This is a genomic window from Nocardia sp. NPDC006982, from assembly GCF_042869435.1.
Classification (GTDB): Bacteria; Actinomycetota; Actinomycetes; order Mycobacteriales; family Mycobacteriaceae; genus Nocardia.
The window spans coordinates 69234-126904 of sequence record NZ_JBIAFV010000002.1 but is presented as its reverse complement, the minus strand read 5'-3'; the positions used below and the strand labels follow the sequence as shown (position 1 = coordinate 126904).

Annotated in this window: 47 protein-coding genes and 1 pseudogene (1 of these 48 only partly in view); 23 read left to right on the top strand and 25 right to left on the bottom strand. The window is 66.5% G+C overall.

The genetic code is table 11. The annotated features are described in order from the left end of the window. Positions 1-180, top strand: the end of a protein-coding gene (locus tag ACFYOW_RS09565) for a polyprenol monophosphomannose synthase (protein WP_387286287.1). Its footprint begins 540 nt before the window's first position; 180 of the gene's 720 nt are visible here — the last part of the coding sequence; the start codon falls outside the window, past its left edge; the stop codon is at positions 178-180. Positions 181-805: 625 nt separating this feature from the next. Here the strand turns inward: ACFYOW_RS09565 and ACFYOW_RS09560 are convergent. Together ACFYOW_RS09560 and ACFYOW_RS09555 are read right to left on the bottom strand one after the other, a co-directional pair. Next, positions 806-2254 (bottom strand): HAD-IB family hydrolase, encoded by a 1449-nt coding sequence (locus ACFYOW_RS09560; RefSeq protein ID WP_387286285.1) that lies wholly within the window; start codon positions 2252-2254, stop codon positions 806-808. Continuing rightward, positions 2254-4710, bottom strand: coding sequence for a glycerol-3-phosphate 1-O-acyltransferase (locus tag ACFYOW_RS09555; protein WP_387286283.1), 2457 nt, complete (start codon positions 4708-4710; stop codon positions 2254-2256). The genes ACFYOW_RS09560 and ACFYOW_RS09555 overlap by 1 nt, the downstream gene beginning before the upstream one ends. Before the next feature lie 121 nt (positions 4711-4831). Between ACFYOW_RS09555 and ACFYOW_RS09550 the strand changes: the two genes are divergently transcribed. Further along, positions 4832-5596: a DUF2127 domain-containing protein gene (locus ACFYOW_RS09550; RefSeq protein WP_387286281.1), complete on the top strand. Its 765-nt coding sequence runs from the start codon at positions 4832-4834 to the stop codon at positions 5594-5596. 90 nt (positions 5597-5686) lie between these two features. Next, positions 5687-6997: a nocobactin biosynthesis salicylate synthase NbtS gene (gene nbtS, locus ACFYOW_RS09545; protein ID WP_387286280.1), complete on the top strand. Its 1311-nt coding sequence runs from the start codon at positions 5687-5689 to the stop codon at positions 6995-6997. Positions 6998-7115: 118 nt separating this feature from the next. On the opposite strand, the gene ACFYOW_RS09540 is transcribed toward nbtS, so the two are convergent. Continuing rightward, complete coding sequence (locus ACFYOW_RS09540; RefSeq protein ID WP_387286279.1) at positions 7116-8735, bottom strand: (2,3-dihydroxybenzoyl)adenylate synthase; 1620 nt, start codon at positions 8733-8735, stop codon at positions 7116-7118. 140 nt (positions 8736-8875) lie between these two features. On the opposite strand from ACFYOW_RS09540, the gene ACFYOW_RS09535 reads away from it, so the two are divergent. The 4 genes from ACFYOW_RS09535 (at position 8876) to ACFYOW_RS09520 (ending at position 15356) form a co-directional block, all read left to right on the top strand. Further along, positions 8876-12379, top strand: a complete 3504-nt coding sequence (locus ACFYOW_RS09535) for an amino acid adenylation domain-containing protein (protein ID WP_387286278.1) — start codon at positions 8876-8878, stop codon at positions 12377-12379. Between the two features lie 50 nt (positions 12380-12429). Next, complete coding sequence (locus tag ACFYOW_RS09530; protein WP_387286277.1) at positions 12430-13308, top strand: oxidoreductase; 879 nt, start codon at positions 12430-12432, stop codon at positions 13306-13308. Positions 13309-13521: 213 nt separating this feature from the next. Beyond that, complete coding sequence (locus ACFYOW_RS09525; protein ID WP_063044444.1) at positions 13522-13992, top strand: carboxymuconolactone decarboxylase family protein; 471 nt, start codon at positions 13522-13524, stop codon at positions 13990-13992. A gap of 221 nt (positions 13993-14213) precedes the next feature. Then, the gene (locus ACFYOW_RS09520; RefSeq protein WP_387286275.1) at positions 14214-15356 is read left to right on the top strand and encodes a 3-deoxy-7-phosphoheptulonate synthase; all 1143 of its coding nucleotides are present in this window, start codon (positions 14214-14216) and stop codon (positions 15354-15356) included. Positions 15357-15395: 39 nt separating this feature from the next. Here the strand turns inward: ACFYOW_RS09520 and ACFYOW_RS09515 are convergent, their stop codons facing one another. Continuing rightward, the gene (locus tag ACFYOW_RS09515; protein ID WP_387286273.1) at positions 15396-15947 is read right to left on the bottom strand and encodes a class I SAM-dependent methyltransferase; all 552 of its coding nucleotides are present in this window, start codon (positions 15945-15947) and stop codon (positions 15396-15398) included. Between the two features lie 81 nt (positions 15948-16028). Next, positions 16029-16610 carry a GNAT family N-acetyltransferase gene (locus ACFYOW_RS09510; protein ID WP_387286271.1) on the bottom strand — a complete coding sequence of 194 codons (582 nt, stop codon included), beginning with the start codon at positions 16608-16610 and terminating at the stop codon, positions 16029-16031. A gap of 61 nt (positions 16611-16671) precedes the next feature. On the opposite strand from ACFYOW_RS09510, the gene ACFYOW_RS09505 reads away from it, so the two are divergent. Next, entirely contained in the window at positions 16672-17592 is a 921-nt protein-coding gene (locus tag ACFYOW_RS09505) for a sigma-70 family RNA polymerase sigma factor (RefSeq protein WP_387286269.1), read from the top strand. A 49-nt stretch (positions 17593-17641) separates the two neighbouring features. On the opposite strand, the gene ACFYOW_RS09500 is transcribed toward ACFYOW_RS09505, so the two are convergent. Continuing rightward, entirely contained in the window at positions 17642-17845 is a 204-nt protein-coding gene (locus ACFYOW_RS09500) for a hypothetical protein (protein WP_040686425.1), read from the bottom strand. A gap of 176 nt (positions 17846-18021) precedes the next feature. Here ACFYOW_RS09500 and ACFYOW_RS09495 point away from each other — a divergent pair, with 176 nt between their 5' ends. Next, a complete protein-coding gene (locus tag ACFYOW_RS09495) occupies positions 18022-19200 on the top strand; it encodes a pyridoxal phosphate-dependent aminotransferase (RefSeq protein WP_387286267.1) in 1179 nt (392 codons plus the stop codon). Here ACFYOW_RS09495 and ACFYOW_RS09490 read toward each other — a convergent pair. Together ACFYOW_RS09490 and ACFYOW_RS09485 are read right to left on the bottom strand one after the other, a co-directional pair. After that, positions 19197-19847 (bottom strand): trimeric intracellular cation channel family protein, encoded by a 651-nt coding sequence (locus tag ACFYOW_RS09490; RefSeq protein ID WP_063044424.1) that lies wholly within the window; start codon positions 19845-19847, stop codon positions 19197-19199. The genes ACFYOW_RS09495 and ACFYOW_RS09490 overlap by 4 nt on opposite strands. A 34-nt stretch (positions 19848-19881) precedes the next feature. After that, positions 19882-20526 (bottom strand): LysE family translocator, encoded by a 645-nt coding sequence (locus ACFYOW_RS09485; RefSeq protein ID WP_387286265.1) that lies wholly within the window; start codon positions 20524-20526, stop codon positions 19882-19884. 320 nt (positions 20527-20846) lie between these two features. Between ACFYOW_RS09485 and ACFYOW_RS09480 the strand changes: the two genes are divergently transcribed. The 4 genes from ACFYOW_RS09480 to ACFYOW_RS09465 are packed head-to-tail and all read left to right on the top strand — an operon-like array spanning position 20847 to position 25331. Beyond that, positions 20847-22505, top strand: a complete 1659-nt coding sequence (locus tag ACFYOW_RS09480) for a DNA repair helicase XPB (RefSeq protein ID WP_387286263.1) — start codon at positions 20847-20849, stop codon at positions 22503-22505. 41 nt (positions 22506-22546) lie between these two features. Beyond that, positions 22547-23215 (top strand): DUF3239 domain-containing protein, encoded by a 669-nt coding sequence (locus ACFYOW_RS09475; RefSeq protein ID WP_387286261.1) that lies wholly within the window; start codon positions 22547-22549, stop codon positions 23213-23215. Between the two features lie 39 nt (positions 23216-23254). Further along, entirely contained in the window at positions 23255-23890 is a 636-nt protein-coding gene (locus ACFYOW_RS09470) for a LysE family translocator (RefSeq protein WP_387286259.1), read from the top strand. Positions 23891-23939: 49 nt separating this feature from the next. Then, a complete protein-coding gene (locus ACFYOW_RS09465) occupies positions 23940-25331 on the top strand; it encodes a M1 family metallopeptidase (protein ID WP_387286257.1) in 1392 nt (463 codons plus the stop codon). Between the two features lie 3 nt (positions 25332-25334). On the opposite strand, the gene ACFYOW_RS09460 is transcribed toward ACFYOW_RS09465, so the two are convergent. Beyond that, complete coding sequence (locus ACFYOW_RS09460) at positions 25335-26150, bottom strand: hypothetical protein (protein ID WP_387286255.1); 816 nt, start codon at positions 26148-26150, stop codon at positions 25335-25337. A gap of 332 nt (positions 26151-26482) precedes the next feature. Here ACFYOW_RS09460 and ACFYOW_RS09455 point away from each other — a divergent pair, with 332 nt between their 5' ends. Continuing rightward, positions 26483-26995: a hypothetical protein gene (locus ACFYOW_RS09455; RefSeq protein WP_040686433.1), complete on the top strand. Its 513-nt coding sequence runs from the start codon at positions 26483-26485 to the stop codon at positions 26993-26995. On the opposite strand, the gene ACFYOW_RS09450 is transcribed toward ACFYOW_RS09455, so the two are convergent. After that, entirely contained in the window at positions 26996-29395 is a 2400-nt protein-coding gene (locus ACFYOW_RS09450) for a helicase-associated domain-containing protein (RefSeq protein WP_387286253.1), read from the bottom strand. Positions 29396-29537: 142 nt separating this feature from the next. Between ACFYOW_RS09450 and ACFYOW_RS09445 the strand changes: the two genes are divergently transcribed. Continuing rightward, positions 29538-29726 carry a hypothetical protein gene (locus ACFYOW_RS09445; protein ID WP_063044417.1) on the top strand — a complete coding sequence of 63 codons (189 nt, stop codon included), beginning with the start codon at positions 29538-29540 and terminating at the stop codon, positions 29724-29726. A 102-nt stretch (positions 29727-29828) separates the two neighbouring features. On the opposite strand, the gene ACFYOW_RS09440 is transcribed toward ACFYOW_RS09445, so the two are convergent. Together ACFYOW_RS09440 and ACFYOW_RS09435 are read right to left on the bottom strand one after the other, a co-directional pair. Next, positions 29829-30452, bottom strand: a complete 624-nt coding sequence (locus ACFYOW_RS09440; RefSeq protein ID WP_387286251.1) for a resuscitation-promoting factor Rpf1 domain-containing protein — start codon at positions 30450-30452, stop codon at positions 29829-29831. Between the two features lie 366 nt (positions 30453-30818). Continuing rightward, entirely contained in the window at positions 30819-31061 is a 243-nt protein-coding gene (locus ACFYOW_RS09435; protein WP_387286249.1) for a hypothetical protein, read from the bottom strand. Between the two features lie 201 nt (positions 31062-31262). Here ACFYOW_RS09435 and ACFYOW_RS09430 point away from each other — a divergent pair, with 201 nt between their 5' ends. Next, positions 31263-31688 (top strand): cold-shock protein, encoded by a 426-nt coding sequence (locus tag ACFYOW_RS09430; protein WP_387287413.1) that lies wholly within the window; start codon positions 31263-31265, stop codon positions 31686-31688. Between the two features lie 131 nt (positions 31689-31819). On the opposite strand, the gene ACFYOW_RS09425 is transcribed toward ACFYOW_RS09430, so the two are convergent. From ACFYOW_RS09425 to ACFYOW_RS09415, 3 genes are all read right to left on the bottom strand, one after another. Then, positions 31820-32329 (bottom strand): DUF2771 domain-containing protein, encoded by a 510-nt coding sequence (locus ACFYOW_RS09425; RefSeq protein WP_387286248.1) that lies wholly within the window; start codon positions 32327-32329, stop codon positions 31820-31822. Positions 32330-32398: 69 nt separating this feature from the next. Continuing rightward, positions 32399-34135, bottom strand: coding sequence for an MFS transporter (locus ACFYOW_RS09420; RefSeq protein WP_387286246.1), 1737 nt, complete (start codon positions 34133-34135; stop codon positions 32399-32401). 77 nt (positions 34136-34212) lie between these two features. Next, on the bottom strand, positions 34213-34986 hold the full coding sequence (locus tag ACFYOW_RS09415; RefSeq protein WP_387286244.1) for a glutaminyl-peptide cyclotransferase: 774 nt from the start codon (positions 34984-34986) through the stop codon (positions 34213-34215). 47 nt (positions 34987-35033) lie between these two features. Here ACFYOW_RS09415 and ACFYOW_RS09410 point away from each other — a divergent pair. Both ACFYOW_RS09410 and ACFYOW_RS09405 read left to right on the top strand, forming a co-directional pair. Beyond that, a pseudogene (locus ACFYOW_RS09410) lies at positions 35034-35819 on the top strand (DUF3027 domain-containing protein); the annotation flags it as partial. Positions 35820-38041: 2222 nt separating this feature from the next. Then, positions 38042-41509, top strand: a complete 3468-nt coding sequence (locus ACFYOW_RS09405; RefSeq protein ID WP_387286242.1) for a sacsin N-terminal ATP-binding-like domain-containing protein — start codon at positions 38042-38044, stop codon at positions 41507-41509. 27 nt (positions 41510-41536) lie between these two features. Here ACFYOW_RS09405 and ACFYOW_RS09400 read toward each other — a convergent pair whose 3' ends face one another. Beyond that, entirely contained in the window at positions 41537-42151 is a 615-nt protein-coding gene (locus tag ACFYOW_RS09400) for a TetR/AcrR family transcriptional regulator (RefSeq protein ID WP_387286241.1), read from the bottom strand. A gap of 127 nt (positions 42152-42278) precedes the next feature. Between ACFYOW_RS09400 and ACFYOW_RS09395 the strand changes: the two genes are divergently transcribed. Next, positions 42279-44336, top strand: coding sequence for a neutral/alkaline ceramidase (locus tag ACFYOW_RS09395; RefSeq protein ID WP_387286239.1), 2058 nt, complete (start codon positions 42279-42281; stop codon positions 44334-44336). A 9-nt stretch (positions 44337-44345) separates the two neighbouring features. On the opposite strand, the gene ACFYOW_RS09390 is transcribed toward ACFYOW_RS09395, so the two are convergent. Then, positions 44346-44582 (bottom strand): DUF2530 domain-containing protein, encoded by a 237-nt coding sequence (locus ACFYOW_RS09390; protein ID WP_245721380.1) that lies wholly within the window; start codon positions 44580-44582, stop codon positions 44346-44348. Positions 44583-44645: 63 nt separating this feature from the next. On the opposite strand from ACFYOW_RS09390, the gene ACFYOW_RS09385 reads away from it, so the two are divergent. After that, on the top strand, positions 44646-45083 hold the full coding sequence (locus tag ACFYOW_RS09385) for a MarR family winged helix-turn-helix transcriptional regulator (RefSeq protein WP_063047673.1): 438 nt from the start codon (positions 44646-44648) through the stop codon (positions 45081-45083). A 25-nt stretch (positions 45084-45108) separates the two neighbouring features. On the opposite strand, the gene ACFYOW_RS09380 is transcribed toward ACFYOW_RS09385, so the two are convergent. Both ACFYOW_RS09380 and ACFYOW_RS09375 read right to left on the bottom strand, forming a co-directional pair. Next, the gene (locus ACFYOW_RS09380) at positions 45109-45537 is read right to left on the bottom strand and encodes a YccF domain-containing protein (protein WP_387286236.1); all 429 of its coding nucleotides are present in this window, start codon (positions 45535-45537) and stop codon (positions 45109-45111) included. Positions 45538-45956: 419 nt separating this feature from the next. Further along, positions 45957-47162 (bottom strand): GNAT family N-acetyltransferase, encoded by a 1206-nt coding sequence (locus ACFYOW_RS09375; protein ID WP_387286234.1) that lies wholly within the window; start codon positions 47160-47162, stop codon positions 45957-45959. Between the two features lie 178 nt (positions 47163-47340). Between ACFYOW_RS09375 and ACFYOW_RS09370 the strand changes: the two genes are divergently transcribed. Together ACFYOW_RS09370 and ACFYOW_RS09365 are read left to right on the top strand one after the other, a co-directional pair. Continuing rightward, positions 47341-48144 carry a TrmH family RNA methyltransferase gene (locus ACFYOW_RS09370; protein WP_387286232.1) on the top strand — a complete coding sequence of 268 codons (804 nt, stop codon included), beginning with the start codon at positions 47341-47343 and terminating at the stop codon, positions 48142-48144. After that, the gene (locus ACFYOW_RS09365; protein ID WP_387286230.1) at positions 48141-48452 is read left to right on the top strand and encodes a DUF2537 domain-containing protein; all 312 of its coding nucleotides are present in this window, start codon (positions 48141-48143) and stop codon (positions 48450-48452) included. The genes ACFYOW_RS09370 and ACFYOW_RS09365 overlap by 4 nt, the downstream gene beginning before the upstream one ends. Positions 48453-48512: 60 nt before the next feature. On the opposite strand, the gene ACFYOW_RS09360 is transcribed toward ACFYOW_RS09365, so the two are convergent. From ACFYOW_RS09360 to serC, 3 genes are all read right to left on the bottom strand, one after another. After that, positions 48513-49256, bottom strand: a complete 744-nt coding sequence (locus tag ACFYOW_RS09360; protein ID WP_387286229.1) for a DUF6928 family protein — start codon at positions 49254-49256, stop codon at positions 48513-48515. 435 nt (positions 49257-49691) lie between these two features. After that, the gene (gene sepH, locus ACFYOW_RS09355; protein WP_387286227.1) at positions 49692-50819 is read right to left on the bottom strand and encodes a septation protein SepH; all 1128 of its coding nucleotides are present in this window, start codon (positions 50817-50819) and stop codon (positions 49692-49694) included. 200 nt (positions 50820-51019) lie between these two features. Then, positions 51020-52144 (bottom strand): phosphoserine transaminase, encoded by a 1125-nt coding sequence (serC, locus tag ACFYOW_RS09350; RefSeq protein WP_387286225.1) that lies wholly within the window; start codon positions 52142-52144, stop codon positions 51020-51022. 64 nt (positions 52145-52208) lie between these two features. Between serC and ACFYOW_RS09345 the strand changes: the two genes are divergently transcribed. Next, the gene (locus tag ACFYOW_RS09345; protein ID WP_387286223.1) at positions 52209-52853 is read left to right on the top strand and encodes a hypothetical protein; all 645 of its coding nucleotides are present in this window, start codon (positions 52209-52211) and stop codon (positions 52851-52853) included. Between the two features lie 32 nt (positions 52854-52885). Here the strand turns inward: ACFYOW_RS09345 and ACFYOW_RS09340 are convergent, their stop codons facing one another. From ACFYOW_RS09340 to ACFYOW_RS09330, 3 genes are all read right to left on the bottom strand, one after another. Next, entirely contained in the window at positions 52886-53476 is a 591-nt protein-coding gene (locus ACFYOW_RS09340; protein WP_387286221.1) for an ATP/GTP-binding protein, read from the bottom strand. After that, a complete protein-coding gene (locus tag ACFYOW_RS09335) occupies positions 53473-56193 on the bottom strand; it encodes a sensor histidine kinase (RefSeq protein WP_387286219.1) in 2721 nt (906 codons plus the stop codon). The genes ACFYOW_RS09340 and ACFYOW_RS09335 overlap by 4 nt, the downstream gene beginning before the upstream one ends. A gap of 285 nt (positions 56194-56478) precedes the next feature. After that, positions 56479-57354 carry a polysaccharide deacetylase family protein gene (locus ACFYOW_RS09330; RefSeq protein ID WP_387286217.1) on the bottom strand — a complete coding sequence of 292 codons (876 nt, stop codon included), beginning with the start codon at positions 57352-57354 and terminating at the stop codon, positions 56479-56481. Positions 57355-57671: the final 317 nt, after the last annotated feature.

Sequence of the window (57671 nt, the reverse complement as noted above, 5' to 3'; positions counted from 1 at the left end):
AGCAACGGGTATTCGTTCCAGGTCGAGATGAACTACCGCACCGTCAAGAAGGGCATCACGATCGCGGAGGTACCGATCCGGTTCGAGGAGCGCACCCTCGGCGCCTCCAAGATGAGCCTCAAGGTGCAACTGGAATCCGCGCTGATGCCGTGGAAGCTGCTGATCGGGCGCTCGGTCTGACACACCCGGCGACGACCGGGCACCCGTCCACCAGGTAACGGGGGGTTCGTCCGCAGTCGGGTATCCCGTCCGGCAAGCAGCCGGGCACCGTCCGTCAGCCGGGCACCCCGCCTACCAACTGGGCACCCAGTGGCCGGCCGGGCACCCCGTCTGCCATTTGACCAGGCATCCGTCCGCCAGCCGGGTATCCGTGGCTGCCGCCGCTCAACTTCACCGCAGCGGAAGCGGTCGCACTCGCCGTGGCTTCGGCGCGCGGCGAGGCGACGCCCCTCGACCAGACCGGGCGCAGCGCGTTGCGCAAGATTCTCGGGGTGATGTCGGAGCGAATGCGGCCGCCGCGCGCGACCTCGCCGCGCGGGTTCGGTTGCGCCGACGGGGCATCAGTTCGCCGACGGGGCATCAGTTCGCCGACGGGGCATCGGTCCGTCGACGGGGCATCGGTCCGCCGACGGGGCATCAGTTCGCCGACCGGGCATCGGTCCGCCGACCGGGCATCGGTCCGCCGACCGGGCATCAGTTCGCCGACGGGGCATCAGTTCGCCGACCGGGCATCGGTCCGCCGACCAGGCATCCGGTAAAGCGGAGCTCCGGCTTACGGGCGTGCACAGTGAAGGTCCCGGCGGCATCACCGGTCCGGCGACGGCCAGTTCAGCAGGGTGTCGGTGTACAGCTGACGGACGGCTTCGACGTTGTCGTCCATATCGTTCGCGTCCCAACTGCCGACGTCGATCGGGTCGAGGATGGCCACGTCGACGGTGCCCTTGCGCGCGACCATCGAGTTGCGCCAGTTGATTTCACCCGCGTTGCGGATCACCACCGGGATCACCGGCACCCCGGCCTGGATCGCGATGTGGAAGGCGCCCTTCTTGAACGGGCCGATGCGCGGCGTATACGACCGGGTGCCTTCGGGTGAGACCGCGATCGACAGTCCGTCGCGCAGCGTCTGCACCACCGGCGCCAGTGCCGCCTTGGCCTGTGTGGTGTTGGCACGATCGACGAAGGTGACCCCGACGAACCGCATCAGCGGACCGAAGATCGGATTCTTCGTCAGCTCCTTCTTGCCGATTCCGGTGACCCCGCCTTCGAGCACCTTGGGGACGATGATCACGTCGAACTGGCTCTGATGGTTGAACAGGAAGACCGCGGGTCTCGGGGCGCGGGCGTTTTCCGCACCGCTGACCCGCAGCCGGATACCGGTCGCGCCGAGCGTGGCAGCGGTTCCGTAGGCCATCAGCGCATCGGCCATCTTCCGGCGTTGACGCGTGTAGGACTTGCTCAGCACGCCGAGCAGCGCCCCGGCCAGTAACCCGGCGAATCCGGCGACGGTGCGCAGATAGTCGGTCGGGCGCGGCGGTCGGCGTGGACGGAACGTCAGTATCGGCCAATTCTGTTCGGCGGCAGCGGTAGCGAGCTTTCGCTCGGGATTCACCGCTACCGGATGCCCGACCACCGAGAGCAGCGGCAGATCGGCGATGCTGTCCGCGTAGACGTAGCTGCGGCTGGTATCCAGCCCATGCGCGCCGGCGAATTCGCGAACCGCATCGGCCTTGCCATTGCGCCACAGGGTCTTTCCGTCGGCGTATCCGGTGAGCACGCCATCGGTGGTCGCCATCCGGGTGTACAGCACGTGCTCGATACCGAGTTCGGCCGCGGCGGGTTCGACCTGGAATCGGGTCAGCGCGGTCGCGAGCACTACGGTGTGCCCGGCGGCTTCGTGCGTCCGGATCAGCTGCCACGCTTCGGGATACAGGTGCCCGTAGATCTTCTTCCGGAACAGCAGCGTGCCCAACTCGTCCAGCTCGTCTTCGGGCTGCTCGGCGAGTATCCGCATGGCCTGCTGGAGGAACCGGCTGTATTCGCCGTCGGTGAGTCCGTTGCGGATGCTGCCGAGCAGGGTGTCCGCGGTAATTCGGCTCTTGTCGCGCCGGAATGTCCACCGCGACAGCGGCCCGAAACCATCCACAACGGTGGCGAAGTCGAAGACTGCGGCGACTTCGGGCCCCTGCGGCCCGGACCGGATCGCGGCGATGGCCGCCGCGAGATCCGTTGGGACCACAGGGCGCTGTTCGACCATCAGGCCCCCCGTACCGGAATATTGGACGGATCCAGTGCGGCCGCCTGCGAGATCCTAGCCGCGATAATGCGCAGCTGGTCGGCGAATTCGTTTCTGCGCCGGGCCAATTCGGCCCGCGGCTTGGCCGAGTCATGACTGACGCGGGTCAACAACCCGTGGTTGTCCGCGAGTTTGAGTGCGCTGGAGAACAATTCGGTGGAGACGGATTCTGGACTGTGCAGTCGCTGCTGCAGCAGCATCTGCTTACCGACCGCGACGCATTCGTCGATGAACTCCTTGCGATCGATCTCTTCGGCGCTGTCGTGAGCCGCCAGCCGCTCGGCCACCACCAGCTGCGCGTCGACGAATGCGCGCAGCGTGCGGTGCGCCATCATGAATCCGGATGCGGTGAGTTTGTGCAGGACATCCTCGCCGAGGGTGTCCGCCGCGGTGTGCTGGTGCCAATCCGGGTCCACCAGCAGCATTTCCGCGGTCATCTGTGCCGAGAACTCGGCCCGCTCCGGGAAGAAGAATTCGAACTTCAGCAGATCGCGCAGTCGGAAGGCCTCGTCCCAGCCCGCCCGCAGCTGATCCGGCGCCTGCATCTCCAAGGCGCACAGGATCGACAATTCGAGAATGGCTCGGTTGATGAACCAATGCACCGCGCTATTGCGATAGAACGCGGCCTCCAGATGCGCACCCGATTCGATCGAGTACACCGGTTCCAGCCCACCGCGGTACACCGTCACGACCTTGGCCAGCGATAGCTGCTCCAGCACCACCGCGAGACTCTGCTCATCGCGCAGCGCCGCCAGTTCGCCGTGCGGCAGCTCGCGCTTCTCGATGTACCGCAGCACCGGGGCCAGCACGGTACGCACCTCGCCGAGGGTGAGCGCACGCTCGTGCACACCGAGCAGCGCCAGGGTGACCAGCGCGTTGACCGTGATCGGGGTGACCGCATTGATGCCGACGGCGACTTCGAAGGCCAACCGCTGCACGGCCTTTCGCTCCAGCTCGGCGACCTCCGCCGACTCGGTGACATTGCTCGATTCGGTTCCCGCCGGTTCGGTGCGGTGCAGCGGAATGATCGTCGGCGCCGGGGTGAGCGGATCCCCATATGCGGCAAGGCGATCGCGCGCCGACAGCGGTTCGCCGAATCGCACGTAGACGTGTCCGGCCGAATGCTGTTGGCTGCGTATATAGCGCGCCATCCAGGCCAGGCCCTCCGGCTTCTTTTTCCCGCCGGCCTGTTCGGTGGCGATGGCGCCGAGTTCGTTCAGTCGCTCATAGGTGATCGATACCGGGACGAGCAGCACATCGTCGATCCGATTCGAACGGACCGCGGAGGCAAGGTAATTCAGCAATCCATAGCGCGGCGGGCGCAGCTTGCCGGTGCGGGTGCGGCCGCCCTCGAAGTACCACTCCATATTGAATCGCTTGGCCAGCAGGTAGGCGAAGTACTCCTCGACCACCGCCTTATAGACCTCGTCGTCACCGAAGCTGCGCCGGATGAAGACCGTGCCGGTGCGCCGGGCGATCGGACCCATCGGCCAGAAGCTCAGATTCGCGCCGCCGATCACATGATTCGGTGGAAAGTCGTTGCGGGCCAGCACATCACCGAGTACGAACGCATCGACATAGGACCGGTGCGAGGGCAGGAAGACCAGCGGATGGTTGCGGTTCAACGCGCGCAATCCGTCCAGGCCGGAGTCGTCGGAGTCGACCTTCCAGGTCGAGGCGTGGATCGGGCGCATCGCCTGGGTGAACAGATCCGAGACCAGCCTGCTCTGGGCGGCGACGAGTTCGTTCAGCGCCTTCTCGGCCCGCCGGTACACCTCGTGCGGACTCGTACCGAGCTGATCGGCGATGAGTTCGAGCCTGCGCAGGAAGTCGGGAGAGTCGAGGATCTCCTCGGCCACCAGCCGCGGCACCTTGTACCGGTCACCGATGATGGAACGTTCGGCGCGTTCCAGGGCGACCACCGCGGCGCGCACGATGGCGCGCGCGAACGGTTCGGCGGAGCCCTTCAGAAGTAGCGCCGCGGCCTCCGGATTATTGGCGCGCAATTCGCTGAGCAGAGCGGGCTGCCCGGTGAGCACCACGTGACGGTCCGGCGATTTGCCGACCAACCGGCGTTGCGCGAGTCGGTTCGGCTTGCGCGGATTGGTCAGCAGGGCCAGGTCGGCGAAGGTGATGCGGCGGACCCCGTCGCGCTCCGGCGGGAGCCACAGCACCCGGATCGGCACCACCAGCGGATCGTCGCGCCGTCCGACCAGTCGATCGCCGATCGCATCCGCATCCAGATCCAACTGGGTGATCGGTGCGTCGACGCCGAGTTCGTGCTTCAGTCCGCCGTCGGCCAGCCAGGCGCCGACGAGTTCGCGTTCCACGCCGGAGCTCGCATCGATCAGTGCCACCACCGAATCGGGGGCTGCCGCTCGAGCTGGAGCGGGCGAATCCCCGCGGTGATCGATCATGACTCCTATTGAAGCCCGCCAGTGGATTCCGCGCAGGAACTCCGGCGGGCGAGTTGGGCTTCGGGTATCGACACGGCGTTTGCGATCGCGGCCGATCGCGATGGCAAACTAGGCTGCGCGCATGGATTGGGCGTTACGCGCGTGCGGCTGGCACGGCCACTACACCTATGCGCCGGACGAGCAGGATCTGGCGGAGCGGTTGCATGTTCAGACGGTGGCCGGTGTCGCGTGGCGGTGTCTGCGCTGCGGCACGTTCGTACCCGGCGAACCGGTGGGCTCCGGGCCCGCCGACCACGCTCCGGAGGTGCCGCGCGGGCGACTGCTGCGGGACCGCTGGCTGATGCGGGCGTTGGCGATCGAGCGGTTGGTGCGCGGCTTGCTCTTGGTGGTCGCCGCGCTCGCCGTCTTCAAATTCCGGTCCTCGCGCGAGGATATGCGGGCGGCCTTCGACGAGGAACTGCCGCTGCTGCGCCCGCTGGCCGATCAGATCGGCTGGGATATCGACCGATCCAAGCTCGTGCATCTGATCGATGACGCGTTCTCGCTGTCGAATACGACCCTGCTGTGGGTGGCCATCGGCATCCTCGCCTATGCGGCGCTGCAGGCGATCGAGGCGGTGGGGCTGTGGCTGGTGAAGCGCTGGGGTGAGTACTTCGCGGTGGTCGCGACCAGCATCTTCCTGCCGTTGGAGATCTATGAGTTGACCGAGAAGATCACTGTGCTGCGCATCGGCGCGCTGCTGATCAATATCGCGGCGGTGGTGTGGCTGGTCTACAGCAAGCGGTTGTTCGGAGTGCGCGGCGGCGGAGCCGCATATCACGCGGAGCACAGCACGGAGAGTCTGTTGAGCGTCGAGCGGTCGGCGCTTGCGGTGCCCGCGGAGTAGCCGTTTCTGTGGTCTGCAGCACAGTACGCTTTAGACAGGTAATGCTAACCTTACTTCTCTGAGTTAGGTCAGCATAACCTTGGAGGATCGTTGTCGACCACGGAGCGCTTGCGCGTTGAGTATGTGACCGATCCGGCGGCAGCGATGTCCCGGCTGGCGGCGGCCGAGCGCTTCGGTGAATACGTGATGTACGAACGGCCCGGCGAATGGGTATTCGCGGCCGATCCGCTCGGCGGCGTCGAACTCGACGCGAACGAATTGCGCATGTCCTGGGACGGGCGCGGCACCACGAGTGCCTGGGAGGGCAGCCCGGCGCGGGTCATCGACAGCGCCCTGGCCACGCTGCCGCTCGGCGGGCGTCGGGCCTACGGCTGGATCGGATTCGAGTTCTGCGCATGGGCATTGGATGCGACGCGGCATCTGGATCCGCGAACCGCACTGGCCCATCTGATGATTCCGCGCATCGAGGTGCGGGTCGGCGAGTTCGGCGTCCGGATTTCCGGCGCGACACCGGCCGAGGCCGATGACATTCACGATCTCATCGCCGCCTCGCAGGAGACCGAGCTGCCGCAGGCGCATCCGGTCGATGTGCGTCTCGATCCGACCGGATATCGCGATCGGGTCGCCGAGGCGGTCACGGAAATCCGTTCCGGTCGCTATCAGAAGGTCATTCTGTCCAGGAAGGTCGATCTGCCGTTCGCGGTGGACGTCCCCGCCAGTTACCGGCTCGGCCGCGCCAACAACACTCCGGCGCGGTCGTTCCTGCTTCGCCTCGGTGGACTCGAGGCGGCCGGATTCAGTCCGGAGTTGGTTGCCTCCGTCGACGAGGATCGGGTGGTCACCACCGAGCCGCTTGCCGGGACGCGCGCCTTCGGGCTGGGCGAAGCCATCGATATGGCGGCTCGGGCCGACCTGATCACCGATCCCAAAGAGATCGTGGAGCACGCGATTTCGGTGCAGACCTCCTTTGCCGAGATCACCGAGGTGGCCGATCCCGGCACGCCCGCGGTCTCCGATTTCATGGCGGTTCGGGAACGTGGCAGCGTGCAGCATCTGGCCTCCACGGTGCGCGGGCGACTCGCTGCGGACCGTTCCAGCTGGGATGCGCTCGAGGTCCTGTTCCCGTCGGTCACGGCGTCCGGTATTCCGAAGCGGGAGGGCGTCGACTCGGTGTTCCGTCTCGACGGTGCGCCGCGTGGTCTGTACTCCGGTGCCGTGGTGACGATTTCGCCGAGTGGTGCGATGGAGGCGACGCTGGTGCTGCGTGCGGTCTATCAGACCACCGAAGGCGCGTGGCTGCGGGCGGGCGCGGGCATTGTCGGGCAGTCGCGGCCGGAGCGGGAATTCGAGGAGACCTGCGAAAAACTGGGCAGTGTCGCGCCCTATGTAGTCAAGGCCTAGCAAATTCATACCCATCAAGGTCGGCCCGCGTTCCGAATCATCTGCTGGGGCACCCGGTTATCCGGGGTTCGGATCGGGGGTGGCGAGATCGGACTCGCGCCACCCCCGATCGTTCCGGTCAGCCGTGGTCGGCGCGCAGGGCCTTCTTATCGATCTTGCCGACGGCGGTGATGGGCAGTTCGTCGGCCTGGCGGAGCAGGTCCGGGAGTTTGTAGGTCGCCAGACCGCGTTCGGTGAGGAAGGACTTGAGCTGGACCAGGGTCGGCATCTCGCCGTCGACAACCAAGACGGCACAGACCTTTTCACCCAGCGCGGCATCGGGAAGGCCGACGGCGGCGGCATGCCGGACGGACGGATGGGCCAGCAGATGTTCCTCGAGTTCGTCGCAGGAGATGTTCTCGCCGCCCCGATTGATGACGTCCTTGATGCGGCCGGAGACGATCAGATGGCCGCTCGGCAGTCGGCGCACGAGATCGCCGGAGCGGTAGTAGCCGTCGGGGGTGAAGGCGCGGGCATTGTGTTCGGGGGCGCGGTAGTAGCCGCGGATTGTGTAGGGGCCCTTGGTGAGCAGTTCACCCTCTTCGCCCGGGACGACCTCGCTGCCGTCGGCATCCACGACCCGCACCTCGTCGGCAGGCGAGAGCGGACGACCCTGGGTGGTGCAGACGATATCGGCGGTGTCGTCGAGGCGGGTGTAGTTGAGCAGGCCCTCGGCCATACCGAAGACCTGTTGCAGTTGGACGCCCAGTGCGGGCACAACCTCGCGGGCGTTCACCTCGGCCAGCCGCGCGCCGCCGACCTGGAGCAGGCGCAGTGAGCCGAGATCGGCGTCTTCCCATTCGGTTGCCGCACACCAGAGTTGGGCCAGTGGCGGCACGACCGCGGTGACGGTGACGCGATGGTGTTCGATGGCGGCGAAGGCGCTCTCCGGACTCGGATCGGTGATGAAGGTGACGGCCGCGCCGACCGATACGGTGCCGAGTATGCCGGGGCAGGCGAGCGGGAAGTTGTGTGCGGCGGGCAGTGTCGCGAGGTAGACGTCGTCCTCGGTCAGTCCGCAAACCTCGGCGCTCGCGGTGGCGTTGTAGACGTAGTCGTCGTGGGTGCGCGCGATGAGCTTCGGCAGGCCGGTGGTACCGCCGGAGACCAGCATCAGCGCGATATCGCTCGGATCGATGTCGGGAAGTGAACCGCCGTCGCGGGGAATCGAATTCAGATCGGTGAAGGTTCCCGGATCACCGAGTACGAGAACGTGACGCAGGGTGGGTACCGCCGAGCGGACGGTTTCGGCCAGTTCGCGGTAGTCGAAGTCGCCGAGCCGGTCGGCCACGATGTACGCGACCGCTTCGGAAAGCCCGGCCAGATGCTCGATTTCGGCGCGGCGATGCGCGGGCAGGGTCAGTACCGGAATGATTCCGGCGCGCAGCAATCCGAACAGGACAGTCAAGAACTCAGGCACATTCGGCAGTTGCACGACGACCCGATCGCCCGGGGCGATGCCGAGTGCGAGTAAACCGTGCGCCATTCGATCGGCCTCGGCATCCACCCACGCGTATGTGCGCGTGCTGTCGGCATCGAGCAGGGCGGTGCGATGCGGGTGCCGGGTCGCGGTCGCGCGCAGCAGGTCGCCGAGTGGGCGGCCGGTCCAGTAGCCGGCCGCGCGATAGGTCGCGGCGTCGGCGGTGGGGAAGGGGATGTAGCCGTCGCGATGGGTGGGCGAGGTGGATGTCGAAGTCACGGTCTGCCTCACTGCAAGATCTGCTGCATGATTAGGGTCTCATAACATAGGTTAGGCAACCCTATCTCAATGCTATAGGCTACCCGCTGAGCAGTCTCGATCCGCCGGATGCGGCGGCGATCAAGGAGTGACAGCGCCAGATGGAGCCAGCACAGCGACCGGGGGACGGGGCGGGGACGACGATCGGCCGGGAGGAAATCCGCGCTGCCATTGCCCAGCAGCTCGACGTACCGGTCGAGACGATCGCCGACGGCGATGATCTGATCCAGCTCGGACTGGACTCCATTCGCACCATGAAGTTGGCGGGCGGCTGGCGCAAACGGGGGCTGGAGATCAATTTCGCGCAGTTGGCTGCGGCGCCGTCGGTCGCGGAGTGGGCGCGGTTGCTCGGCGTCGACGAATCCGTCGCGGCGGTCGCGGAGGTCGAACCTGTCGAAAACGTTGATCCCGAAGACGAATTCGCGCCGTTCCCGTTGGGTTCGATGCAGCACGCCTACTGGATCGGTCGCTCCGAGGAGCAGGATCTCGGTGGTGTCGCGGCACACCTGTATGTCGAATTCGACGGTGCCGAGGTCGATCCCGAACGTTTGGCGCGGGCCGTGACGGATCTCGTTGCCGTGCATCCGATGCTGCGTACCAGGTTCCTTACCGACGGCACCCAGCAGACCATTCTCGACCCGGGCCGGCCGGTGTTCTCGGTCGTCGATCTGCGCGCGCACGCTCCTGCGGCGGCCGAGGCCGAGCTGGAGCGGTTGCGCGACAGCAAGACTCATCAGCGGCTGGCCATCGAGGAGGGCCAGGTGCTCGACGTGACGCTGAGCCTGCTCGCCGACGGCCGCACCCGGCTGCATCTCGATGTCGACATGATCGCGGGTGACGCGATGAGCTACCGCGTGCTCGTCGCCGACCTTGCCGACCTCTACCACGGCGGCACGGTTCCTCCGCAGGGCTACAGCTATCGCCGCTATCGCATCGAGCGCAGAGTGGATACCGTTGCCAGGGAACGCGATAAGCAGTGGTGGCGCGATCGGCTGCCGGAGCTGCCCGGCGCACCGGAGCTGCCGACCATTCCGGTCAGCGAGCGCGCCGAACCGCAGCGGACCGTCCGCTACGACCACTGGTTGGAGCCGGAAGCCAAGGAGCGGCTGCTCGCCGCCGCGCACGCTCGCGGCATCACACCGGCAATGGCATTGGCTGCGGTATTCGCCGAGACCATCGGCGGCTGGTCGGGGCAGAGCCGCTTCCTGCTGAATGTGCCGCTGTTCCACCGGGAACCGGTGCATCCGGATATCGACCGGGTGATCGGCGATTTCACCTCCTCGATCATGTTGGAGGTGGACGTCACCGAGAATGTGACGGTCACCGAGCGGGCGAAAGCACTACAGCGTGCGATGCACGAAAGCGGCTCGCACACCGCGTATTCCGGGCTGGAGGTACTGCGCGATCTGGGCAGGCACCGCGGCGAGCCGGTGCTCGCGCCGATCGTCTACACCAGCGCGCTCAACCTGGGCGAGCTGTTCGCGACCTCGGTCACCGAAACCTTCGGCGAGCCGGTCTGGATCATCTCGCAGGGACCACAGGTGCTGCTGGACGCGCAGGTCACCGAGGTGCGCGGCGGGCTGCTACTCAACTGGGACGTGCGCGAATCCGCGTTCCCCGCGGGAATGATCGACGCCATGTTCACCAGCTACACCGAGGCCATCGGCAGGCTCGGCGCGGGCGAGGCGGGCTGGATCGCGGAGGCCGCGGTGCACCTGCCGGTCGCCCAGGCCGCCGTGCGCGCCGCAGTGAACGCGACCGACGGTCCGGTCTCCGGACGGGCACTGCACCAGGGCTTCTTCGACCATGCCCGCAGCACGCCCGACGCACCGGCGGTGCTATGGCGTCGCGACGGCGTGGACGGCGGCTGGAGCTACGGCGAGCTTGCCGGACAAGCGCTTTCGGTTGCGGCCGCGCTGTGTGAGATCGGGGTGCGGCCCGGTGCAACCGTCGCGGTGCAGCTGCCGAAGGGGCCGGATCAGATCCTCGCCGTACTCGGTGTGCTCGCGGTGGGTGCGGCCTATGTGCCCATCGGTTTCGATCAGCCGGTCGGGCGGCGCGCGGAGATCCTGCGCACCGGTGACGTGGTCGCCGCGCTCACTGTCGACGCCGCCGATATGGATCGCCCGGATATCACCTGTCTGCCGCTGTCGGCGGCGCGTACCCATCCGAATCCGTTGGCCGAACCGGTGGTGCCGGATCCGGAGTCGATCGCCTATGTGCTGTTCACCTCCGGCTCCACGGGTGTGCCGAAGGGTGTCGACGTGCCGCACCGCGGTGCGATGAACACCATCGACGCGGTGAACGAGTGGTTCGAGGTCGGCCCGGCCGACCGGGTGCTCGGGCTGTCCGCGCTGGAATTCGACGCCTCCGTCTACGACATGTTCGGCATGTTCGCGGTCGGCGGCTCGGTGGTCGCGCTGTCGGCCGCACAGCGCGAGGAGGCCACCAGCTGGGTGGAACTGCTGACCCACCACCGGGTTTCGATCCTCAACTGTGTGCCGAGCATGCTCGACATGATCCTGGAGATCGGCGGTGACCACCTGGGCGATTCGCTGCGCGCGGTCACCCTCGGCGGTGACTGGGTCGGCGCGGATCTGGCGCGGCGGCTGGCCCGGCAGGTGCCGGGCTGCCGGTTCTCCGGTTTGGGCGGTGCCACCGAAACCTCCATCCACAACACCATTTGCGAGGTCGCCGACCCGCCCGAGCATTGGGCCACCGTCCCGTTCGGCGTGCCACTGCGCAATGTGCGCTGCCGCGTGGTGAATTCGGCGGGCCGCGACTGCCCGGACTGGGTGCCCGGCGAATTCTGGGTCGGCGGTGCGAATGTCGCGGCGGGTTATCGCAATGATCCGGAGCGCACCGCGCAACGGTTCGTCGTCCACGACGATCTCCGCTGGTACCGCACCGGTGATATGGCGCGCTACTGGCCCGACGGCACCATCGAATTCCTCGGTCGCGCCGACCATCAGGTTCAGATCCGCGGTTACCGGGTGGAATTGGGCGAGGTGGAAAGCGGACTGCGTACCGCACCGGGAGTGCGGCACGCGGTGGCCACCGTGGTAGGCAAGGGCGCGCCGAAGCTGGTCGCAGCGGTTTCGGGCGAGGTCGGCTCCGCCGAGGAGATTGTCGCCGCGGTGCGGGATCTGTTGCCCGGCTACATGATTCCCACTCGCATCGAGATCTTCGAGCAGATGCCGTTGACCGATAACGGCAAGCTCGATCGTCGCGCGGTGGTGGCACTGCTGGAACCCGACGCGTCCGAAGCGGTGGACGCGCGCCCACGCACGCCGCTCGAGGCCGCACTGGCCACCGTCGTCGCCGGAGTGCTCGGTATCGAGCGCATCGGCGTGCACGACGATTTCTTCGGCGCCGGCGGTGACTCGGTGCTGGCCACCACGGCCGTCGCCAGGATCCGCGAATGGCTCGAGGTCGACCACGCGCTGGTCGCCGACCTGCTCGTCGGCCGGACGGTGGCCGGGTTGGCCAGACGGCTGATCGAACGGGAGACCGGTCGTGGCACGCCCGATCGCCTGGACGCCGTCGCCAAGTTGTACCTGGAGGTGGTGGCGATGACCGACGAGGAGATCCTGGCCCAGGCGTGACCTGTGCGCATTGCCTGAGAACGATGGCCGCGCGCACTAGACTTCCGGTCATGAGCCATTGGGATACCTCGAACATTCCCGATCAGAGTGGCCGCACGATCATCGTCACCGGCGCGAACAGCGGGCTGGGGGCGGCGACGGTGCGTGCGCTGGCCGGGGCGGGTGCGCAGGTGGTCCTGGCCTGTCGAAATCTGGCCAAGGGCGAGAAAGTGGCAGGGGAGATCGGTGCGCGCGCCGAGGTGCGCGAACTCGATCTCGCGGATCTGGCCTCGGTGCGTGCGTTCGCCGATGCGGTGGATCGGGCCGACGTGCTGATCAATAACGCGGGTGTGATGGCGGTGCCGCAGCGGCGGACCGCCGATGGCTTCGAAATGCAGATCGGCACAAACCATCTCGGTCACTTCGCGCTGACCGGGCTACTGCTGGAAAAGATTTCGGACCGGGTGGTCACGGTCTCCAGCGGTGCACACCGGGCCGGCAAGATCGATCTGGACGACCTGAACTGGGAGCGCCGCAAGTACCAGCGCTGGTCCGCCTACGGCCAGGCGAAGTTGGCCAACCTGATGTTCGCCTACGAGTTGCAGCGCCGGCTGACCGCGGCGGGTTCGTCGAAGATTTCGGTGGCCGCGCATCCCGGTTATGCCGCAACGGAACTGCAGTCGCATACCGAATCCATTCTGGACAAGGTCATGGCGCTGGGCAACCGGCTGCTGGCGCAGAGCGCCGAAATGGGTGCGCTGCCGGAGATCTACGCGGCGACCGAGCAGGTGGAGCCGGGCGCGTTCTACGGCCCGGACGGATGGGGCGGCATGCGTGGCTATCCCGGGCTGTCCGGTTCCACCGCGGCATCCAAGGACGAGCAGGTCGCGCGCGGCCTGTGGGAGCTGTCCGAGAAGCTGACCGGCGTAACCTACACATTCGGCAAGTAGCGGAGTCCCCTGCGGCACAGGGTAACTCAGGAAGCGCGGCGGTCGTGCCGGTCGCTTTGGGCGCGAAGGATGAAAATCACTGCGAGCCAGTACTGATCCGCCCCGCGACGGCGATGCACGGCACTCGTGATCCAGGTCACATTCGCTGATGTCACACTGTGGTGGGCCGCGTCGTCCTCTCTGTGAACCCAACCGAATGGAAAGGCACAGATCATGGAACAGCGCTTCAACCTCTACGCCAACCCCGTCGCCGGTAGCTACGTCAAGCGGCTCATCACCGCGGGCAAGGTCGTCGACGGGTCCTCCCTGCCCGCCGCCACCTACGAACTGGTCAAGATCCGCGCCAGCCAGATCAACGGCTGCGGCATGTGCGTCGATATGCACACCAAGGATGCCGCGCACGCGGGCGAGACCGCCGTGCGAATCAACCTCGTCGCCGCGTGGCACGAGGCCACCGTCTTCACCGAGGCCGAGCGCGCAGCCCTCGCCCTCACCGAAGAGGCCACCCGCATCGGTGACGGCCGTGGCGTCAGCGACGAGACCTGGGAGCAGGTGCGCAAGCACTACGACGACGATCAGACCGCGGCCCTCATCGCGGCCATCGCGACGATCAACGCGTGGAACCGGATGAATGTGATCGTCCGCACCCCGGCCGGTGGTTACGTCCCCGGTCAGCTGGGGTGAGCTTCGGCACGAAAGTTGGCCTAGCGGTTACCTCGGGATAGTCCCTGGTACAGTCACCGTCGTGCAGCGCGTCTATTTCTGGTTTAGCAAGCCGGCCCTGGGTGGGTCGGTCTGCGGCAACCATTTGCGCTGACCTCGTTTTCACCCCGAGCCGGATGATGGACCGGCTCGACGGGTTTCACGTCCGTGGGTCGGCCTTGAAGTAAAGGAACCCACAAACGATGACTACCGCAGCCGACGTCGACGCGCGGCACGCCCACCCGTCGCCCGACCACCACCCCTCATCGAATCGCTCCGCGATGCTGTTCGGTCTGGACGACCAACGCACCCTCAGTGTGAGCCCGTTGCGCTCACCGGCCGAGGTCCGCCAGGTACACCGAATCACCGATGCGCTCGCCGACGTGGTCCGAGCCGGTCGCAAAGCCACCGTCGATGTGCTGAACGGTACCGACGATCGCCTGATGGTGATCGTCGGACCGTGTTCGGTCCATGATCCGGCCGCCGCGCTGGACTACGCCCGCCGCCTGGCCGCCAAGGCAGCTGAACTAGACGATCGGCTGCATGTCGTGATGCGGGTGTACTTCGAGAAGCCGCGCACCACCCTTGGCTGGAAGGGGCTGATCAACGATCCGCACCTGGACGGCTCCTTCGACGTGAACACCGGACTGGGCATCGGCCGCAAGCTGCTGGTCGATATCACCGCCCTCGGCCTGCCGGTGGCCTGTGAATTCCTCGACCCGATCACCCCGCAGTACATCGCGGACCTGGTCTCCTACGGCGCCATCGGCGCGCGCACCGCGGCCAGCCAGGTGCACCGCCAGCTCAGCAGCGCACTGTCCATGCCGGTCGGCATCAAGAACGGCACCGACGGCGATGTGCAGGTGGCCGTCGACGGCGTGCGGGCCGCTGCTGCCAGTCACGTTTTCCCAGGCACCGACTTGGACGGCCGCTCGGCGCTGATCCGCACCACCGGCAATCCGGACTGCCATGTGATCCTGCGCGGCGGCAGCACCGGCCCGAACTACGACGCCGCCTCGGTCCGCGAGGCCTGCATCCGGTTGGAGAAGGCATCGCTACCGGCGCGGATCGTGGTGGACGCCAGCCACGGCAACAGCAATAAGGATCACAACAAGCAGGTCGATGTGGTCACCGATATCGCGGGCCGGTTGGCCGCGGGCGAGCCGGAGGTGGTCGGCGTGATGCTGGAGAGCTTCCTCGTCGCGGGCCGCCAGGATCTGACCCTCGGGCACGCCGACGCACTGACCTACGGGCAGTCCATCACCGATGCCTGCATCGATTGGGAGACCACGGCCGCCCAGCTCGATCGCCTCGCTGACGCGGTGCAGGAGCGCCGCGAGCACTGATACTCCGAGCCTGCCGCCCCGGTGAAAGCCGGGGCGCGGCTACGGATTTCGCCGCGGTTTCGCGACGACGCCGAGGATATCGCCGGAGCAGACGGTGGCGCCGTCGAAGCCCGCGGTGGCCAGATAATCGATGAGGTGTCCGGGTGCGGGTTTCGGGCCGGTGCCGGTGGGCCCGTCCGGTGGTCCGTATCCGTAGAACAGATACAGCGTGCCGTCGGGTGTGAGGACCTGCCTGATCAGCGCGAGTTCGGCGGTGGGCCGCTTGGTCCAGAACAGATTCACGTTGACGGCGACAACCTTGTCGAAGCCGCGGGCCGGTCCGATTTCGGCAAGTACCCGGGCTCGGTCGAGCTGTTCCAGTCCGGCGTGCAACAGGTGGACCTTGCCGCATTTGATCAGTGCGGCATGGCGCTTCGTCGCGCGGGCGATGGCCGTCGGGGAACGGTCCACACCGACGACGCGACCGCCGTCCAGCTGTGCGGCCAGGTACGCGATCGAGTCGCTGGAGCCGGGACCGATTTCCAGGATCCGGTCGTCGGGCCGCAGGTGCATGGTCTCGGCGATCCACTCGAATCGGGCATCGATCGCCATATGGGCAATCTACGACTTTTGCGCGCCCCTGTCGGCGGTTCGGGCCCACCCGTCGCCCGACCACCACCCCTCATAAAATCGCTACGCGATGTCGCATATCCCGGGCGGCCAATCCGAGACCGGGCCGGGTGGGTCCGTCGCCAGCCGTCCGGCCAGCCAGGTGTCGCGGCGGCTGCCGCGCTGCATGCTGCCGAGTCGCGCCATCCCCTCGTAGTGGAAACCGTTGCGGCGGACCACCGCGGCCGAGGCGTGATTGCCGACGAAGGCGCGCCAGTTGATCCGGCTCAGCGCCAATCCTGTTGGCTGGAAACCGAATTCGCACACCAGGGCGACCGCGCGGGACATCAGCCCGCGTCCGCGTTCCGCGGAGACCAGCCAGAAGCCGATTTCCGATGCCGATTCGTCGCGCGCGTTGAGATCGATCATGCCGACGACCGGACCGTCGGCGCGGGTCCGCAGCGCCCAGATCGGACTGCAGGTGGCCCAGCCGGGCGCGACCATATCGTCGAGGAAGGATTCGGCATTCTTCCGGTGATACGGAACCGGAATCGTCACCCACTCGGCAATGCTGGGCTCCTGGCAGCATGCGACGATATCGTCGATATCGGCCTCGGTCGGCCGCGACAACCAGATGGTTGTGTCGGATAGCGGATGATCCTCCATATGATCATGGTGTCACGACCGGCTCGTCGGGCCCATCAGCGCGGAACGTAGAATGAGCCCGATGGTTGCCGCTCTTCTCGCCGACTTGTTCGAATCGCATCGGGCGCATCTGCTCTCGGTCGCCTACCGGCTGACGGGCAGTGCGGGCGACGCCGAGGACGCCGTGCAGGAGAGTTGGCTACGGCTGGCCGGTGCGCATCAATCCGAGATCGAGGATCTGCGGGGGTGGCTGACCACCGTGGTCAGCCGAATCTGCCTGGACCGCCTGCGCAGTGCCGCGGTGCGCCGGGAAACCTATGTCGGGCAGTGGCTTCCGGAGCCGGTCGTGACCGGTACCACGCCATCGACCGTGCCGGATCCGCTCGAGGCGGTGGTCCGCAAACAGGAATGCAGCCTCGCCGCCCTGGTGGTGTTGGAGAGTCTGACGCCGCCGCAGCGCGTGGCATTCGTTCTGCACGACGGGCTTTCGGTGCCGTTCGACGAGATCGCCGAGATCCTCGGCATTTCGGTGGAGGCGGCGCGCCAGCTGGCCGTGCGGGCCAGGAAGTCCGTCGCGCAGGCCCCGCCGCCCGTCCCGGATGTCGAGCACGCGGCCGCGGTGCGCAATTTCATCGCCGCGCTGTCCGCCGGTGATATCGCCGCGATAACCGCTGCACTGCACCCGGATTCGGTAATAATCGGCGATGCGAACGGCACCACGTCCACCGCGATCAATGTCATCGCCGGTGCGGACAAGGTCGCCCGTTTCCTCCTCGGGCTGATGCGCAAGTACGGTATGGACGGCTCCTCGGAGCCGACACTGGAATTCGAATTCGCCACGGTCAACGGTCAATTGGGTTTGGTCGTGTATCGGGTCGGCCCGGGTTACGGTCGGCTCGAGGGTCCGCCCCGGGTGATCGGATTCGCGGTTCGCGACGGATTGGTCTGGGGTACCTACGATCTCGCGAATCCGGAGAAACTGTCCCACGTCCGCCTGGGGTGAGGCGGTGCCAGGCCGGGCCCTCATCGCCAGGCCTGACACCGCCATCGGGTTACGGCGTGGACGAGCCCAGGAACCAGTCCCCGGTCGACGATCCGGTGCCGCTATTGCCGGTCGAGGATCCGTTGAACCAATCGCCGGTGGACGAGCCGAAGCCGGCGATCAGGTCGTGTGCGATATTTCGCAGGAAACCCAGTACCGTTCCGGCGACCTCCGACGCGGCCGGCTGCAGTACCAGGTCCAGATACGAGGCCATAAGCGCCCCTTTCGAGCTACCGCCGCAGGTCGGCGGTTTGTGAGGTAGAACACGGCGAGGCTAGCCGCCGTTGGGACACCGCACAACCATGCAGGTAGAAGGGCCAATTCAAAAGTGAAATATAGCCTTTCGCTATCTGTTGGCAACAATGGCGATCGCTGGGCTACTCTCCGGATATGTCCTCGCAACCCGCGACCGTCGCACGCCTGCGCCCCTTCGCCTCCACGATCTTCGCGGAGATGACCGAATTAGCCGTCCGGCACGAGGCGATCAACCTGGGTCAGGGCTTTCCGGATACCGACGGACCCGCGGGCATGCTCGAGGTCGCGCGTCAGGCCATTGCCGACGGGCTGAACCAGTACCCGCCCGGCCGCGGTATGCCGATCCTGCGGCGCGCCATCGCCGCCGACCGGGCCCGCCGCTACGGCACCCAGTACGACCCGGACACACAGGTCCTGGTCACCGTCGGTGCGACGGAGGCGATCAGTGCCGCCGTGCTCGGTCTGGTCGAGCCCGGTCAAGAGGTCGTGCTGATCGAGCCCTACTACGACTCCTATGCGGCCGCGATCGCGCTGGCCGGAGCGCGACGGCGCACTGCCCATCTCGTCGCCGACGGTGACCGCTTCGTACTCGACCTGGACAGCATGCGCGCCGCCATTACGCCCGCGACGAGGATGCTGATCGTCAATTCACCGCACAACCCGACCGGCACCGTGCTCGACCGCGCCGATCTGACCGCGATCGCCGAAATCGCCTGCGAGCACGACCTATTGGTGCTCACCGACGAGGTTTACGAACACCTCGTCTACGACGGCAACGAGCACATCAGCCTCGCCACCCTGCCCGGTATGGCCGAACGCACCGTCGTGGTGTCCAGTGCGGCGAAGACTTTCAGCGTCACCGGTTGGAAAACCGGCTGGGCGCTCGGTCCGTCCGAACTCATCGACGGTGTGCTCGCGGCCAAACAGTTCCTGACCTTCGTAGCGGGTGGGCCGTTCCAACCGGCCGTCGCGCACGCGCTGAACAACGAACTCGGCTGGGTCGCCGCACTACGAGACACGCTGTCGGACAAGCGACTCCGGCTCGCCGCCGCACTGAAGGACACCGGCTTCGGGGTGAAGGAGAGTGCGGGCGGCTACTTCATCTGCGCGGATATCACACCGCTCGGCGCAACCGACGGCTTGGCTTTTTGCCGGGAACTGCCCGCTCGGCTGGGAGTCGCGGCCGTGCCGCTGCTCGCCTTCGCCGACCACGTCGATGCGTGGAATCACCTGGTGCGCTTCACATTCTGCAAACGCGACGAAACCCTCGATGAGGGCGTGCGCCGGCTTCGCGCGGGTGTTCGAGTCGGCTAGGCCCGGTCCTGTGGACGCCGTCGCGCCTGCGGTGCGTGCCAGTCGTACCGCATCGCGAGCAGGCGAAATACGATGGCGCCGAGCGCGGCGCAGGCGCCGGTGATCGGGTTGTAGGCATTGAAATGCAGTAGCGTCGCGGTCGCCGTGGCACCGAAAAGTGCTGGTACCGCATAGATCTGCTCGGGTATCAGCACACTCGGCGTCTGCCCGCCGAGCAGATCGCGGATCACTCCGCCGCCGATCGCGGTGACCAATCCGAGCAGTGTGGCCGAGGGTGCGCCGAGACCGTGGTTGTAGGCGATCACCGTGCCGGTCACACAGAACAGCCCGAGCCCGAACGCATCGGCCACGCCGAGCGGACCGCCGGTCACGCGCGGCGACGGATGCCAGAAGAAGATGACCGCGGCCGCGAGCAGCGCGGTCCACAGGTAACTGAGATCGACGAACGACGCGGGTGGTGTCCGGCCGATCACCAGATCCCGAATGACACCGCCACCAAGGGCTGTACTGCAGGCCAGTACCACGATCCCGAATACGTCGAATCCGCGCCGCACCGCGAGCAGCGCCCCCGAGGTCGCGAAGGCGAAGACGCCGAACAGCTCCCCGACATGCTGCGCGGTATTCACCGCGGAATCGAAATGCGCCATGCGCACACGATCACATATTCAGCGGCTCCCGGCGTCAGGCAGGCATCGGCCGCGCATGGTCGGTCGCGACCAGTACCGCGATCCCGCCGAGCATCGTGCCCATGAAGTAGCGCTGGATCCGCAGCCACAGCGGCCGACCGGTCAGGAAGGCGGCGATCCCGCCTGCGCCGAGCACGATCAGCCCGTTCACCGTCAACGCCACCGCGATCTGCACCGACCCGAGGCACAGACTCTGCAACCACACCCGGCCGTGCTCGGGCGCTACGAACTGCGGGATCAAGGCCATGTACATGATCGCGATTTTCGGATTGAGCAGATTGGTGACCAAGCCCATGGTGAACAGTCGCCGCGTCGGATCTGGCGGCAGCTCGGCGGGTGCGAAGACCGAGGTCCCGCCGGGCCGCACCGCCTGCCAGGCCAGCCACAACAGGTATCCCGCACCCGCCAGCTTCACCGCCAGATACAAGCCGGGCACGACTGCGAACACCGCGGTGATCCCCGCTGTGGCCGCCGCCAAGTAGACCCCGAATCCGGCCGCGACACCCCCGAGCGACACCAATCCGGCCCGCCGTCCCTGCGAGACGCTGCGCGATACCAGATACATCATGTTCGGTCCCGGTGTGAGCACCATTCCCAACGCGGCCGCCGCGACACCGAATAACGCAGCAGTCTCGATCATGCCCCCGATCCTCACCCGCACTCCCTGTCGATGTCTCGGTCCAGTCGGACACCGCTGGACCGACCAGGTGACGTCATCGCGCAGTCGTGTCTCGATCCAGCGGGATCCCGCGGTATCCGGACGAGAATGGTCGGTCGGTGCATCTTCCCGGAACAAAACAGGCTGCTCGCACGCTGTATGTGCGAAGTCCACGCAAGCTACGCCCGTCGGGAGCAGGATCGATGCCGCATCCGATGGGTTGTCGGTGGCGTCGGGAACAATGGGCCGGAGTCGCACGAGCGATCCGACAATGCCGGACGCGCCGTATACGAGGAGAGACTGTGACCGACGGTCCGCTGATCGTTCAGAGTGACAAGACGCTGCTCTTGGAGGTCGACCACGAGTTGGCCGGGGTGGCGCGGCAGGCCATTGCGCCGTTCGCGGAATTGGAGCGGGCGCCCGAGCATGTGCACACCTATCGGGTGACGCCACTGGCGCTGTGGAATGCGCGGGCGGCGGGTCATGATGCCGAGCAGGTGGTGGATGCCCTGGTCAGCTACTCGCGGTATGCGGTGCCGCAGCCGCTGCTGGTCGACATCGTGGACACCATGGCCAGGTACGGCCGGTTGCAGCTGGTGAAGAATCCGGCGCACGGGTTGACGCTGGTCAGTCTGGATCGCGCGGTGCTCGAGGAGGTGCTGCGGCACAAGAAGATCGCACCGATGCTCGGCGCCCGCGTCGATGAGGACACCGTCGTCGTGCATCCGTCCGAGCGCGGCCGGATCAAACAGATGCTGCTGAAGATCGGCTGGCCGGCCGAGGATCTGGCCGGCTATGTCGACGGCGAGGCACATCCGATCGAGCTGGATTACACCGGCGGGAAGTGGCATCTGCGCGATTACCAGGAGATGGCGGCCGATTCGTTCTGGGCCGGTGGTTCGGGTGTCGTGGTGCTGCCGTGTGGTGCGGGCAAGACGATGGTCGGCGCGGCCGCGATGGCCAAGGCGCAGGCCACGACGCTGATCCTGGTCACCAATACGGTGGCCGGACGGCAGTGGCGGCGTGAGCTGCTGGCCCGGACTTCGTTGACCGAGGACGAAATCGGCGAATACTCCGGCGAGCGCAAGGAGATCCGTCCGGTCACCATCGCCACCTATCAGGTGATCACCCGCCGCACCAAGGGCGAATACAAGCACCTCGAACTCTTCGACAGCCGCGATTGGGGCCTGGTCATCTATGACGAGGTGCACCTGCTGCCCGCACCGGTCTTCCGGATGACCGCCGATCTGCAATCGCGGCGCAGGCTCGGTCTCACCGCGACCCTGGTGCGCGAGGACGGCCGCGAGGGCGATGTGTTCTCGCTGATCGGACCCAAGCGCTACGACGCGCCGTGGAAGGATATCGAGGCGCAGGGCTGGATCGCCCCCGCCGACTGCATCGAGGTCCGGGTGACCCTCACCGATGCCGAGCGGATGGCCTACGCCACCGCCGAGCCAGAAGAACGCTACAAGCTCTGTTCGACCGCGCGCACGAAAATCCCTGTGGTGGAATCGATTCTGGCTCAGCACAAGGATGCGCAGACCTTGGTGATCGGCGCGTATCTTGATCAACTCGACGAGCTCGGCGCGGATCTCGATGCGCCGGTAATTCAAGGTTCTACGAAAACCAAAGAGCGCGAAGAACTTTTCGATGCCTTCCGGCGCGGTGAGATTCCGGTGCTGGTGGTGAGCAAGGTCGCGAACTTTTCCATCGATTTGCCCGAAGCCTCTGTCGCGGTGCAGGTTTCGGGAACGTTCGGTTCGCGTCAGGAAGAAGCGCAACGGCTCGGTCGACTGTTGCGGCCGAAACACGATGGTGGCCAAGCCCACTTCTATTCGGTCGTCGCACGTGACACCCTGGACGCCGAATATGCCGCGCACCGGCAGCGTTTCCTCGCCGAACAGGGTTACGCGTATCGCATTACGGATGCCGATGACTTGCTGGGACCGGCCATCGGATAAGCGGAGGAATTACCTCCGATACGTGTGCTAGGAATGATGACGTGCGACGCTTCGAATTCGCGGTGGACCGGCAGCACGCCCATGCGGTCAACGAAGTCTTCGCCGACTTACGTCGACTGCGTGTCATGGCGATCGCGGCCGCCGTCATCGCCGCGACCGGCACCGCGTATCTGATCTGGCTCAACCATCCGTGGGCCTATCTGCTGGCGATCGCATTCGCACTCGGCGCGGTCGTCGCGCTGTGGGTGGCGTTCTGGACACCGCACCGCTCCAGCATCGACAAGCTCTATGCCGACGGTGAACTGGTGCCCGCGGTCGTGTCCGAAACGCATCCGGGCGGGGTGGTGCTGCTCGCACTGGTCGATGTCTCGAAACCGGAGACCCACGACCCGCACTATGCCTTGGTGATCAGGAAGGTCAGGGATCTGCCGGGGCACGAGAAGCGCGCGGGTGAGCGGGTGCCGTCGGTCGCGGTGCGCACCGATCGGGCGCCGCGTCAGGTCGGCGAGCGCTGGCAGTCGGTCAGCGCCATGCCGATCGCCTGGGGCACCCGTGACGGCACCGTCATCGATCGGGCGCGTGCGGCCATCAGCGAGGTCGAATGGCGATTGCTCACCGATAATCTGGAACTCGCCGACAAGGTGCGGCGCACCTCTGCCAAACGGTTGCTGCTCGACCCGCACCAGCTGCCTGGTGACCTCGGGTCCTGATCAGCCGAATTCCCTTGCGCCGCCGAATAGACTCGGTAAATGGTTCCGGCGTCCAACCTGCTGGCTTTCATCGCCGCATCGATTGTCATCATCGTCATCCCCGGGCCGGGTGTGCTCTTCACCATCGGCCGGGCCCTCGCGCTCGGCCGCCGCGCCGCCCTGGTCTCGGTATTCGGTCATTCCGTGGGCGTTTTCATCGCGCTACTGCTGGTCTCGGTGGGCCTGGGCACCCTGCTCGCGGCTTCGGCGCTCGCGCTCACCGTGGTCAAGTTCGCCGGTGCGCTCTATCTGATGTACCTCGGCATCCAGGCGATCCGTGAGCGCAAGGCGCTGCGGACGGCGCTGAACGCGCAGATCGACCCCGCCGATGCCAAGGTCTTTCGGCAGAGCGTCTTCGTCGGGCTGACCAATCCCAAGGCGATCGTCTTCTTCTCGGCGGTATTGCCGCATTTCGCCGAACCGTCGGCGGGTTCGCTGCAGTTGCAATTCCTGATCCTCGGCTCCATCTTCCTGGCGATCGCATTGATCTCCGACAGCGCTTGGGGCCTGCTCGCCGCATCCGCACGCACCTGGTTCGCGCGCTCGCCGCAACGACTGGAGGCGGTCGGCGGTGCGGGCGGTGCGATGATCTTCGGCCTCGGCGCGTCGGTGGCACTCAGCGGTAGCGCCGACTGAAGCGACTACCATCCACCGAGGTCAGGTGGGCCATGAAAGGGGTGGTGGTATGAGGTGGTCCGGCTGGTTGTGTGCGGCCGTGATCGGCGCGCTGGTCGCCGCCCCGGTTCCGGCGAACGCCGATCCGCTCGTCGGCGCGCCGGGTCTGGACGATCCGTACTACCCACTGGACGGCAATGGCGGCTACGACGTCGGTCACTACGAGGTCACCATCGACTACGACCCGCCGAGCCATCAGCTCACCGGCACGACCGCGATCGACGCCACCGCCACCCAGGCCCTGCGGATGTTCAATCTGGACTTCAACGGCCCGGACGTGCGCATGGTCTCGGTGAACAACCTGCCCGCCGCCTTCGACCGCAACGGCGACCACGAACTGACCGTGACCCCACTGCTGCCGCTGTTGCCCGGCCTGCCCTTCACGGTGACCGTCGACTACGCCGGGCAAGCCAGGAACACCGAAGGCGAGGGGTGGACCTACGCGCCCAGCGGCGGCGCCTTCGTCGCGGGCGAACCGCATTCGGCCACCACCTGGTATCCGCTCAACGACACCCCGTTGGACAAGGCCACCTTCACCTTGCACGCGTCGGTTCCCGCGGAATGGGAGGTGGTTTCCACCGGTGTGCGGACCGAGAACGCGGTCGTCGGTGCGCAGCGCAACGTCACCTGGGAGTCGCATCAACCGGTGCTCGGCTACCTGACCACGGTCGCGATCGATCACTACAGCTACCTCGAACAGCGCCGCGCCAACGGAACCCCGCTGATCAGCGCCTTCGCCCAGAATGCGGAGGGCAATCGGGAAACCGAGCACCGTCTGCCCGAAATCATCGATTTCGAAGAGGCGCTCTACGGCCCCTATCCGTTCGACACCGCGGGTGGCATCTACGTCGACGCGGATCTGGAGTTCTCGCTGGAGACCCAGACCCGTCCGATCTACGCACCGTGGACCGACCTGCCGACCGCCGTGCACGAAATCGCGCACCAATGGTGGGGCGATTCGGTTTCGGTGCGGCAATGGTCGGATATCTGCCTGAACGAATGCTTCGCCAGCTACACCGCGGACTATCTGTGGCCGGAGCGGATGGAGGGAAAGGACGTCGACGCGGCCTACCGCGAGACCATTCGGAAGAACCGCTCCGAGCCGAAATTCTGGGATATTCCGCTGGAAAATCCGGGCGTCGGAAATGAATTCACGTCCGTCTACTATCGCGGCCCGCTGTTCCTGCACGCCCTGCGCAAACAACTCGGTGACGACGTATTCTTCACGGCCGTCCGGGAATTCAATGCCGCGCACGCTTACGGCAATGCTTCGATGCCCGAATTCCGCACCTTCATGCAGTCGAAATCCTCGACCGATCTGACCAGCTTCTTCGACGCCTGGCTGAACCGCACCACAATGCCCCCGGATGAGTACCTCTTCCCTGGCGGACTGCGCGGCTGACGCTCAGTCGACGCGTTCGCGGGCTTTTTCCACCCGGCGCTCTGCCCGATCGAGTTGTTTCCGGGCCGCGCGTAGTTGGTCTTGTGCGCCCCGATCGGCGGTGCGGGCGAATTGCTTCTGCTGTTCGGCGTGCGCAAGCTCTTCGCGCAGTGCGTCTATGCGGGATTCGCTGTCGGTCAATCGGTTTGCCGTCTCTTCAGCAGCGGTCTGCGCTGAATCCATTGCTGCACGGGCAGTTTCGAGGGCTTCGAGTGCGTCATCGAGTTCTTGCCCGGCATCGTCTTCTGCGACGGGTTCGGCGGATTTCTTTGTGCCCGTTCCGCTTACCGAGGTGAGTGCGGCACCGCCCGGTCCGAAACCCGCATAACTCGCCGACGTCACCACTGTCCCGCTGCGCACCTGCTCGGCGACCGTGTCATCGGCCAGCGCCGCCGTAAGCGTCTGTCCCACCTCACGCAGCACCCCCTCGGTGACCGGATGCCCGCGATCCGCGGCCAGGGCGCCCGCCCGCTTGGCAAGGGCATTGACCACTTGCTGCCGCTGCGTGGTCAGTGTGCGCAACTGATCGCCGGACAATTCCCGTTGCGCCGTACGCAGTGCGATCCCCAGTTGCAGTAGCGCATCGACATCATCGGGTGCGGCACGGGCCAGCAGGTTCACCGTCCAGGCGACCACCGTCGGTTTACGCAGTTTGCTGACGGCGGTCGCGAGCGCCTTATCGCCCGCATCCTTGGCCTCGGCGACGCGTGCCGCCCTGGCGGCGATGAACTCGCCAGGGTCTAATCCGTACAAGTCGACGGCGACCTCTTCGAGCCTCATACCTGCCAAGCGTAACGACCGGGTCTCGGGAAGCGACAGAGTGCACATGCTGGACAAACGTCCATGTGTTCGTAATGCGAAAGGCATTGATAGTGAACAGTTCAGGAATCATGGTCCTGGTCAACCTGATCCCGAAATTCGTCAATCTCGCGCTGATGGGGCTGACCGGACTCTACGGGCAGTACTGAGCCGCGCCTCGGTGTTGGTCGGTTGTCCGAACTGCTGATGCGGTTCGGACAACCGTGACGGTATCCTCACCGCGTTCACATCTGTCGTGAACACGTCCGTGAACACGTTCGGTGAGAGAGGGTTTCACGTTGAAGTTCCCAGGAATGAGGCTGCTGGCACGTATTGTGCTCGCCCTCCTGGCGGTGGGCGCATTGGTGGCCGTGGTGACCGGTTGTTCGGCGCTCGACAATGCAAGCAAGTCCGACACCGCCAAGGCGAAGGTCGGTGATTGCATCAATGTCACCGACAGTTCGTCATCGGCCACCAAGTCCGAGCCGGTCGACTGCTCGTCGCCGAAGGCGGTTTACAAGGTATTCCAGACCGCGGACAAGAAGATCGAATGCGCGGCCGAATACACCACCTACACCGAGGATCTGGTCAGTGGCGGCCAGGCCTACATGTGCCTCGCGCCGAACTTCAAGCAGGGCAGCTGCTACGCCGACGTCGGCACCAACCCGTACAAGTACGTGGACTGCTCCTCTTCCGAAGCCACCTTCAAGGTGGTGCAGCGCATAGACGGTCAGGCCGACGAATTGCAGTGTGGCGCCGACGCGACCAGCTTCGTGACCGTCCCGGACCCGAAGGTCACCTTCTGCCTCGGCGCAGCCAAGGGCTGATTACTCGAGTAGTGCTACCGACGCGATCCGGTGCAAGGTGAAATGCCGGATCGCGCCGGTCACCGGGTCCAGTGCGTCGAGCTGGCCGTTGCCGACCTTCAATGGTTCGACCACGCGCTGTGACGCGACGCCCTGGGCGTCGACATAACCGATATTGACCGACCGCCGCACCCGCGCCGCCAATTGCAGCAGCGCCAGGGTTGCGGCGGTACTCGTTCTGGTGCCGTCGGGGCGCACCGCCTGGCCGTTGCGGGCGCTGGCGGCCCGATCACCCGCACGCAGCTCCGTGACGAGCAGGGTCAGCTGTTCGGTGCTCGGTGGCGTCGGGCGATACGGCTGCCTGGCATGCGGACGCACCGCGATGCGGGCGCCGCGCGGGCGCAGATCGACAATGGTGCCTGCGGAATCCTCACCGGCCGGGGCGAATCCGGCCGCGCGCAACCGCTCGAGCAATTCGCCGAGCGGAGCCTGGGCGATGGCGACGGTGGGTGCGATGGCCCGCAGCGCGAGTTCGTTCGCCACCGGCGAGCTCAGCACCTGAGCGAGCAGTGCCGGATCGTCACTGCGTATGAACGACTGCGCCATACCGGCCCGTAGCTGGCCGTGCCTGCGCGCGACGTCATCGATCAGATAGGTCAGCGACTGCGGGATCGGTGTGCGGGAATGCGTGGTGAACAGCGTATGCAGTTCGGCGGCGGTCATCCCGGCATCGAGCGCACGTCGCACCGATGTGTCACTGATCCGGTAAACCGTTGCCGCACCCGCGGATTCGATATCGGCCACGAGTGCCACCCGGCCCTGTAGCTCCGGCGTCAGCGGACCGGGCGCGATGACGGTCAGATCCGCCTGGACAAGCACATGATCGATGGGCTCGGGCAGCGCCGACTCCATCTCGGCCTCGGCATCGGACGCGCTGGTCGGCGAGCCGTGCAGCAAGGCTCGCGCAGGTGAGGCAAGCGCGCCGCGTCCGATGAAACCGAGCGTCGCGGCCTCGTCCAGCGTGTGCTCGACCGCCTCGGCGCGAAAGTGCCTGCGCCACCGCGGTTGCCGCCAGGCCAGCAGTCGGCCGATATCGGTGGGGACCAGTGCGGTGCCGGTCGGATATTCGGCGAGCAAATTCAGCATGGTGCGACGGTCGCGCGGCGCGTGCGGGGTGCGCAGTTCGATCGCCAATGCCGCCAGCGGTTTGTCATTGGCGTCGCGCATGCCGATCATCCACGGCGTGCGGTCCAGGTCCAGCCAGGCCTGTGCCAGCGCCACCCAGCGTCGCGCGGGCGGTGCGTCGCGCCAGCCGTCGGCGGCCGGTGTCGGTGCCCAGAAGTCGTCGGTGGAGTCGAATTCCGGTGGCGGGTCCGGCATACCCTTCTCGACGAGTTTGGCGGCGGCGAGTAGTTCGACGAGCAGTCCGGCGCGCGGTTCGTCGATACCGGTCTGTTTGGCGATGCGGCGCAACTCCCGCACTCCGAGACCACCCGCGCGCAATGCGGGCGCGGGCGCCTGGCCGAGCGCCTCCAGAATGTCGGCACAATGCCGCAGCAGCTCGCCCACTTCGCCCGCCGCGACCGCATTCACTTCGGTGGGGTTGTGCTTGGTCGGTGTCGGCTCCGGCGGTTTCAGCGCGTGCGGATGGGTCACCGGCTCCCGGCGCAGCACCTGGCCGACGGTGACCGGTAGTTCGACCGTCTCCTCGTCGATCCAGTGCAGTAATCGGCGGCCGAGCAGTTGCTGGATCGGGCGGTCGGCCGGTGTGCCCGGAGCCGCGTCCCTGGTGCGTCCGCGCGGGCCCGTGGCGGCCAGCTTGTCCAGCAGCGCACGTTCGGCGGGGGAGACGGCCGCGAGGGCCGCTGACACCTCGGGCTCGGTCAGCGCATCCGGAATTTCGGTGGTGCTGCCCATCGGCCACGGCAGCGCCTCGGCGGTGGCCGGTATCAGATGTAGGTCGTCACCGACGTTCCAGACCAGCGCGCGATCGGATAGGCGGGCCAGCGCGGCATCGATCGCCGCGACCTTGACCCGATCTTTCAACTGCACGCACAATGCTTTGCGACTCATCGGCGTTCCACCCGAACCCGTCGCCCGATGCACCGCAAGGGTTTCCACGATCGCGAACTCGAGTGTATCCAGGTCATCGGTGGCACGTAGGACCGAAGCGCGCTGCTCGGCGCGGGCCGCGAGCACCGCCATGGAGGAGGGCAGTGGCACGGCCAGATCGGGCCGGAGTTCGAGCAGGGCCACCAGCTGCGCATCGCTGCGGGCCGCGAGCCACCCGGCCAGGGATTCGGTCGCAGGCTTTCCCGCCTCCCCGGACCTTTTGCCGGTCGTGAGTGTCGCGTGACCGCCGTCGCGGGCCGACGGTCGTGTGCCCGGTCCGGCTTTGGGCGTCCCCGACGAGTTACCCATGTGCTCTCGAGATCAGTCGTTGCATCGCAGTCCGAATATTGTCGATTTTGTCAGCCTAGTTGATGTCGTTTATCCGTGGCCGGGCGTGGGCAGCGGCGGAGGGCAGAGTGCTGGCGGGTCGCTCGCATGCCACAATGTGGTCGTGGTGAACAAATCGAAGAAACCCTACGTCGACCATGGCTGGCCCTCGGTGGAGGACGGTGGCCATGCGGTCACCGAACTGTCGTCGACTCGTTCCGGTGGGCTCTCGCCATTCGGTGAGGACACCGAGTTTCCGCTCCCGGCCGATCAGCTGCCGTACATGCACCCGAATACGGTGATCAACCGCTGAGCGGCACACCGCTCGGTACCCGGACGGAAAACCCGCGGATACGAAGAAGGTCCCCGCATCATTGATGCGGGGACCTTCTCGTATGGTCTGCGTTGTGAGGACTCAGGAGGGCAGCATGCCCTTGTTCGCCTCGTAGAAGCTCACGACTGCCGGGTCGAGCTGAGTGCCCTTGGCGGCATTGAAGAAATCGAGGGCTTCCTGCGGGATCTGCACACCCTGGCCCTGCACGACGGCGACGGCGCGGTCGATCGCGTCGAACACCTGCTGGCTGGGGTCGGCGACGGCCTGCTCGGGAGCGGCGGGCGCTGGGTTCCAGCGCGGGGTCTCGGTGGAGGAGGGGGCGGTGCGTGGGGTGGATCCGCTGCTCAGGCCGAGCGAGGCCGAGCATCCGGGCCAAGCGCCCCAGCCCTGGCTGGCGAGTACCTTCTCGGCGACCGCGATCTGCTGTTCGCGGGTGGCCTGGTTGGCGGTCGCGGCGTATTCGCCGCCGCCGTGCGCATTCCAGGTGGAGGGGGAGAACTGCAGTCCGCCCTGGAAACCGTTGCCGGTGTTGATGCCCCAGTTGCCTCCGGCCTCGCACTGCGCGAGGCGATCCCAATCCTGGTCGGGTGCCGCGCTGGCGTTTCCAGCGAGAGCCACACCTGCGGTGCCGATGATCGCGCCGGTGACGGCGACCTTGGCTACGGTGCGCCCGGTGGAGGTTGGCTTGCGATGGCGTCCACTCATATCGGGTTCTTCTGCCTCTCGTACGCATCTGCACGTGGTCCGGACTGAGAGGTCGTCCGTCCCGCCCCCACCCCTGCTTCCGTTGGGCTCCGGTACCCGCGGGGTGAGGTTTGATGCGGCGGGCCGGTGGTTGCCGGTTGTCCCGGCTGGGTAAGACCGTACGACGATCAGCGCGAAAAATCACTATTTGGTAACCGGCGGGTCCGCGCGGATCTCGGACCGGTATCGGTTGCGGCGGACAAGCTTCCGCGCAGCTGAGACAGGGTGCCGTCGGGCCGGTCACGGGCCACTACCGTTCCGTTATCGCGCCGTTATGTGATGAAGATCACACCGGCGGTTCGGTAACGATTAGCAGGGGTAACCGGTTTACCGCGATCGTCGGCCGGACCACAGTGCGAAGACGATCGCGCAGAGGAAGCCGAGCGGCGCCAACATCGCCAGCAGATACAGCCACAGGCCCGGGTCGGAATCGCTGAGGACCGGCGTCAGAAATATGGCGACGATCGCAAGCAAGCCGATCGCGAACAGACCGAGTGCCACGTACAGCAACCGGTCGCCGGCGCGGCGCGGTGAGCGGCTCGGAGGCGGTGGCGCGGATGGGTTCGTCACTGCTCGACCGTAAAACTGATGTGCTTGCGTTATTCGCACCGGGGTAGACTCTGTGTCTATCGCGTCCTGCACAGCTGTGGGGCGCGTTCTTTTCGCAAACTGACAGGAGCTGTCCGAGGCGGTATGCCGGACGAGCACCTGGGCAGACGGATGTGCTCGGGCCAGTGGGGCTCGAGTTTCGATGACGAACGGGTGAGTGCAGTGCCGACCGGCAGGGTGAAGTGGTACGACGTCGAAAAGGGCTTCGGCTTCCTTTCCCAGGACGAGGGTGAGGATGTCTATGTCCGTTCGTCCGCGCTGCCCGACGGCGTCGATGGGCTCAAGCCCGGCCAGCGGGTCGAATTCGGCATGGCCGCCGGTCGCCGTGGCCCGCAGGCGCTGAGTCTGAAGGTACTCGAATCGCCGCCCTCGGTCCGTCAGGGCCAGGAGCGTGATCGCAGTGCGCACAAGGAACCGGTCGCGCGCAAGCACACGCCGGACGAGCTGCACGGGATGGTCGAGGACATGATCACCCTGCTCGAGGCCAAGGTGCAGCCAGATCTGCGCAAGGGCAGGTACCCGGATCGCAAGACCGCCCAGCGCATTTCGGAAGTGGTGCGGGCGGTCGCGCGCGAACTCGATCACTGACGTTCGCGGATAACGAATTACGCGCGCTGCCCGGCCTACCGGGCAGCGCGCGAATCGTTTTCAGGCCCGACCTTTTCGAGCGACCTGCAAGCAGTCGCTGCTGACCTTTTCGAGCGACCTGCAAGCAGTCGCTACGACGAGGTGCTGATCGACCAGGCGGCGTGCGGCACGTAGAACTCGCGGCCGGTCTCGTCGCGCGCGAGGATCGGCAGCTGCAATTCGATACCGACGAGCCGCAATTCGGGCTCCGGCTTCGAATCGATGGTGACGGCGAGTGCGCCCTCGGGATAGTCGTTGCGGCTCACCACCCGGTCTACCTTCTCGCCGGTGGGCATGGCGTAGACCAGCTGCGCCAGCCAGGGCGCGTCGGCGATCTTCTTCGGCAGTGACAGCTGCAGCGGGTATCCGGCGGGAACGTCCAGGGTGACAGTCTCGCCGTACTTGCAGTTCTCCATTTTCACTGTGCAGTACAGGAATGGGGACACCGTGACGGTCTTGCCGTGTGCGTATGCGGTGACGGTCGGGTCGGGGTGGTCCGCGTTGCGGACGAACACCGTCAACACGCCGACGAAGGCGACGGTGAACACCAGTAGGGCCGCCACGCATAGCGCGACGACGGTGCGGGTACTGAGCTTGTTCACGACTGCGCCTCGCTGGCGCTCGGCTCCGTCGCGAGCAAAGCTGCTGTGTCTTTGGTTCGTTGGCTGCGTTCACTCACAGATCGGGTCTCCTGTGCCTCGTTGCATGTGCTTAGTGTCGCCACCGCGCTCCTTGCCGCGTTGTGCGGCTCGGTCGGCGTCGGCGTGTCGGGTTGTCGCGACCGCCTGCTCGGCATGTTCGGGGCGGTGGCCGCCGAGGCCGGGCAGCAGGGAGTGGCCGCGGTCGCTGATGAAGGTCTGCAGCAGCCCGAACAGCAGGACCGCGGAGATGAACGCGAAACCCTGCCAGTAGGTGGTCGGCATCAGCACGCCCGCTGCGCCGCCGAGAACCCAGCTGAGCTGCAGTACGGTCTCGGACCGGCCGAAGCCGGACGCGATCGATTCCGGCGGCAGATCGTCCTGGATGGAGGCGTCCAGCGATACCTTCGCCAGCGCGCTCGCACCCGCCGCGACCAGGGTGGCCAATGCGGCGCCGAGCAGATTGTCGAGGAAGACCGCGAGCAGGGCGACCGCGCAGCAGGCCGCGGTGCAGCCCAACACGATCAGTGACGGCTTGCCGAGTTTGATTCGGGCGCCGGTCGCATTGCCGGCGAAATTGCCGATCGCCGCGGCCACGCCGACCACGCCGAGCATGGCGGCCTGCTGCCAGCCGCCGTGTTCGGTCGCCTTGGCGACGAAGGCCACATAGAACGTCAGGAAGCCGGTCAAGATGCGAATGGCGCCATTGCCCCACAGTCCGGTCACGACGGCGCGGCCAAGCGGCTGCCTGCGCTTGCGCGGCGGAACGGTGGCTTCGGTTGCCGGACTGAACACTTCGGTTTTCGCGTGGTAGCTGAGGGTCGCCGGGACCTCACCCTCGGTGACCTCGACCCAACGGGGGATGCGCAGGCTGAGGAAAGTTCCCGCGATCGCGATCGCGGCAGCCAGCACCAGTGCGCCATTGGAACCGGCGATCGCGGCGGCGAGTGCGGCGACCGCGCCCGCGCCGATGGTGCCGCCGACCAGACCGAACACGGTGAGCCGAGAGTTGGTGCGCACCAAGTCGATTTCGGGTGGCAGCACACGCGGCGTCACCGCGCTCTTGAGCACCGAGAACGATTTACTGCCGATCATCATGCACAGGGCGAGCGGGTACAGCGCCCAGCTGTCGAAGGCGATGATCAGCACCACCGCGACCACCACGCGCAGGGCGAAGGAGGTGGCGAGTGCGAGGCGGCGGCCGCGCTGAAGTCGATCCAGCATCGGTCCGATGAGCGGGGCGATCACGGCGAACGGGGCGATCGTGATCAATAGGTACAGCGCGACTTTGGTTTTGCTCTCCGCGGTCGCGCTGGCGAAGAACAGTGTGTTGGCCAAAGCCACCGCGATCGCGGCGTCCAAGGCGAAGTTCGCCATGGTGGCGTAGGTCAGCGCGGTGAGACCGGATTTGTCGGCGCCGTCGGCCTTGGCGGCGCGCTGGAAGGTGGCGACGCCGCGGGAGGTGAGCTCACGGCCGCGCATGGCGGCGACCCGGGTGACGGTCAGCTTGCGCGGAACGCGCTGGGGCTCGGCCGGGATTGCGGGCTGCGGCGCGTCTTCTGGTTTCGCGGATCCGCCGGGCAGCGGCCTGGTCGGCGGAGGTTCGCGGCGTTGCGGCGGTTCGGGCGACAGGGGCGGTAGCGAGGACCGGCGAGGCGGGGTGTGGGGTGGCGGGTAGCGGTCGTAACCGGGGTGACGCTGGATCGGTGGGGACTCCTCGCCATCCCACGGACCGCGGTCGGAACCGGAGGGATCGCGGGGAGTAGTCACAACCTCAATTCTGTCGTACATCCGCGACTTGGGTTCAATTGCCGCTCCAAGCCGTCCGGAAAGGTGACTTGGCTCGCTCAGTCCGGTACGAATCGGACCTCGAAGATGGTCGGCCAGTATTTGCCTGTGATCAGGAAGCGGTCCGTGCCGGGCAGCTGCGCGATGCCGTTGAGCACATCGGTGTGCGCGCGCACGGTCGCGGGCAGCAGTCCGCTCGCGTCGATGACCGCGAGGACACGGCCGGTTTCGGGATCGATGTGCAGGATCTCGTCGGTGGGATAGGAATTGGCGTAGACGGAACCGTCGGCGGCGCAATCGAGTTCGTTGAGGTGGGCGCGGTTTCGGGTGGTGAGGGTTACCGTGCCGATCGCGGCGAACGTGAGCGGATCGCGGAAGGTGAGCGTGTCGGTGCCGTTGCTCATCACCAATTTGCCCGCGCGGGTGCACAGACCCCAGCCCTCGCCCTCGTAGGACGTCCTGGCGCGTTCGGCCAATGTCGCCGGATCCCGGGCGATCGCGACCCGGTCCTTCCAGGTGAGCTGCCAGAGGGTGGCATCGGCTTTGGTGACGCCCTCGCCGAAGTAGGGCGTGGGCAGTTCGACTCTGGTCAGTTCGTCGCCGGTAGTCAGATCGGTCGCGCGCACGCCCGACGCGCCCGGCATGCCGGTGGCTTCGTAGAGCACGGTGCCGTCGACCTCCAGACCCTCGGTAAACGCCCGTGGATCGTGCGGACGGGTGCCGACCACCTCGATATGCAGTCGCGGCAGATCGTCGTCGGAGCCGCCGCACCCGGTGATTCCGAGCAGGCTGACCAGGACAACGACGGCCAACGAACGCCGATTGCGCTCCATACGGCAAAATGTAGGCCGTGAGCGCAGTATCTGTTTCGCAGTCCGGCGTGCGGCCGATCCTTGCCGATGCCGTCGACGTTGCCCGCCGTGCGCTCCTGGAGCTGGAGCCGACCGGCGTCGGTGCGCATATCGGTGTCACCGCCGAGGGCGAGGCCGCGGCAACCCATCGGTTCGAGGCCACCCTGCCCGGTTATCGTGGCTGGCAGTGGGCGGTCGTGGTGGCCGCCCCGCCGGACGCGCAGTACGCGACGGTGAGCGAATCGGCGCTGCTGCCCGGTCCGGACGCACTGGTCGCACCCGATTTCGTCCCGTGGGAGCAGCGCGTCCGCCCCGGCGATCTGGCGCCCGGCGACCTGCTCGCCCCGCCTGCTGATGATCCCCGGCTGGTGCCCGGCTACGTCGCGAGCGGCGATCCGGCCGTCGACGAGGTTGCGCTGGAAATCGGCCTGGGCCGCACCAAGGTGCTCAGCCGCGAGGGCCGCGAAGAAGCCGCCGAACGCTGGTACTCCGAATACGGCCCTGAAACCGATATGGCCAAGGCCGCCCCATCCACCTGCGGCCGCTGTGGCTTCTACCTCCCCCTCGCCGGCGCCCTCCGCGCCGCCTTCGGCGTCTGCGGCAATGCCATGGGCGCCGACGGCCACGTAGTCCACGCCGAATACGGCTGTGGCGCGCACTCCGACGTAGAAGTCCCGACCGGCGGCGGATCGCCGCTGTACGAGGCGTACGACGACGCGGCTTTCGACGTGGTCCCGGTCGAGGCGTTACGCAAGCCCGCGCCCGAAGCCGCACCGGATGCGGTGACCACCGCGGGTGAGTCTTCCACCGCGGCGGGCATCAGCGATGCTGCGATCGCGGCCGAACCGACCACGGTCGAGCCGAGCGATCGTGGCGCATCCGATACCGCGGCCCAGCCGAGCGAGGCAGGGGCCGGCGATGTTGCGACCAGCTCGGTGGAGTCGGCTGCCATCTCGTCGGATGATGTCACGGCTGAGCCGAATGCGTCGGTTGCGCACGATGTCTCGGTGCCTGGCGCGGACAGTCAGGCCAATGTCGAGGCCGCCGAAGATCTGACAGGTGATGCCGCTGAGCCGACTTCGGTCGAGCCCGGCGGTGCTACGTCGAGTGATGTCAGGGCTGAGTTGCCCAGCGCGGTGGAGCCGAATGCTCTCCCGTCGGATGATGTTGCGGCCGAGCCGAATGCTGCGGTCGATTTCTCCGCGGGTGGTGTGGACAGCGAGCCCAGTACCGAGGCTGCTGAAGGTCTGATGGGCGATGTCGTCGAGTCGACCGTCGAGCCAGGCATTGGTGCGTCGAGTGATGTTGCGGCCGAGTCGCCAAGCGCTGTCGAGTCGGACGCTGTGTACCTGCCGGGCGAGGCTGCGGCAGAGTCGAGCACATCGGGTGAGCCCAATGCCGTCGCCCAGAGTGTGGCCGACATGTCCAGCGCCGCAGCCACATTCAGCCCTGCCGCTGATGTGGTCGCTGAGCCGAGCGCGGTGGTCGAGCCTGCTGGCGCGTCCGATGCGGACCGCGAGTCGATCGGCGCAGTGACGCCCGGCGCGGATGCGGCGGAAGGCCGGGTTGGATCGACGACGGGTGCATCCATCAGTCGCGAGACCGAGCCGAACAGTGCGACTGCCGAGAGCGTGGCGGGCCCTGAGTCCACGGCTACCGCGGGCTCAGCGAGCTTCCCCACGTCGGGAGATCCGAGCGCCGAAACTGCTGCGTCGCAGTGGGAGTCGAGCTCCGAGCTTGCGCCTGGTGCAACCACCGGGGGTGACGAGGTAGCTCCCGAGGCAGTGGCGAGTGGCGCAGCAGGCGACACCGCCGCAGTTGCGTCGAGCACCGGAGTGGCCGCGGCGCCGGAGTCGAGTGTCGGTGCGGCCGGAGCAGTTGTTGTCGAGCCAGGCGCCGAAGCTGCTGTGTCGCACCCGGAATCGGGCGTTGAGATCGCTTCTGGTGCGACCGCCGGCAGCGGCGAGGCGATTCCTGCCGAGGCGCCGGCGGGCGACACTGCCGCAGTCGAGTCGAGTGCTGAAGTGAGCGTGTCGCAGCCGGAGTCGGGGGTCGGCGCAGCGGCCGGTGCCGTCGTGGTCGAGCCGGGTCCTGAAGCTGCTGCGCCGCAGCCGGAATCGGATCCTGGTTTCGTGACCGGGGCTACCGAGGTCGGTGATGCTGCCGGTGCGGCGATTCACGGGGCGTCGGCCATCGGTGCGGAAGGTGGCGTCGCTGCGGGCGAGCCGAGCGTCGACGAGGCCGTGTCCGAAGCTTCGGGTGCCGCTCTGGCATCCGACGTCGACCGCGTGGCTGAGCCGGTCGTCGATGCGGCGGCCGAAGCTGGGGCCGCAGTGATCGAACCGGGCATTGAAGGTGCTGTGCCGCAGCCGGAATCGGGTGCAGGGGCGGCCGGTGCGGCGGCAGACTTCGTAGGCGAAGCTGAGGTTCCAGATGACGAAGCTTCCTCCGTTCGAGGCGAGGCGGCCGACGCACACGGCGTGAGTGCCGACGCTGACCGTGGCGCTGTCGATGCCGACGCTGGTGCAGCGGGCGCTGACAACGAGGTGGCCAGCGCAGACAGTGCGAGTGCGGACGTCGATGGTGGCGTTGTCCACGCTGTCGGTGAGACTGCGGGTGCTGGTGGCGCGTCTGTCGACTCTGTCGATAGGGATGCGGACGTCGACGGCGGCGCTGCTCACGCTCGCAGCGCGACCACGGGCGTTGATGACGAGGACGCCGATGTTGGCAGTACGAGTGCGGACATCGGCGGTGGCGTTGCGCACACTGGCAGCGAGACTGCCGGTGCTGAGCGTGAGGGCACCGGCGCTGACAGTGCGACTGCGGACTCTGATAGCGGGGCTACCGGAACCGATGGCGAGGCCTCTGCTGTTCGTGGCGAGGCGGCCGATGCCGACGGTGCTGTAGCGGACGCTGACGGTGGGCACACAGATGCTGACGGCGGGGTCGCCGGTGCCGGTGACCAAGCCGCTGACAGTGCGGGTGGGAGTGGGCCCGGGGCTGCGGCTCGGCCGGAGTTCGGGTCATCGCTGCAGGGGTGAGCGCGGTATCGGCGGCGGATCCGTTCGGGACGTCGGGGCTGCGGGTGGGGGTTCTTGCGGCTTGGCGTGATTCGCCTACTCGGTTGCGGGAGGATGCGGCGACCGAGGCGGATCTGGTGCGGGCGGGGTACCGGGATCGGCTGCTGACCGAATTGGCGCAGAATGCCGCGGATGCGGCGGTCAAGGCCGGTGTCGCGGGCCGAGTGGTGGTGCGTCTCGTCGACGGCGCCGTGCACATTTCGAATACCGGTGCACCGCTGGATCTTTCGGGCGTGCACGCGCTGACCGCGCTGCGTGCTTCCGGCAAGGCGGATCCGGCCGCGAGCGTCGGCCGCTTCGGTGTCGGGTTCACCGCCGTACGCACGGTAAGCGAAGAGATCGAGGTCCGATCGACCACCGGCTCCATACGGTTCTCCCACGATCTCACCTGGAAAGCCCTGCGCGACAACGCGATCACCGTCCCCGCCCCGGTCGAAACCTTCACCCCACCCGTCCTCCGCCTGGCCTGGCCGACCGACGCCACTCCGCCACCCGACGCAGAGACCGAGATCGTCCTGCGCCTGTACCCCGGCATCGACCCCCAATCCCTACTCGATGCAATGCGCGCCGAAGCCGTCGACCTCCTCCTGGAACTGCCCGCCCTACAGAGCATCCGAATCGGCGACGACGAGATCACCAGCACGGTCACCGATCTGCCCACTGAAGGTCCGCACCAGCGCGAGCACGAAGATCCCCACCCCGCACACGGCAGCGAGGCTTTCGGCGGCGGCGCTTCGCATCCGCACAGTCGACAAGGCGTGCCAGACGGCAGCGGTGACACCCTCGCGAACCCAACTCGCGGCCATATCGACCCGAGCAGTGGCTATGCGGCTCCCAGTCGCGGGCATGTGGACTTCAGCGGCGGTAATGCGGACCCGATCCGCGGCCATGCGGATCCGACTCTCGGGCATGTGGATCCTGCGCGCGGGGGCGCCGACCCGGGTGACGGCGACACGGACCCAGGCGGCGGCGACACGGACCCAGGCGGCGGCCACACGAACCCAAGTGACGGCCACACGGACCCGGGCGGCAGCCACGCGGACCTGAGTGACGGCGACGCGAACCCGGGTGACGGCCACGCGAACCCGACTGACGGGCACGCGGACCTAATCGGGCCGCACGACACCCACGACGCCGAATTCGGCGGCACCGATGTAGATCTGAGCACCGGCCGGTCCACAGGGCTCGGGCTCAGGGAGTTGCGCATCGATGGCCCTGGATCGCAGCGGCGGGTTTGGTGGGAGTACCGGACTGCCCGGGCGCGTTGGTTGCTGCCGCTGCGGGATGGCAGGCCGGTGTCCGCTGCGCATGATGTGCTGCGCGCACCCACGCGATCCGACGAGGAGCTGTCGCTACCAGCTCTTCTGATAGCCGACATACCGATGCAGCCGGACCGCCGCCGCGTCCTCCCTGGTGCTCGCCTTGCCGAATTCGCTCAGGGTTATGCCGATTTCGCCCGCGCACTCCCGCCGCGCGATCGACTCGTCCTGGTTCCCACCCCGGGCTTCGCGCGCAGCGAGGTCGACGGCATTCTGCGCGAGGCCCTGATCCGCGAACTGCAGACTCACCCCTGGCTCCCGGTCGTCACGACCCGCTCGGAAGCCTCCGGCGAAACCGCCGTACTGTCGGCCTCGGCCGGTGCGCGATCAACCGTTGCGGGCCAAGCCTTTTCGGTGCATACGGCCGCTGAGAGCGATGTCGAGCACAGTGGTCCGCCCGGCACTGACGACTGGACCGCCGCAGACCTTCCCGGCGACGCGCGCTTGTCCGCGCCCCGGACAAGACATGCAGTGCCCACGCGAGCGAGCGTATTCACCGGCCTGAGTCGGGAATTGGCCGACCTGCTCGATGACATCGTCGGACCACTGGTAATACCCGAGTTGTCAGGGCGTGCACATAGCGAGGCCTTGGGTGTGCTGGATGTGCACAGACTGGGACTTGCCCGGCTGGCGGAACTTTCGGCCGGGCTCGAGCGATCCCCGAAGTGGTGGCATTCGCTGTACGCGGCGTTGGAGCCGTACGTTGTCGATCCGTTGGCCGCTGAAGAACTCGGCGCGCTCGCGGTACCGCTGGCGGACGGCCGACTGGTAACCGGCCCGCGCACAGCAGTTTTGGATGACCAGTTAGATTTCGCCATACCGGTGCACTGGGCGCGTCTGGTGCACCCCGAGGCAGTGCATCCACTCCTCGCGCGACTCGGCGCACGTTCGGCCACCGCCGAGGATCTGTTGAGCGATCCCGGATTACGCGCGGAACTGGAGGACCAGCCGGGCGATCCCGACACCACCGATGCCGTGCTGCGCCTAGCCGCACATGCGGATCCGTCGGAACTCCCGTCTTGGCTCGGCCTCCTCGAATTACCCGACACTACCGGGGAATTGCTCCCCGCCGACGAATTGCTGCTCCCCGACGCCCCGCTGAGCACATTGCTGGTGCCCGATTCGCCGTTCGGCACTGTCGCAACGGATCTGGTTGACCGCTACGGCGCCGAGGCGCTGCGTGCGGTGGGCGTCGGCTGGGATTTCAGCATTGTCGTCGAAACCGACCCCACCGGCCCTGATCACCATCTGGACGACGAGGAGCGGTGGTGGTCGGACCTGCCCGAGGATCCGCCGGAACTGGCCGCCGTCCGCGACCTGGACCTCGTCGAAGAGTCCTGCTGGCCAGAGGCGTTGCGGCAGTTGGCATCCACTCCGCGCACCCGCGAACTGCTCACCGATCCCGACGGCTACACGGCTTGGTGGTTGCGCAGACATGCGCGCATAGACGGAACCCCTCTCGGTCTGCTCCGTCACCCCGCCGACGCCGAATTCGCCGGCCTACTCCCCGAATTCGAACTTTCCGGCCTGGACTCTGATGCCTTACGTGCAGTCCTGGCGAACCCGAATGCCATCACCCAAGAACTGGCCGACGCACTACTGGATGCCCTCGCCGACCCGTCGAAAACCCCTACACCCGATGTGGTTTCCCGAACGCACGCCCGCCTCGCCGCCGCCGTGGATCACCTCGACCTGACCGAACTCGAGCTCCCCGAGCGCGTGCGCGCCCTGTCTTCGGCAGTCGTCGACCCCAACGATGCCTGGGTCCTCGACCAGCCGTGGTTCGGCCTCGCCGTTGCCGCGGATCACCTGGTAGTAGGCGATACCGCCACGGCACCGGCCCTCGCGACCTTGCTCGATCTCCCCATGGTCTCCGATGTGATCACCGCCGAGGTGATGAGCCAGGGCCGCCACACCACCTGGTCCGCCGAACCACTGGGAATCGTTCTCCGCCAACTGTTCATCCTGCCCGATGAGCAAGGCGACCTGGTGCTCCACGGCGATCTCCAGATCCGCCTGCGCGGTGCCATGGAAGCCACCGTCTCTGTCCCCTGGTGGCGCGACGGCACTACCACCCACATCCGAACCCCGCACCACCCCGCCTGACTGCAGCTACATAGCTACCCAGCCGAATTACACCGCGTAGTTCGCAACCATCTCGCTGAGCAGATCCAGTTGCCCGCGCACACTTTCGCTGTCGTTGTCGACCAACCAGCGCAGCACGACACCGTCGATCACATTCAAGGTGAAGCGGCTCAGCGTCGGCACCGGCACGGACCACCGGCAACCGGTGGCATCGCGGGCATGGTCGAGGATGTCGGCGACCGTGGTGTCGTTGAATGCGTACTGTTCGCGCGCTATCGCGAGTTTCGCGGGAGTCGATTCCCCTTCGCGTAGCGCATATGTCGTGGTTTCGTATGTGAGCAGTTGTCGTTCCGGTGTTGCTTCAATGTTGAGCCACATCAGTTCGAGTCCGGCGCGCACCAATTTTTGAAGCGCTTCTTTTCCACTTCCGACGTCTTGCCAAACTGTTTCGTTGGCGTCGACGGAATCGCGTAATTCCATCGACAACGCCTTGACCAGCTCGGTCATCAGCGCGTCCTTGTTTTCGAAACAGTAATGCACCACACCGAGCGAAACACCAGCTGCCTGAGCGACATCGCGCGTGGTCACGCCCGCGACGCCCTTTTTCTCGGCAAGGCCGATGGCTGCCTCGATAAGGTGGGCCCGTCGTTCTTCGACGCTCAATCGGGAGGACACCCAAGGGAGTTAAGTCCGCAACTCCGCCACAGTCAATTCGCAGGGCCGAAAATCTCGACTGGACGATTGTCCAGTTGTGTGGTTCGCTTCAGCACGGGATCGAAGGGAGACGCGTATGCCGGTGTCACGCAGAACGGTGCTGGCCCGAACCGCGGCGGGGTCCGCCGCGCTCGCGACTGCGGCCACGGTGTCAGGTGTGACTTCGGCGCTCGGCGCACCGGCCGCCGCGGCTCCCGAATCGGCCGGCTACCTCATCGGACTCGGACTTTCCGATATCACCGGCCCGGCCGCCGAATGCGGAATGATGGGCTATTCACAGTTCGAGCAGCAGACGGCGGGCATCCATCTGCGCCCGCGCGCTCGCGCATTCATCATCGATAGTGGTGCGCGTCGAATCGTGTTCGCAGTAGCGGAGAACGGCATGATTTTCCAGTCCGTGCATCGCGGCGTCATGCTCGAACTCGCCCGCCGCTTCGGTGATCTGTACACCGAACAGAACGTCGCGCTCACCTCGACGCATTCACATGCGACCTGTGGCGGCTCCAGCAACGATTACGCGTACAACCTGTCGATTCTGGGTTTTCAACAGCAGGTATACGACGCCGAGGTGAACGGCATTGTGGAGGCGATCGCCGCCGCCCACGCCGATCTCGGGCCGGGCACGCTTTCGCTGGGTCGCGCCGAACTGCACGACGCGAGCGTCAACCGATCACGAGTTGCCTTCGAACGCAATCCGGATGTGGATAAACAGCACTTCCCGAATGCCATCGACCCTGCGGTCACCGCACTGTCATTCGTCAAGGGCGGCAAACAAGTCGGCGCAATCACCTGGTTCGCCACGCACAACACGTCGATGACCAACCAGAACCGACTGATCAGCGCGGATAACAAGGGTTACGCCTCGTTCTCGTATGAACACACCGAGCACGGCGTTCGCTATCTCGACGGCCCGGCCGATTTCGTCGCCGCGTTCGCGCAGACCAACGCGGGGGATATGTCCCCGAATCTCGATCTGCAGCCCGGCTCGGGACCGACCGAGAACGAGTTCGACAACACCCGCATTATCGGCGAGCGTCAGTACCGCGCGTCGAAAACCGCATTGTCGGGCGCACAGTTCATCAGCGGTACGGTCGATTCGATGCTCTGTTATATCGACCTGGCCGATACCGCCGTCGACGGCAGATTCACACCCGACGGCCAACCGCGCCACACCGCGCCCGCCGCCGCAGGCGTCTCGCTCATCGCGGGCAGCGTCGAGGATGGTCCAGGCCTGCCCGGCATTCCGATCCCCGAGGGTGTGCGCAATCCGTTCATCGATGCGCTCGGCGATCCGCGCCAGCCCGCACCGTCTTGGCTGGCAGATGCGCAGGCGCCCAAGGCGATCATCGTGCCGCTCGGGCTGTTGCCGCCGGTGCCGTGGGTGCCGAATGTGGTGCCCATCCAGATTGTTCGGATCGGTGAGCTCTACTTGGCCTGCGGCGGTGCGGAATTCACCATTGTCGCCGGACTGCGCATCCGCCGCGCTGTTGCCGCCGCGCTCGGCGTTCCGCTGGAGCAGGTGCTGATGCAGGGCTACGCGAACGCGTACCACGAATACGTCACCACTCCCGAGGAATACGACTCCCAGCAGTACGAGGGCGGCTCAACCCTCTTCGGCCGGTACACATTGCCCGCCTATCAGCAGGAGTTCACCCGTCTGGCAACGGCTTTCGCCGCCCGGCAGCAGGTCTCGCGCGGACCTGCGCCGCGCGACATATCCAATATGCAGCCGAACTTCCAACCCGCACCCGGCCCGGACACCACACCGTCGGGTCGTGGATTCGGCGATGTCCTGACCCAGCCCGCCGCCTCGTACGCGTCCGGTACCCAGGCCGCCGCCGAATTCGTCTCCGCCCACCCGAAACACAACCCCCGTCGCAACGGCACCTTCCTGGAAGTGCAATGCCGCAATGCATCCGGCGACTGGGTCCGCGTCGCCAACGAGGGCGAATGGGCCGTCCGCTTCTACTGGAGCAAGCGTGGACCGGCCGCATCCGTAGCTCGCTTCACCTGGGACATCCCGACGGACGCCACCCCCGGCACCTACCGCATGCAACACTTCGCCGACAGTCTTAGCCCCGACGGCACCCTGCACCCCTTCACCGGTATCACCAACGAGTTCGAAGTGAGCTGAGGCCGGCGGTCAAAGTCCGGTTTGCGCGCCTTTGTCGCCGCGGCGGGCGCCCCGGCGCTGGATCGCGAAGATCGTGTAGCCGAGCAGGCCGACGGCCATGCCCATCAGACACACCGGGCGGGCGGATTCCCAGCGGTCGCTGGTCCACACGACGACGGTGGCGATCAGCCAGAGGGCGCTGCCGACCGCGAGGACCGGCCGTGGATCGGTGAAGCGCGGCGGGATCTGCGGGACATTCTGGGGCACAGTCACAGCGTAGCTGCGGGAAGAGGCGGTCACCGGCCAGCGTGTCCCGTATCGTTCTGCTCTGTGACAACGCCATCGGATGTTCGAGCTCTCGCCGGCGAGCTGTCGCTCGCGGTGGTGCGCTTGACGCGACATCTGCGGGGGCGGCGCGCCGACGCGCAGATTTCGCTGACGCAGCTCTCCGCACTCGCCACCCTGCATCGAGAAGGGGCGATGACGCCGGGCGCGTTGGCCGCCAAGGAGCGCGTACAGCCGCCTTCGATGACGCGTGTGATCGCCTCGCTCTCCGATCTGGGACTGGTGGAGCGCAAGCCGCATCCGACCGATGGCCGCCAGATCATCGTGTCGCTCTCGGATGCGGGTCGCGCACTGATCGCCGACGAAACCAGTGCCCGCGAGGCCTGGATGACCGAACAGCTCTCCACCCTCACCGACGAACAACTGGTCGTGCTGACGCGCGCCGTCGGCATCATGAAGCAACTCGTCGACGACTCGGAGTAACCGAACCCATCCTGGACCCTGGTTGCTAGCGAGGTACGTAACCACCGCGGGTGTATTGGGCGCCGAATGGCTGGTCGCTGTCCACGATTTCGCGGCCGAGGGGGAACAGCGAGATCGGGATCAGCTTGAGGTTCGCCCAGCCGAAGGGGATGCCGATGATCGAGATGAACAGGGGGATGCTGGTGAGCAGGTGGCCGAGCGCCAGCCACCAACCGGCGACGATGAACCAGATGATGTTGCCGATCATCGAACCGACACCCGCGGAAGGTTTTTCGACCGTGGTGCGTCCGAACGGCCAGAGCACATAGGTCGCGATCCGGAACGAAGCGATACCCCAGGGGATCGTGATGATCAGAACGCAGCAGATGATGCCCGCGACAATGTAGCCGAGCGCCATCCAGAACCCCACGATTACGAGCCACAGGATATTGAGCACCAGCTGAATCGGCTTCATGAATCCAGCATGCCAGCCCACCTCGCCTCCGGACATCACTCCGGAGTACGAGGTCGGCTCAGGGATATCCCCGATCAGCGAAACCAGCGACCTGACCGGCCGCCTCGGCGCAGAACGGCGGTCATCAGCGGATTCGGCCGCTCAGAATTGCTCAGTTCGGCAAACGCAGGCCTCGAGGCAGCCAGGCTCTCAGAAAATCCCCGAAACTGCGGCTGGTCGGCTCACCCATTCAACTCGCCTGGAGAACCCGGCGTGCGGCAGGAACGACCCAGCTACGCAAGAGCAGACCAACTGGCGGGACCAGCCCAATTCGGCTGAACCGGGCTGGCCCGCAGAGACGACCCAGCTCTGCGGGAGCGGACCGGCCGGCCGGCCAACCCGATCCGGGGGCCGAGCTGACCCAGCAGCGACAGCCCAGCTCAGAAGAACCAGCCGAGCACTGCGTCTCGTTCCGCCCCGAATGCCTCGTCGAGGGCGTGTAGCTGCACGGCGTCCTTGGCTTGCAGGCGGTTGGCGGCTGCGAAGACGCGGGCCGGGTAGGCGCCCAGGTACATGGAGGCCAGGACGTCGATGCCGAGTTCGAAGTCGGGTGGACGGGTGGTGGGTGTGCATTCGGCGATGCCGTCGCGCACCGTGAGCGCGAAGGTGCCGCCTGCATTGCGGAACGGATCCTGTACTGCGAGAACGATATCGAGATCGTGGAGGTATGAGCGAGCGGTCAGGGCGGCGGGAACATCCATGAGACGCAACCACAGTGTGTCGTAGCGCGCCTTCGTGCGCACGAGCCGGAGATCGGTGAGCAGATACGGGAGCGGATCGTTGTCGGTGATCGACGCCTCGACGTGGCTGCACAGCTCCAATCCGAATAGCGCCCGCCACAGCGCGATATCGGCTTCCGGGGTCACCGCGCGCATGTCCTCGACCACCGCGACCATCCCGTGTTCGCGGCGGTGATAGCGGTACAGCGCATACCCGTCCGGGTGCAGGAATGCGAAAAGGTCGGTGCCGCCGTTGCGGAACGCCGGCGGATCGTCGAGCTCCATTCGCCAGCGCGCCTCAGGACGCGCCTGCGCACCAGGCACCAGCCGCCGCCACCGGTCGTAGATCGCGCGCATCGGCGCGCCCGCGTCGGCCAGGGTGCTGAGCACCACGCCGCCCGGATCGGGTGTGGACGGCAGGAACTCGACGAAGCGCCGATCGATCGAGACCGCGTTCTCCCGAATCGACGGCCCGTACCCGAACCGACCGTAGATGGCGCCCTGACTCGCGGTGAAGATGGTCAATGCGAGCCCGTCCGCCTCGGTGCGTCGATGCTGCTCGGTGTAGATGGCCCGCAGAATCCCGCGCCGTCGGTGCGTCGGCGAGACTCCGACCCCGGCGATTCCGCAGGCCTCGACGGTGCGTTCGCCGGGCACCGTCAGCGTCATCCGCGTCGACCTGGCATGTCCGACGACGCGACCGTCATCGATGGCGAGGATCGCCTCCTCAGTCGGCCAGAGTTGCGCCCGCAATTGCGCATGCGCCGGATCGCCGCGCATCCCGAACGAGGTGTCGCCGAGCAACTGAATGGCCGCCACGTCATCCTCGGTGGCCGACCGAATGGTGATGCCGGGTATCAGCGTCATCCCTCGACGATCGCATGCTCCCCGACCCGCCCGCACCCGAATTACCGCCCTCTCGGAGTTCCCACAGAAGCTCCGAATACTTCGCATACCGACTTGCCGTGCGACTCGCCGACGGCGGAGCGCAAAGGTCTGCGGCACCGGTGTTCGTGGAGCTGTCGGCAAACGGCAGGATGTAGCGGTGGCTGATGTGATCGATATCGACGATCCCGCTGATCCGCGGGTCGATGACTTTCGCGATCTGAAGTCGGCGGATCGGCGGCCGGATCTGCCGGGCCGCAAGGGGTTGGTGATCGCGGAGGGGGTGGTGGTCGTCCAGCGGATGTTGGATTCGCGGTTTCGGCCGAGTGCGCTGCTCGGGGTGGAGAAGCGGCACGTGGAACTCGCCCAGGATCTGGCGCGAATCGATGTGCCATATTACCAGGCGAGTGCCGAGGTGATGGCAGAGGTGGTCGGGTTCCATCTCAATCGCGGAGTGCTCGCGGTGGCGCGCAGGCCCGCGGAGTTGACCGTGGACGACGTCATCGAGCGGGCACGGACGGTCGCGGTGTTGGAGGGTGTGAACGATCACGAGAATCTCGGCTCGATGTTCCGCAATGCCGCCGGACTGGGCGTCGAGGCGATTCTGTTCGGCGATCGGTGCGCCGATCCGCTGTATCGGCGTGCGGTGCGGGTGTCGATGGGGCATGTGCTGCGCGTGCCGTTCGCGCAACTACCGAAGTGGCCGGAGGGGCTGGATGTGTTGCGGAGCAACGGATTCCAGATCATCGCGCTCACCCCGAACCCGGCTGCGGTGAATTTGGCGACGGCGATGACGGGGGAGCGGGTGGCGCTGCTGCTCGGCGCGGAGGGACCCGGATTGACCGAGGAAGCCATGCGGGCCACCGATATTCGAGCCCGCATCCCGATGTCATCCGGCACCGATTCCCTCAATGTGGCGACCGCGGCCGCCATGGCGTTCTATGAACGGGTGAGGACGTCGTGAGTTACTTCCCGAACGGGGCGTACCGGCCATACCAGCCGTACCAGGATCCGACCCCGTGGGCCGCCGGGCTCACCGTCGCGACCATGGTCGCACTGCTGACGGCCGTCGCGGTGTACGCATTCGGCTCGGCCTTGGCGGAGGTCCATCCGCTGCTCGCGATCCTGGTCAACCTGGTGGCGGTCGGCGGCGCCGCACCCACCGCCTGGCGCTGGCGCCTGGCACCGGTGACCCGGTGGGTCATCGGTGGCGGCACCGCCGGTGTGTTGCTCGGCTGGCTGGTCCTGATCATCGGCGGCTTGTCGGGTTAGCAGACCTCGTCAGACCCGCTCACGACTCGGCCTCGCCGGCGCTGGGCTCCTGATGTTCGCTCACGAGACGCGGTCCTTGCCGCGCAGCCAGTCGAGCAGACCTCGTCTCGGTTTCGTGTCGCCGTTGTGCTGCTCCAGTCGGATCAGGTCGGCGGGGTCGGGGGCCTGGCCCTTCGGGTAGAGGGTGAATCCGCAGACCGCGATATCGCCTGGCACCAGTGCGCCTTGGGGGGCTGGGGCGCGGTAGTGGAAGCCGAGCCATTCGTTATTGGCGGCGTCGGCGAAATCGGGTGGGTCGAAGGGGAGGGTCTGCGGGTCGGGCAGTTCCCCGGCCTGCCACCGCACTGGATGATCACCGGCCCAATACGAACGCTCCCACACCAGCGGGAGGCCCTCGTCCTCCAGGATGTTCACCCGCGTCGAGCTGAACGAGCGCCGGAATTCGCCACGCTCCCAGTGCGCGAACGCGCCCCAGCCGTGATGCGCGTCGAACGAGATCAGATAGGTGTGCTCCGAGGCGAGCGGGCGAACCAGCAACTCCGCCAACGCCGTCGGATGCGCACGCGCGGCCTGTGCCGAGCACACCACCGTGACCCCGGGATAGCAGCCGATGTACACCTCGTCGGCATCCGGTCCGGCGCAACCACCCAGCGTGCCGACCATGATCGGCCTGACATCACGGTCCGTGTGCAGCTGTTTCGCCAGCGCGAGCGCGGCGTCGGGGTCCGGATCGTGGTTCGCGCGGAGTACCGCCAACGGATCCTGTGCGTCGACGTACCAGAGAGACGAAGCCTTGGACAGCATTTCCGGCACCTCCCGATGGTTGCACCAAACAGCTCCGCAAACTTTTAGCAACCCACGGCGTCCTCTAGCAACTCCCGCTACCGTGAACCGCCCGACGTCGACTTATCAAGTCGACGACACACCGAAAATCTACCCGCACTGCCGCGCCAACGTCGGCCCTTCCGCATTCGAACACGCCAGCAGCCCTCAGAAATTCGCAGCAAACAGCGCTGAGAATCAAGATCAGGTGGAAACTATGGCGGCATCGCCCGAGAAGTCCCCGCCGCCATGTCCACCTGATCTTGATCGGAGTTGGAAGCGCGCCCACAACTGGGGCGAAAGTCAGGCTGTGTCCAAAGCGCGTCCGGAGCCACGACTGCCCGGCACGAGAGAGAAATCCATCGCTCTCCGTAGCCCCGATGCCTGCGCCCCGAAACCCTTACGCAGGAACGAAACTCAGTGCCCCGAGCTACGCACCCCGAGCAACACATCCTCCCAGGACGGCATCGGCGCCTTCCCCCGCTTGTTCCGAGCTGCCTTTGCGGGCGCCTTCTTCGCCGCTTCCTCGGAAGCAGCGGGCTTGGGGGCAGGCTTCGAGGCCTTGGCCGGGGCAGCAGTGGGCGCAGCCGGGGCGGTGCCCGCACCAGCCGGGGCATCACCGGCGGCCGGGGCCGTATTCGTCCCGGCGGTGACCGAAGCGGAACCGCTCGCGGCCGGAATGGCATTCGTGCTCGCGGCGGCCGGAATCGCGGCTGCCGCACCACCCGCGCTGACCGGCGTACTGCTACCGCCGGCCGCGACGGAACGCTGCTCGTAGTACTCGTCCAAAGTCGGCTGGGTCCGGGCCGCCGGACGCGCCGGTGCCGCCGCGGCCTCGCGCGCCGGACGCGCCTCGGCCGGACGAGGTTCCACCGGCCGGGTCTCTACCGGCGGTTCGGGCGCCGCCGGCGCCTCGATCTCCGCCTGCGGCGGCAGGATGGTGGCGAGTCCGCGGAGGGCACGGCCGAAGTCGGGATCGATCAGATCCGAGGCCGGATCGTCGAGCGGGGAAACCGAGCCGCCGTGCGCGTCGGGCTGGTAGCGCCAATGCGCGGCGATCTCGGAACGGCCGTTCTGCCACTGCAATTGCGCGACCCAGAAGCCCTTTTCGTCCTTCCAGGCATCCCACTCGGCATTCTCGAGTGTGTGCCCGCGCTCGGTGAACGCGGCGGTGACGATATCGATGAGGATTTCCACGGCCGGACCGTCGGCGCGCACCGGATGCGCCTTCTGCGCGAGTTCGGCGGCGCGGGCCCGCTCCAGCAGCACCGGATAGGCGAACCGCTCCACGCGACTCAGCGGCATACCGGATTCTTCGGTGACCTGTTCAACGGATGCCCCGGCACGGATACGAGCTTGAATATCGCGGGGACGCATAGTTGCTTCCATCTCGATCTCAATCTGGCCGAATCGGGCAAGGTCTCCGCGTGCTGCGGCTCGAAGCTTGTCGTCGGCGGGCAGCCGGTACTTGGTGCCGGTCTCGGTGTCGATGCACACGATGTGCGTGGAGTCGGGCGTCACCCCGATCACTCGAAGTTCACGCACCGTTACCTCCTTATCGCGTCGGCTCGCGACACCGCCCACTTTCCGAAACAGTAGTGCACTACTGATGATCTCGAGGCAAGACACGCGGGGCGGAAATCTGCGAAAGACCCTCCGCGCCCCGCTAATCTGCTCTATTCAACTCGCTGCGCTACAAGATGCGGCGTGTCGAAAGTGGGCGTGTCGCAATGACCGTGCTCGATTTACCCCAGCTTTTCGACAACCCAGTCGATGCTACGCGTCAGCTGCGAAACATCCTCGGGGTCGATGGCGGGGAACATGCCGACGCGCAGCTGGTTGCGGCCGAGCTTGCGGTAGGGCTCGGTGTCCACGATTCCGTTGGCGCGCAGCACCTTGGCGACGGCGGCCGCATCGACCGAGTCGGCGAAGTCGATGGTGCCGACGACCTGTGAGCGGTGCGCCGGATCCGCGACGTACGGGGTGGCGAAGGAGCTCGACTCGGCCCAGGAGTACAGCCGCGACGACGAATCCAACGTCCGCTTGACCGCCCAGTCCAGCCCGCCGTTGCCGTTGATCCACTCGATCTGGTCGGCGAACAGCAGCAGGGTGCCGAGTGCGGGGGTGTTGTAGGTCTGATCCTTGGTGCTGTTGTCGATCGCGATCGGCAGCGAAAGGAATTCCGGGGTCCAGCGACCCGAAGCCTTGATCTCCTCGACCCGGGCCAGCGCGGCCGGGCTCATCAGGGCGACCCACAGGCCGCCGTCGGAGGCGAAGCACTTCTGCGGTGCGAAGTAGTAGACATCGGCATCGGCGATGTTGACCGGCAGACCGCCTGCGCCGGAGGTGGCGTCGATGGCGATCAGCGCGTTCTCCGAACCCGCCGGACGCTGCACCGGGATCGAAACACCGGTGGAGGTTTCGTTGTGCGCCCAGCCGATGAGGTCGGCCGACGGGTCCGAAACCGGCTCGGGCGCACTGCCCGGCTCCGCCGAGACCACGATCGGATCGCCGATGAACGGGTTGCCCTTGGCCACCGCGGCGAACTTCGAGCTGAACTCACCGTTGGTCAGGTGCAGCGAGCGCTCGCGGATCAGACCGAATGCGGCGGCATCCCAGAACGCCGTGGTGCCACCGTTGCCCAGCACCACCTCGTAGCCGTCGGGCAGCGCGAAGAGCTCACGCAGGCCGCTGCGCACGCGTGCGACCACATCCTTGACCGGCTTCTGCCGGTGACTGGTTCCGAACACCGAGGCGCCGACGGATACCAGAGACTGCAACTGCTCCGGGCGCACCTTGGAGGGGCCACAGCCGAACCGTCCGTCGGCGGGCTTGAGATCGTCGGGAATGATCGGGAACTCAGCGGTCATGGCCATCAGGGTAGACGGTGGTTATGCTGTGACTCTGACCACACTCCGGCTAACGTTATCGCCCATGAACCTTGCGTCGGCTAGCACGGGGTGGCGAGAGCGCAGCAGGGGGCCGCGGAACTTCGGATTGCGCACGGGCGCGCTATCGGATGCGCAGCGGCGCGAGTTGCTCATGCACGGCGCGATCGGATCGGCGACGATCCTCGGTGTGCGGCCGCGGCGCAGTGAACCCGGACACGTTTTCTGGATTCGAGTGCAGGCGGAAGGCGCGCTGCCCTACGAAACCCGGGTGCGGCAGCGGATGCGCGAGGACGACCTGGAGTGGATGCAACCCGGTGATGTGGTCGGCTGCCGGGTCGATCCGGGCGATCGCGACCGACTGGTGCTCTACGTGCCCGATATCGCCGAGACCGGCCGGGCGAGCATTTCGAAGATCCTCTCCGACGGCCGCCGCGCCGATGCCACTGTGCTTGCCGCCGCGCCGGTCGCCGCCGACTACGCCGGTCGCGACGACCCGGTGCTGCGCTTGGACCTCGAACTGCGCGCTTGGGACGAGGCGAAACCGTGGCGCGTGCGCCTGATCCAACCGGTACCGCTGGGCGCGATCGGCCTCGTCGATCTGGGCCAACATCTGGAGGTCGCCTTCTTCACCGTGGACCGCGGCGAATCCGTCGCGGTCGACTGGCTTGCCTCCCTCGATGAGGATTAGGGCGGCGGCTCGGTATTCGAGCCGCCGTTTCGCTAACTCTTGGCTTTCACCCGCGCCAGCGCATGTCCGGTCAGTGCGATGAGCGCGGTCTTGGCCGATTCCCGGTCCCTGGCGTCGATCATCATCACCGGAACATCGGCGGATAGCGAGAGGGCATCGCGGATGGCTTCCTCGGGAAACTTGGGGGCGCCTTCGAATTCGTTGACCGCGACCAGGAACGGTAGTCCGAGTTCTTCGAAATAGTCGACCGCAGCGAAACTTTCGTCCACTCGACGGGTGTCGACCAGCAGGATCGCGCCGATCGCGCCGAGGCTGAGGTCGTCCCACATGAACCAGAACCGGTGCTGCCCGGGCGTGCCGAACAGGTACAGCACAAGATCGTCGGACAGGGTGATCCGACCGAAATCCATGGCGACCGTGGTGGTCGTCTTGTCCGGGACCCCCGAGGTGTCGTCGACTTCGGAGCTCAGATCGGTCATCAGCGCTTCGGTTTTCAGCGGAACGATATCCGAAACCGCGCCGACCAGCGTAGTTTTGCCGACCCCCATCTCGCCGGCTATCACGATTTTCGCCGAGACCGCGCGGGACGCGGTCTCGGGTGGTGCTTGTTCAGGTGCGGTCATCGAACATCCTCGGCTGCAAGGGGTTTCAACTTACCAGTGGCTCTTCCGTCACGTACCCCCCGCTGATACCGGTTCAATCCTGTGCGGATCGTTTCCGGGTCGCGGCGCGTGCTCGCCGCAGATTCCGTTGCCGCCGACCCCGATTCGGCCCCACCCGGCACCAACTGATTCCCTGGATCTCGTTTCGGTAGCCCGGACGTTGTCCTTTCCGTGATTGTCGGATCCGCTGCCCGCTCTGCCGCAGACCAGCCTTCATCCGCCGCCGAATGCCAATTCGTCAAAACCGGTAGCTCCCCCGTAGTCGGATCCGCCAACCACGCCGACATCATGCCTGCGAAGATCGGCGTTGCCGCTTCCCCTTCGGTGGGCTGCGTCGATCCATTCGAAGCAGACCCGTTCGAAGCGGATTCGGCGGTCTCCGCCGAATCCCCCTCTTCGGATTGGAAGAACGAGGTCGTCTTCGCCACCCGCTCCTGCGGCCCGGTCGGGGGACCCGAATCGGCCACGCTAGCGGACCGCGGTGCCGCGCCGGCCGCCGCGGTGGTGCTCGACGGCTTCGCAGCAGCCCCACCCGCTTTGCGCCGACCCTTGCGGTTGACTCCCGGAACCCGTTTCGGCAGACCATAACTGGTGATCACCGGCGGTGCCGCGGGCGCATCCGCCGCAGGTTCGGCCGGCTTGGGTGCGGCCGACGGCGGCGCACCGATCCGACGTGCCGGCGGTTCGGCCTTGGCAACAGGTGTGACCGCCTTGGCCGCTGGTTCGGCAACACCCGCGCCCGCCTCGGCGGTCGCCTTGGTGCCGAGCGTGTCCCGATGCACCGGAATCACCGGCTTGAGCGTCGACGGATCCTCCGCATCCTGCGACGGCACCTCGATCAGCGCGGGCGGAATGTGCAGGCTCGCGGTGATTCCTGGGCTGAGCGCGCGGTCGTGGGTCCGGCGCAGTCGAACCGTGATGCCGTGCCGCTCGGCGAGTTTGCCGACCACGAACATGCCCATCTGCCGGGTCGTCGCGACGGTGACCACGGTCGGCGTCGCCAACCGCTCGTTGATCTCGTTCAGTTCGCTCGCCGTGATGCCGATGCCCTCGTCGATGACCTCGATGAGCAGCCCGCCCTCGGAGGTCCGGCTGTAGGCGAAGGTGACATCGCTGTCGGGCGGTGAGGCACGCAGCGCGTTCTCCAGCATCTCCGCGATCAGATGCACCACATCGGTGGCCGCGATGCCCGCGACCCAACCGTCCGGTGTGGCACCGGATTTGACCCGCTGATAGTCCTCGACCTCGGAGACCGCGGCGCGCAGGATATCGCGCACCTCGACCGGTCCGGACCGATCGTGGCGCGACCGCGTTCCGGCCAGCACCAGCAGATTCGCGCTGTTGCGCCGCATGCGCGCGGCCAGGTGGTCGAGCCGGAAGAGCTGGCCGAGCCGATCGGGATCCTTCTCCTCGAATTCGAGCGCCTCGATCATGCTGAGCTGGCGATCCACCAGCGTCTGGCTGCGCCGCGCCATGGTCTCGAACATGTCGTTGACCTGATCGCGCAGCAGTTGCTGCTGTGCGGCGAGTTTGAGTGCCTGGGTGTGCAAACCGTCGACGGTGCGGGCGATTTCGCCGATCTCCTCACCGGTATGCACCGGCACCGGTTTCACCTCGATGTCCTCGAGCTGGGCGCCGCGCATGATCCGTTCGACCTCGCTCGGGAGTTCGATCTCGGCGAGTTCGCTGGCACCCGCGCGCAGCCTGCGTAGCGGCTGTAGCAGCGAGTGGGCGACCCACAGCGCGAGTGCGAGCGCCGCGATCACGGTCCCGAGCACCACCAGGGAGGCCTGCACGGCCGCGGATCGGGCCTCGGCGACCTTGTCGTCGACATCGCGGATGACGCCTTGCACGATCTCGCGCGTCAATCCGGTGAAGACATCGCGGGATTCGAGGGCCAGCCGCCGCAACTCGACCAGGTCGACGACGTGCGTGCGCATCGCGACCTCGATCATGTCCTTGAGCACGGCGGTATTGGGACTCACCACCTGATCGAGTTGTGGCTTGGCCGCAGGCAACACCCGTTCGATCGCATCGGCCGCGGCCAGGATGCGTCCCTGCGCAATATGGAAATTCTCGGCCTGGGTCGGCTGTTGGATCGCCGTCATGGCCGCCATCAGCCAGTTGAAGCCCTCGACCTTGCCGACGAGCACATCGGAGAGCTGCGCCTTCGCGGCCACGACCGAGCCGACGCCGATCGGGGTGAGCAATTTGTCCACGGTGCCGACGGCATCGACGACGATCGCGTTGTTGAGCTCGATGGCCTTCATCGGATCGCTGCCACCCTTACCGCCCGAGCGGATGACCTCGCTGGTCGCGGTCATCTGCTTCAGCGCCCTGGCGACCGTCGCGTCGATGCCTTTGCGTTTCGCGCGCAACGTGGCATCGGTAATAGCCGTTGACAATTCGACCAGGTCCTGGTCGGTGGTGGTGCCGTAGACCTGCCCGCCGGCGACGGTCGAGGCCGCCGATTCGAGTGCGGTGATCGCCGGAATATCGGAGATGCGATCGGCCGCACTGTCGTATTCGGAGTAATCGCGGAAGAAGACCGTCAGGCGCAGACCGCCGAGCAGAATGGCCGCGGCCAGCGGAAGCGCAACGGCCGCGCCGACTTTCCAGCGGACTCGCCATTGCTCGAGATTCCGCCATCGAGTGTGCGCGAAGATTCCCTGCGCCACCCTACATACCGCCTTCCGCTCGGATCGGGCCGATCCGGTCATCTCGCGCTGGCGAAATGCCCGGTGCACGGCCGCAATCCGTCTCACCTTTGTATTTTCGAGCGACCGGCAGGCGGTCGGCTGACATCGGGACACCGGTCAGCACCGGTACCATACTGGCTTGCCGCCGGGGGTTGCGCGTTATTGGCGCGATCCTGGGGGCGTGCACTCCATACCGTAATAATTGCACCCCGCGGCTCACCGGCGCGATAGCGTGCCGAGCCCGACTACGGGCGGCAACGGTGCTCAGAGATGGACAAAGGTGAACCCTGCCGATCGCAGCGCGGGCAGCGCCGCCGTCATGCCTGCGGCCGTTCCGGAATTCGGCCGGTGCATATGCGCCAGGGAGATCGCACCGGGTGCGGCGGCTTTCATCGCATTCTGCACCTGCGCCGCGCTCGCGGTGGCGCCGTAGTCGGCATTGATGCTGAAACCGACCGGCCGCTCACCTAATTCGTTGACGATCGCGACCGCGACGTCGTCATAGTGCGCGGTACCCGCGCGGAAGAACCGCGGCGGTTTGCCGAGCAGGGTGGTGAGCCGTTCGTGATTGGCCCAGACTTCGTCGGCGGCCTCCTGCGGCGAGCCGGTGCCCGGGATTTCGTAGGCGGCCCGGCCGGTCACCGAGAGCGGCTTGTGTGCCACACCGTGATTGGCCAGCTCGAACAGCGGATTGGCGGCCAATTGCGCGGCGCGACCGGGATTCGCGTCGATCCAGCGTTTATTGAGGAAGAGCGTGGCCGGAATCTGCTGGGAGATGAGCAGATTCAGCAATGTCTCATCGATATCGTTATTTCCGGGCCCGCCGCACGCGTCGAAGGTGACCACCATCTGCTTGCCGGTCGCCGCGAAAGTGCTTGTGATGCCGTCCATCTCCATGCCCCACCGCGTCGGCTGCGCACCCGCGTGCCGGGCGGCCACCGCCGCGGGGGAGTTGGCCGCGGGCACTTGCTGCGACGGGGATCTCGGAATGGCCTGCACGTCAACGGCGTTCGCGGCGGTGGTCGTTCTCGATTGCGCGGTGGTCGTTCTGCCATTGTCGGTACTGCAACCAGCGACGAAAGCCGCGGCCGCGGCACCGAATCCGATCAGCCGCCGCCGCGACACGTTCCTATCCAGCATTCCCCGTTAACTCTCTCTCACAGCGTTCCCCGAGATGCTACGCGGAATGTCGGCAGCGAGATTGCTCGCTCACCCAACCCCGACGGAGCGAGTCTTACGGGCGATCCGTTCGCGGCCTGTCTCGCGTTGGAGTGGTCGAAGCGTATGCGCCGTAGGCACAAGGACTCGACTGTCCGGTGTGTTTGCGTCATGTGCTGAACGATCCGCCATATGCGACTACCACGGAGCGAGTCTTACGGGCGATCCGTTCGCGGCCTGTCTCGCGTTGGAGTGGTCGAAGCGTATGCGCCGTAGGCACAAGGACTCGACTGTCCGGT

Bases quoted from the DNA above. Each gene is read 5' to 3' on its own strand.
- ACFYOW_RS09345 (WP_387286223.1), top strand. From the start codon at position 52,209: ATGAACCTTGCGTCGGCTAGCACGGGGTGGCGAGAGCGCAGCAGGGGG.
- ACFYOW_RS09525 (WP_063044444.1), top strand. From the start codon at position 13,522: ATGGAACAGCGCTTCAACCTCTACGCCAACCCCGTCGCCGGTAGCTAC.
- ACFYOW_RS09470 (WP_387286259.1), top strand. From the start codon at position 23,255: ATGGTTCCGGCGTCCAACCTGCTGGCTTTCATCGCCGCATCGATTGTC.
- ACFYOW_RS09555 (WP_387286283.1), bottom strand. From the start codon at position 4,710: ATGATCGATCACCGCGGGGATTCGCCCGCTCCAGCTCGAGCGGCAGCC.
- ACFYOW_RS09490 (WP_063044424.1), bottom strand. From the start codon at position 19,847: ATGGCGCATTTCGATTCCGCGGTGAATACCGCGCAGCATGTCGGGGAG.
- ACFYOW_RS09465 (WP_387286257.1), top strand. From the start codon at position 23,940: ATGAGGTGGTCCGGCTGGTTGTGTGCGGCCGTGATCGGCGCGCTGGTC.
- ACFYOW_RS09520 (WP_387286275.1), top strand. From the start codon at position 14,214: ATGACTACCGCAGCCGACGTCGACGCGCGGCACGCCCACCCGTCGCCC.
- ACFYOW_RS09340 (WP_387286221.1), bottom strand. From the start codon at position 53,476: ATGACCGCACCTGAACAAGCACCACCCGAGACCGCGTCCCGCGCGGTC.
- ACFYOW_RS09530 (WP_387286277.1), top strand. From the start codon at position 12,430: ATGAGCCATTGGGATACCTCGAACATTCCCGATCAGAGTGGCCGCACG.
- ACFYOW_RS09485 (WP_387286265.1), bottom strand. From the start codon at position 20,526: ATGATCGAGACTGCTGCGTTATTCGGTGTCGCGGCGGCCGCGTTGGGA.
- ACFYOW_RS09450 (WP_387286253.1), bottom strand. From the start codon at position 29,395: ATGGGTAACTCGTCGGGGACGCCCAAAGCCGGACCGGGCACACGACCG.
- ACFYOW_RS09380 (WP_387286236.1), bottom strand. From the start codon at position 45,537: ATGAAGCCGATTCAGCTGGTGCTCAATATCCTGTGGCTCGTAATCGTG.
- ACFYOW_RS09360 (WP_387286229.1), bottom strand. From the start codon at position 49,256: ATGCTGTCCAAGGCTTCGTCTCTCTGGTACGTCGACGCACAGGATCCG.
- ACFYOW_RS09560 (WP_387286285.1), bottom strand. From the start codon at position 2,254: ATGGTCGAACAGCGCCCTGTGGTCCCAACGGATCTCGCGGCGGCCATC.
- ACFYOW_RS09495 (WP_387286267.1), top strand. From the start codon at position 18,022: ATGTCCTCGCAACCCGCGACCGTCGCACGCCTGCGCCCCTTCGCCTCC.
- ACFYOW_RS09330 (WP_387286217.1), bottom strand. From the start codon at position 57,354: ATGCTGGATAGGAACGTGTCGCGGCGGCGGCTGATCGGATTCGGTGCC.
- ACFYOW_RS09535 (WP_387286278.1), top strand. From the start codon at position 8,876: ATGGAGCCAGCACAGCGACCGGGGGACGGGGCGGGGACGACGATCGGC.
- ACFYOW_RS09550 (WP_387286281.1), top strand. From the start codon at position 4,832: ATGGATTGGGCGTTACGCGCGTGCGGCTGGCACGGCCACTACACCTAT.
- ACFYOW_RS09500 (WP_040686425.1), bottom strand. From the start codon at position 17,845: ATGGCCTCGTATCTGGACCTGGTACTGCAGCCGGCCGCGTCGGAGGTC.
- serC (WP_387286225.1), bottom strand. From the start codon at position 52,144: ATGACCGCTGAGTTCCCGATCATTCCCGACGATCTCAAGCCCGCCGAC.
- ACFYOW_RS09510 (WP_387286271.1), bottom strand. From the start codon at position 16,610: ATGGAGGATCATCCGCTATCCGACACAACCATCTGGTTGTCGCGGCCG.
- ACFYOW_RS09440 (WP_387286251.1), bottom strand. From the start codon at position 30,452: ATGAGTGGACGCCATCGCAAGCCAACCTCCACCGGGCGCACCGTAGCC.
- ACFYOW_RS09415 (WP_387286244.1), bottom strand. From the start codon at position 34,986: ATGGAGCGCAATCGGCGTTCGTTGGCCGTCGTTGTCCTGGTCAGCCTG.
- ACFYOW_RS09375 (WP_387286234.1), bottom strand. From the start codon at position 47,162: ATGACGCTGATACCCGGCATCACCATTCGGTCGGCCACCGAGGATGAC.
- ACFYOW_RS09505 (WP_387286269.1), top strand. From the start codon at position 16,672: ATGGTTGCCGCTCTTCTCGCCGACTTGTTCGAATCGCATCGGGCGCAT.
- ACFYOW_RS09460 (WP_387286255.1), bottom strand. From the start codon at position 26,150: ATGAGGCTCGAAGAGGTCGCCGTCGACTTGTACGGATTAGACCCTGGC.
- ACFYOW_RS09515 (WP_387286273.1), bottom strand. From the start codon at position 15,947: ATGGCGATCGATGCCCGATTCGAGTGGATCGCCGAGACCATGCACCTG.
- ACFYOW_RS09395 (WP_387286239.1), top strand. From the start codon at position 42,279: ATGCCGGTGTCACGCAGAACGGTGCTGGCCCGAACCGCGGCGGGGTCC.
- ACFYOW_RS09455 (WP_040686433.1), top strand. From the start codon at position 26,483: ATGAGGCTGCTGGCACGTATTGTGCTCGCCCTCCTGGCGGTGGGCGCA.